We start from the raw sequence: 46,928 nt of genomic DNA, 5'->3' as shown, positions 1-46,928 counted from the left end.
GTCCCTCGATGCCACCAAACCCGGTGACACCACCCCCCGGATCATGGGTTCGACTGGGGGAGTAAGTCATGCCAGGCCTGGCGACCACGAACTCCTTGATCAGGAGCTACGAAGAAGGTAACGGGGGAGCGCGGTCGACGGCGAGAATCCGGTGCCGCTGCCGAGGAAACGGAGATCCTCGAGCTGACCAGCCGGGTGCCCGCGGTCGGAATCCGGCTGCTGGGGCCCATTGTCTAGGGGGTGGCAGCGATCCCGTTGGTGCGTAATGTCGGACTGGTCATGCCGCACATCTAGCCCTGGGGGGCCGTTGAGCGAGTCCGAACGCAACCTGGTCGCCGCATTGCGTACGTCGCTGAAGGAGAATCATCGGCTCAAAGACGAGAATCGGCGGCTGCAGGGCGCGGCCGCGGGAGCGGAACCGGTCGCGATCGTCGGCGCGGGATGCCGGCTGCCGGGCGGGATCGAGACGCCGGAACAACTGTGGAGTCTCCTCTCCGAAGGCGGCGACGCGATCGGCGGGTTCCCGGACGACCGGGGCTGGGACGTCGAGCGGCTTTACGATCCCGAAGGGGTCCGGCCGGGGTCGATTTCCGTGCGCGAGGGCGGGTTTCTGACCGGGGCCGGAGAATTCGACGCCGGGCTTTTCGGGATCAGCCCGCGCGACGCCCTGCTGATGGACCCGCAGCTGCGGATGCTCCTGGAAACCGGCTGGGAATCCTTGGAACGGGCCGGAATTCCGCCGCGTTCGCTCGGCGGCAGCCGGACCGGCGTGTTCACCGGCGTGATGTACCACGACTATCCGGGCAGCTTCGCCGCGTCCGGGATGGTGTCCGGCCGGGTGGCTTACACGTTCGGCCTGCAGGGACCGGCGATCACGGTGGACACGGCCTGTTCGTCGTCGCTGGTCACCGTGCATCTCGCGGCGCAGGCGCTGCGCGCGGGGGAATGCGAACTCGCGCTCGCGGGCGGGGCGACGGTGATGTCCACGCCGCGTACGTTCGTCGAGTTCAGCAAGGACGGCACGTTGTCGCGCGGCGCGCGGTGCCGGAGCTTCGCCGAGTCGGCCGACGGAACGGCGTGGTCTGAAGGCTGTGTGATGCTGGTGCTGCAACGGCTTTCGGACGCGCGCCGGTCCGGGAGGCCGATCCTGGCGGTGCTTCGCGGCAGCGCGGTCAACTCTGACGGTGCGTCGAACGGCATCACCGCCCCGAACGGTCCGGCGCAGCGCCGGGTGATCCGGCAGGCGCTGGCGTCGGCCCGCTTGTCGGCCGCGCAGATCGACGTCGTGGAGGCGCACGGCACGGCCACACCGCTCGGCGATCCCATTGAGGCGCAGGCACTTCTGGCCACCTACGGCGCGGATCGCGGAGGCGCGGGCCCGCTGCGGCTCGGGTCGTTGAAGTCCAATCTCGGGCACACGCAGGCGGCGTCCGGCGTCGCTGGGCTGGTGAAACTCGGGCTCGCGTTGCGGCACGAGCTGCTGCCGAAGACTTTGCACGTGGACGCTCCCAGCAGCCGGATCGAGTGGGCCGCCGGTGAGGTCGAGCTGCTGACCGAGGCGGTGCCGTGGCCTCGCGGAAGTCGGCCGAGGCGGGGTGCGGTCTCGAGTTTCGGGTTGAGCGGGACGAACGCGCACGTCGTCGTGGAGGAAGCGCCGCCAGCCGCGGAAAGCGCCGCGGACGAGCGGGCGGCGGTGCCGGTCGGGCTCGGCGGGCACGATCCCGAGGCACTGCGGGCGCAGGCGGAACGGCTGGCCGAGCGGCTGCGCGAGGAGCCGGATCTCCGTCCGGCCGACGTCGCCTGGACTCTCGCGACCGGACGCACCCATCTGGAGCACCGGACGGTGGTCGTCGCACGCGATCGGGACGAACTGCTGGCCGGGCTGGACGGACCGTCCGCCAGGGTGGCGCGCGGTGAGGGGCCGTTGGCGGTCCTGTTCTCCGGCGCCGGTTCGCACCGGACGGGCATGGGCGAGGAGCTGGCCGCCGCGTACCCGGTGTTCGCCGCCGCTTATGCCGCTGCCTGCGCGGAACTCGACCGGCACCTGGACCGTCCGCTGCGGGAGGCGATCGGCGGCGCGCTCGACGAGTTCCGTTACAGCCAGGCGGCGTTGTTCGCGATCGAGGTCGCGTTGTTCCGGCTGGCCGAATCGTGGCAGCTGCTTCCGGACGTCCTTTGTGGACACTCCGGCGGCGAGCTGGCCGCCGCGCACTGTGCGGGAGTGCTGTCGCTCGCGGACGCGGCGGAGCTGGTCGTAGGGCGGGCAACGTTGATGCAGGCTCAGCCGCGCGGGGTGATGGCGGCGATCGAAGCGGAGCCGGAGGAATTCGCCGGGGAAGCGGTCGATGTCGCGGCGGTCAACGGTCCGCGAGCCGTCGTCGTCGCCGGCGAGGAAGCGGCGGCGCTGGCCGTCGTCGCCCGGTTCTCCGCTGCGGGGCGGCGCACCAAGCGACTGGCGCTCTCGGTGGCCGGCCATTCGCGGCTGATGGACCCGGTTCTGGAGCCGTTCCGCGCGATCGCGGCGCGGATTACGTACGCCGAACCCGCGTTGCCTGTCGTTTCCACCGTAACCGGCGAGCCGATCGAAGCCTTCGACGCGGACTACTGGGTGCGCAACATCCGCCGGACTGTCCGGTTCGGCGATGCGATCCGCACCTTGGAGAGCCAAGGCGTCACCCGGTTCTTCGAACTTGGCGCGGATGGGCCGCTGACCGCCTTGTTGCCGGACGCTCCGCTGGCCGTCGCCGCGCTGCGCCGAGACGTGCCCGAGGACGTCGCGATCGCCAAGGCGATCGGGGAGTTGCACGCCGACGGGGTCGCTCTGGATTGGGCAGCGGTTTTGGCCCCTCGCTCGGCGAAACTCGTTGACTTGCCGACCTATGCCTTCCAGCGGGAACGCTACTGGCTGACCGCCTCGGACGGCGCGGGAGACCTGTCCGCGACCGGGCTCGAAGCTGCTGGACACCCGCTGCTCGGCGCTGCGGTTCCGTTGGCCGACGGCGACGGATTCCTGCTGCACGGCCGGATTTCGACCGCCGCGCAGCCTTGGCTGGCCGGACACTCCGTCGGCGGCTCGGTGCTGTTTCCCGGTACCGGCTTCCTGGAACTCGCTCTGCGCGCCGGTGAAGAGGCCGGTGACACGCGAGTTCGTGAGCTGACCGTGCACGCGCCGTTGGTGCTGGACGCTGACGGGGTCCGGGTTCAGGTCCGTGTCGGCGGGGCTGATGACGCCGGGGTACGGCCGTTGAGCATCTATGCGCAGACCGGCGACGCGCCTTGGGTGCGGCACGCCGACGGCGCGCTGGCTCCGGCTGGTCCGGCACCCGCGGCTGGCCCGTCCTGGCCGCCGGTCGGGGCCGAGCAGGTCGACCTCGACGGGATGTACGAGCTTCTCGCCGAGCGCGGCGTCGAGTACGGGCCGTTGTTCCAGGGATTGAAGACCGCGTGGCGGCGCGGGGACGAGGTGTTCGCCGAAGTCGCCTTGCCGGAATCCGCCGTGCTGGATGCTGCCGCGTTCGGCCTGCATCCGGCGTTGGCGGATGCCGCGCTGCACGCCATCGGCCTCGGTCCGGCGACCGGCGCGGAGACACTCCTGCCGTACTCGTGGTCCGAAGTGGACTTGTGGTCGCCAGGCAGTTCCGAGCTTCGAGTACGGGTGAAACCGCAGGGAGAGAACATGGTTTCCCTGTCCTTGTCCGACTACGCGGGCAATCCGGTGGCCACGATCGGCTCGCTGGCGCTGCGGCCGGTCACCGGCGTTCGGCGGGCTCCTCGCTCGGGCGCGTTGCTCCGTCCGGAATGGACTGAACGCGCGCTCGCCGCTGCAGAAGCGGAGGACGTCCAGGCTCTGGTGGTGTCACCGGGCGCCGACGCTGTCGCGGCACAGCACGAAGTCCACCGGATCCTCGCCGCGTTGCGCACCGCGCTCGCGGACGACCGGCGGATCGTGGTGCTCACCCGCCACGCGGCCGGGCTTCCCGGGGAACCGGTGGACCTGGCCGGTGCGGCAGTCGCCGGATTGGTCCGCTCCGCGCAGACCGAACATCCGGGCCGGATCGTGCATCTGGACACCGACGCGCCGCCGTTCGACGACCTGGTCGCCACCTTGAACGAGCCAGCCGTCGTCGTGCGCGGCAAGCGGATTCTGGCCCCGCGCCTGGTCGCCGTCGAAGCCGTCGAGAGCGCGGAGTGGGGACCAGGCCCGGTGCTGATCACCGGCGGAACCGGGCAGCTCGGCCGGTTGGTGGCCGAACACCTGGTGCGTCGCCACGGGGTCCGGGAACTGGTGCTGGCGAGCCGGACCGGCCGGGGCGGGGACGGCCTCGCCTGCGAACTGGCCGCACTCGGCGCGCGAGCCGAGGTGGCGGTCTGCGACCTCGCCGACCGATCCGCCGTAGCCGCGCTGCTGACCGCACACCCGGTCACCGCGATCGTGCACGCGGCGGGCGTGCTGGCCGACGGGATGCTCACTTCGCTGAGTGCGGACCAGGTCGACGCGGTCTTCGAAGCCAAGGCCGCCGCCGCGTGGAACCTGCACGAACTCGCCGGTTACGTGCACAGGTTCATCCTGTTTTCCTCCGCCGCGGGCATCTTCGGCGCACCGGGCCAGGCGAACTACGCGGCGGCGAACGCGTTCCTCGACGCACTGGTCCAGCACCGCCACAATCTCGGGCTGCCCGCACAGTCGTTGGCCTGGGGATTGTGGAACTCCGACGAGCGTACCGGCGGCCTTACCGAGGAAGCAGGCTTGGCGCTGTTCGACGCGGCCATTGCCGACCCGGCACCGGTACTGGTTCCGCTGCGGCTCGACGCGTGGCGTGGCGACGACATCCCGCCGCTGCTTCGCGGCCACGTGCGGACGCCCCGGCGCGCAGGTCGTTCCGCCGCAGGTCGGCTGCAGCGCACTCCGCCAGCCGAGCGTCGGGAGCGGTTGGAAGAGTTGGTCGGCGCGCAGGTCGCGGCCGTGCTCGGACACCGCGGGACCCTCGAACCCGGCCGTGCGCTGCCCGACCTTGGTTTCGACTCGCTCACCGCGGTCCAGGTACGCAACCGGCTCGCCGAACTGACCGGCCTGACGCTCGGTGCGACCCTGGTGTTCGACCATCCGACCGTTGCGGAGCTGGCGGCCTTCCTGGACGAGTCCTTTTCGGACTCTCCGAAGGAACCGTCGTTCCCGAAGCAAGCGGATCCGGTCGTCCGGCTGTTCGCCGAGGCAGTGGCCGCGGGCCGGGTCCCGGAAGGGGTCGCCCTGCTCGGAGCTGCGGCGAACCTGCGCGAGTCGTTCCGGGGGCCGAGGGCGGCAGCTCGGCCAGTGCGGCTCGCCGAGGGACCACGACGTCCCGCGCTGCTGTGCGTGCCTTCCCCGGCCGCGATGACCGGTGCCGTCCAATATGGACGCTTGTCCGCGCCATTCCGTGGCGACCGGCGGGTTTCCGTGCTGTCGCTTCCCGGTTTCACATCGGACGAACCGCTCCCGGCCGACCTCGCCACGCTCGTCGCAGTGCTCGCCGATCAGGTCCGGGAGGCCGCCGACGACGAACCGTTCGCGCTCCTCGGGTACTCGTCCGGCGGGCTGCTGGCCGAAGCCGTGGCTGCGGAACTGGCGCGCACCGGCCGTGCTCCGGCGGGCCTGTGCCTGCTGGACACCTATGAAATCGGCGGCCCGGGCGAGAACGCCGTCCACGCGATGGCCGGGGAAGTGCTGACCCGCGAGGACGACGGCGGATTCGACCGGGCGCAACTGACCGCCATGGGCCGCTACCTCGGCCTCCTCGCCGCCGCGGGGCCGCCGGACCTCCGGGTCCCCTCGGTGCTGCTGCGCTCCGGCAGCAGCTTCGGGGACGTGGCCGGGGCAGCGTGGCAGACGACGTGGTCGCGGGCCGACCGCGTGGAAACCGTGCCCGGGGACCATTTCAGCATCGTCGCCGAGGACGCGGAGAGCACCGCGTCGGCGGTCGGCGCGTGGCTGGAATCCGTGGCAGAACCGATCGTGGAAACCGTTACCGGACTTGGGAGTTCGTCGTGAACACTGAAGTGTGCCCGTACCCGTTCGCACCGTCCGCGCTGGCTGTCGACGCCCGGTACGGTCAAATGCGCGAGCAGCAGGGGATGAGCCGGGTGCGGCTGCCGTACGGCGGCGAGGCGTGGCTGGCGACGCGGTACGAGGACGTGCGGGCCGTGCTGGTGGACCGGAGGCTGATGCGCAGCCTGACCGTCGGCAAGGACGCGCCGCGCGGGACCGAGGCGATCGAAAGCGAAAGCTCGATCATCACCATGGACCCGCCGGTGCATTCCCGCCTGCGCCGGCTCGTCGCGGCCGCGTTCACCCCGAAGCGGGTGGAGACGCTGCGCCCGCGGATCCAGGAAATCACTGACGGCCTGATCGACCGGATGATCGAGCAGGGCCCGCCGGCGGACCTGGTGTCGGCGTTCTCCATCCCGCTGCCGATCACCGCGCTGTGCGAGCTTCTCGGTGTGCCGCAAGAGGATCGCGAGAAGGTGCACACGTGGACCGACACCATGCTGATGCTCAGCGGCGACGGTTCGGACCACAGCGCGATCATGACCGCGCAGCGCGAACTGTGGGGTTACATCGCCGGTCTGGTCGCTGAGCGCCGGGAAACTCCCACCGACGACTTGATCGGCGCGTTGGTGCGAGCCCGCGACGACGAGGGCCGCCTGTCCGAGGGCGAGCTGATCGACCTGTCCGGCGGGATCCTGGCAGTCGGCCACGAGACGACCGCGAACCACATCTCCAACCTGCTCTACACCTTGCTGACCAATCCGGAGCAGCTGGCCCGGCTGCGCTCGGACCCCGGCCTGATGCCTTCGGCGGTCGAGGAACTGCTGCGGTTCGTCCCGCTCAGCGCGAGCGCCAGTTTCGCGCACATCGCCAGCGAGGACGTCGAAATCGGCGGCCAGCTGATCCGCAAGGGCGAGGCGGTGTTCGCCGACGTGGACGGAGCCAACCGCGACGCGACTGTGTTCGCGTGCCCGGAGGACCTCGACCTCGCCCGGCCGCGCAACCACCACGTCGGCTTCGGCCACGGCCCGCACCACTGCCTGGGCGCCCAGATGGCGCGGCTGGAACTGCAGGTCGCGCTGGGGACGCTGCTGGCCCGGTTCCCGGACCTGGGGCTGGCGGTGGACGCGGCCGAGGTGCCGTGGCTGAGCGCGCGGCGGCAGCGGGGACCCGAACGGCTGGAGCTGACCTGGACCGAGGCGTTGCCCGCGCAGTGACGCTCCCGCAAAGGTCCGTGAAGGGCCCCTTGAGGGAATCTGGTTCCCTCAAGGAGTCCTTCACGGACGTTCGAAGAGCCGTTGCGTCACCAGCCGCTGCGGTAGAAGCTTCGCGACACGTAACTGCTAGCCTCTGCCGCCCGCGCCGCGCACAGCTCCTCCTTCACCGCTCGCGCCTGCTTGACCAGCGGGTCGTCCCCAGGCGCGAGCGCCAGAAGGTCGATGACGTGCAACGCTTCCTGCGCCCGCCCGTCCGCGCGCAGCCGCTCAGCCTGGTCGAGCACGGCCTGCTTGTCCGTGATCGCCTCCGCCCGGGCAGCGGCCGCGACGTCCGGACGGGACGGGTGCAGGGTAGTCGGATTCCCGTCCCACCAGCCGGTTTCCGAGCGCACGATATCGCGGACGATGTACTCGCGGTGCCCGTAGTGCTCGCGCATCCACGGCACGTCGAACAGTTCGGCCGGATACCGGAGATCGTGCACGATGTCGTCCACCCGCCGGCCCCGGTTGAGCTGGTCCACGACCGCACTCCGCAGCCACCGGAGCGCGGCCGCGGTCATGGTGAGCTGCCGGACCGGATCCTCGCGGACGACCGGGCCGAACTCCGGTACCAGCACGGCTGGGTTCAAAGCGGCCAGCCGATCCAAAGTGTCCGCCCACCGGACGGTGTCGCGCATGGTCCGCATGGGCGTGCCGATGTTGGGGATGCCGTTGATCACCGCGGCACTGCCGTACAAAACCCGCTGTTCAGGCAGCCACACGGCGGTCACGTCGTCCGTTTCGGACGGTGCCCACAACAGCCGGACGTCCGGGGTCAGCGTCAGTGCTTCCCGGTAGGTCTCGTCGGGGAACGTGATCGGCGGAGGGGCCGTCAGGTCCGCCATCGGGCGGCGGAATTGCCGGGTGTTGATGTGGTTCTGCAACCCAGCGGTCTCCAGGTACCGCTGATAGCGGCGGACGACATTCTCGTGCGCCACGACGGTCGGGCGGCGTTCGCCATGCGCCGCGGCGTAGTCGAAGAACCCGGGCACGCCGTAGTTGTAGCCGAGATGCCCGTGGCTGTAGACGATCCAGCGCACCGGTTCGGACAACTGGTCGAGCACCGGCGCGACGAGGTCCGGAGACGGCCCGGTGTCGACCACGACGAGCCCCGAAGCGGTTTTCACCGCGAGGCTGTTGCCCTGCAATCCGATCGAGCGGACCCCGGGGGCGACCTCCGTGATCTCGCCGCTGCCGAAGAGCGGGTTTTTAGTGTCTTGGAAAGGCATCAGCCGACCACCTCGGTACGGAGTCCGAGCCGCCGCGCGGTGCGGTCTGGGTTGACGAAGAACACAGCCAGCAGACCGCCCACAATGGACAGCAGGCCGCTGATCGTGAAGGCGAGCGTGAAGCCGCCGCCGGGCGACGAAGCGGCCTGGATGAGCCGTCCGGTGAGGTACGGGGCGAGCAGTCCGGCGGTGGTGACCAGGCCGACGCTGATGGACAGCACCGCGCCGCGCTGCCGGGTCGGGCTGATCTCGGCGTTCATCGTGACGCCGAGCGCGAAAACCACCCCGCCGAGGCTGAACGCGACGGTCAGCAGCGCGATCTGGAACCAGCCCCCGGTGTGCGGGAACAGCAGCATCGCGAGACCGGAGATCAGCACCGCGACGCCGCCGAGCACGCCGCGCGCGACCCGGCTCGACACGCCGCGCCGCATCAGCCGGTCGCTGAGCGTGCCCTGGGCGAGGTTGAACACGACTGACGCGATCCATGGCAGCGCGACCAGCGTCCCGGTGGTCACCGTGCTGTAGTGCAACACCGTTTCCAGGTAATGCGGAACCCACGCGACCAGCACCGACAGCGCCCAGTACGCGGCGAAACCGGCCAGGAAACCGCCGAGCCACGTGCCGTTCAGCAGGATCCGGCGGTAGGGCACGCGGGGTTCGTCCGCTTCGGACTTGGCCTCGGCCGCGTGCACGGACGCGGTTCCGGCGACCTTCCCCTCCCGCCCGAAGATCGCCCACAGCAACGACCACACCAGGCCGACGACGAGCAGCGCGAAGAACGCCCACCGCCAGCCGTAGCCGACGATCAACGCGGTCAGCAGCGGCGACGCCAGCGCCACGCCGATGCCGGAACCCGCGTTCAGCAACGCGCTCGGCAAGCCGCGTTTCTCGTTGGGGAACCACTTGTACGCCGCGTGCATGGCCAGCGGATTCGCCGGGCCCTCGGCCGCGCCGAGGACGATCCGGCTGACCAGCACCGCGCCGAAACCGACGGTGCCGAGCATCGGGGCCTGCGTCAGCGCCCAGACCACGCCCAGCACCAGCAGGATCCACTTCGTCGACACTCGATTCGACACGAAGCCGACCACGATCGCCGAAATGCTGAACAGGAAGTAGAACCCGCTGCTGATCAAGCCGTACGACTCGGGCGTCAGGCCGAGATCGTGCATCAGCGGTTTCGCGGCGAGGCCCAGCACGGCCTTGTCCGCGAAGTTGATCAGCATGAACACCAGCAGCAGCCCGGTGACGACCCAGCCGCGGGCGCTGGTGCCGCGGGTGCGCCGTCCGGCGGCGGCTTCGGCGGGGAGAGCGGGAGCGTTCATCGTGGGATCCCCATTTCAACGTCGTTGTCGGACGGGGTGGTGGCGGGTCAGAAGGCCCAGCGGGTGCGTCCCGCGGTGCGGGTGCGGAGTTGTTCGGCGCGGTCGGTGCCGTCGAGCACGGCCTGGGATTCGGCGGCGGCCCAGGCGTAAACGCCCTTCGCCATCGTCGAGGTCGCGGCTTTTTCGAGTGCGGTGAACACTTCCGCGCGGGCGGTGTGCGCGGTCTCGTCCTCCGGCGCGGCGTCTACCGCGAGCTGGGCGAAGTGCCCGGCCAGCCGGTGTTCCCCGGCGGCGAGCAGTTCCCGCGCCCGCGCGGCCAGCCGGTCGGAGCCGCCGGAGAGGTCGGCGAGTTCGCGAGACAGTTCGGCGCGGCGGGCGGGTTTGAGGTTGGCCGGGTTGCCGTCGTACCAGCCGCCGTAGAGCCGCCAGACATTGCGGACGACGAACTCCGGCTCGTCGTAGGACGGTTTCAGATACGGCTTGGCCAGCAGTTCGGCGGGCGCGGTGACGCCGTGCACCACCTCATCGAGCGTGGCGCCGGCGTTCATCGCGTCCACGGTCTGGTCGTGCAGGGTTTCGAGGAACTCGGCGGTGTCGGTCAGCGCGGTGCGGATCCGGTCGGCGCCGACGATCGGCACGCCGTGTCCGGGCAGCAGCAGTTCCGCGCCGAGCCCGGCCATCCAGCGCAGCGCCTGCGCCCACTCGGCGGCGTAGCGCTGCACCTTCTGCGGATTGCCCGGATTGGGGGAGGACCAGATGAAAAAGTCGCCGCAGCACAGGATTTTCCGGTCGGGGAGCCACGCGATCGTCGCGTCGTCCGTTTCGCCGCGGCCGTGCTTCAGCTGGACGTCGAGGTCGCCGATCCGCAACGTCGTGGTGTCGCGGTAGGTGACGTCCGGATGCCGGTACCGGTCGGGCCAGCGGAAGCCGGGGGACTGGAACTGCCGCTGGTTGATCACCGTGTTGTAGCCGCGGGTGCGGTCGTACCGTTCGAAACGCGGCGGCGTGTTTTCGTGGGCCAGCACGGACGGGCGACGCCAGCCGCGTTCCTCGGCCTCGAGATCGAACGGGCCGACGCCGAAGACGTGGTCGATGTGGCCGTGCGAGTAGACGGCGGTGTGCAGCGGCGCGTCGGTGCGGGCGCGAGTCGCGCCGAAGAGGTCTTTCGCGGTGCGGCGTTCGCCGGTGTCGAAGCAGAACAGGCCTTCGTCGGTGGGGAAGAGGAAGACGTTGCCGAACGCCGGCCACATCCAGACGCCCTCGGCCAGCTCGTGCAGACCATCCTTGCGCAGCGTGCCGGTGTGGTAGACGCGGGTGTCGGCCTCGCCTCGCCAGACTTTGTCCGCGTAGTCGAGCAGGTCAGTCACTGGATGCCTCCTGAGCGGTCTCGGTGAACAGCGCGTCGACGGCGATCAGGTCGTCGCCGGTGACGCAGAGCGGGTTGAGGTCGGCCTCGGCGAATTCCGGGTGGTCGTCGAGGATGCGGATCAGCCCGTCGATCGCGGCGGCGACGGCGGGGACCGGTGCGGCGAGGACGTCGCCAGCCCATTCCGCCAGTTCGGCCCGTTGCTCCGGTCCGGCCGGGAGCAGCAGCGCGCGACGGGGCGCGGTGGGGTCTTCGGCACGGTCGCCACCCGCGCCAAGGACGATCGCGGTGCCGTACAACGGATCTCGCGTCGCGCCGAGGGCGAGTTCGGCGGTATGCGGCAGAAGCGGTTGCACGACAAGGGTGCGGTCCGGGTCGGTGGAGACCTCGTCCAGGCGGGCCTGGAGTGTCTCCAGCACCGCTGGCAGTTCGGCTGCGGTGACGCCGACACGGACCAGCCCAGCGCGGGCTCGGTGCGGCACGTCGGCGGCATCGCCTTTGACCACGTACGGTCCCGGCCAGCCGTGGTGCTGAACTGCGGAGGCGAGATCGGTCCCGGCGACGGTGTCGACGTGCGCGATGCCCGCGTCTTCCAGCAGCGGAATGGATCTCAACTCAGTCCACACTGGACGGTCGTCGCCGGTGATGTGGTGCGTGGGTTCGGGGACTCGGTCGGGGACCAGCACTCGTAGCCGACGCACGAGGGCACCGATGCTGGGCAGCACAGTGTCCGGCCGCCCGAGGTTCGCCAGCTCGCCGGGCGGCGCGCAGGCCCAGACGAACCACGTCGGCGTCCACATCTCAGCGGCGGCCGCGGCCAGCCGGTGGTAAGCCTCGCGGAACCGATCGCCGAACGTCAGATACAGCACGACGCCGTCCAGTTCCGGGTCTTCGTCGAGCGCGCCGAGCAGCTCGCCGACCCGGTCGAGCCAGCGGTCGATGTTGCCGCCGAGATCGACGGGGTTCTCGTCGGCCGCCTCGACCCCGCCGACCTCGGCGAGCTTCGCGCGCGTCGCACCGGACAGCGGCGGGATCCGGACGCCCAGCGCGGTGAGGTTGTCGGCGAGGATGCCGCCCGCGCCGCCGGACATCGTCAAGACCGCGAGCCGTGGTGCCGGGGGCAACGTCGTGCCTTTGCGCGCGCAGAGCACCGCGTCCACGAGCTGGTCGTCGTCCGTGACCAGGTGAATGCCCTCTTGGCGGCACAGCGAGGCGAGAAGGAAGTGATCACCGGCGACGGCCGCGGTGTGCGACAAGGCTGCCTGCCGACCGGCGGCGCTGCTGCCCACCGCGAGGGCCACCACGGTCTTTCCCGCCGCTCGCGCCTGACGACCAAGCTCGCGGAGGCCGTTCGCGTCGCGCACGCCTTCGAGGTAGAGCACGAGCACCTCGACGTCCGGCTGGTCCAGCAGATAGCTGCCGATTTCGTGGCCGGACAGACAGGCTTCGTTCCCGACGCTCGCGTAGTAGGAGTAGCCGATCCCGGCCTGTTCGAGCAGGTCGGCGAGCACGAACCCCATCGCGCCGCTCTGCGTGACAATCGCGATCGGGCCCGGCGGCACACGTTCGCGGTCGAGGAAAACGGTCGTGGACAGCTGCACGCCGGCGGGGTGGCTCACGACGCCGAGGCAGTTCGGACCCAGCACCGGCAGGTCACCGGCGGCCTCGCGCAGTTCGTCCTCCAGCGCGGTGTTGCCGCCCTCGGCGAACCCGGACGCGAAGACGATGACCGCGCCGGAGCCGAGTTCGCGCGCCTGCCGGACCAGTCCCGGGACTGTTTCCGCCGGGGTCGCGAGGACCACGAGGTCCGGGCGGTACCCGATCTCGGAGAGGGAGCCGACCGTCCGCACGCCGGGCAGGTCGAGCGGGCCGCGGGAGACCGCGAAGACCTCGCCGCCGTAGCCGCCGCGCAGCAGCCGGTCCAGCGCGATCCGTCCCCAGGACAGCGCGGTGGTCGCGGACACGCCGACCACGGCGGCCGACTTCGGGCGGAACAGCGGCTCGCAGCGCATGGGTCCGGGGCCTCCTGTGATCGCGGTCATGGACACAACCCCAACTGTCGCCGCTGGCAGATCCAGCTGGTAGCGCACATTGCCCAGGTTTTCGGCTACCGTGCTGTGACATGTCACAACTGTCGTGGCGCAGCTTCGAGCACCGGCTGCCGAAGGCGGCCGAGCGGACGATCCGCCGGTACGTCGAGACCTCCCCGCACTACCGGGGCGAGGCGCCCGCGGCCCTGCACCTGCACATGGCGCACACGTGCCGCGAGTTCGGCCGGATGTTCGCGCGCGCGGCGCGGGAGGGGACCGGGCTTCGCGAGGACGAACTGGAACTGTTCCGCCAGCGGGGCCGGGAACGGGGCTCGGAGGGGCTGCCGGTCAGCGAGTTCGTGCACGCGTACCTGCTGGCGGCCGAGGAGGTGTGGGCGGAGGTCCAGGACCTCTCCGGCGGGTCGCCGCCCGGCGAGACGACCGCGGTGCTGCTGAAGTGCCTGCACCAGGTGCTGAACGCGGCCGTGCGGGCGCACCAGAAGGAATTCCAGACCGCGGACCACGAACAGCGCGAGGCGGCACGGGCGCTGGTCCGGCGGCTGGCGGCGGGGGAGGTGGTTCCGGAACCGGCCGACGTCCGGCTCGCTCCGGCGTACGGCGTGCTGGCGCTGCGGTTCGCCGCGGACCCGGCGGATTCGGTCGGCGACGCGGTCGGCCGTCATCTGGCCGGACAGCGGAAGGCGCGGTTGCTGCTCCAGCACCTGCACCGAGAACTGTCCGGAGACGTGCTGGCCGCCTTGGAGCCGGACGGCGGACTGCTGCTGATCCCGTCCACTTCGGACAGTCAGGAGACGGCACTGATCGCGGCCCGGCAGGCGGTTCCGCGAGCGCATCAGACGACCGGCGTGGAGATCACCGGTGCCTTCGCCCACGCTGCCGAGTTGTCGGAAATCCCGGCGGCAGTGGCGGAAGCCGAGCGGCTGCTGCGGCTGAATACGGTCCCCGACTCCGTTGCGGTGCTCGCGGAACACCTCTTCGAATACCAGCTCAACCACGACAGCGCGGCGACCCCTCAGCTGCGTGCGCTGGCGGCACGACTGGACGGTGAGCCTGACTTGACGACGACGCTCCGGACATACTTCGACACCGACTTCAACCGTCGTGAGACCGCGCGGAAGCTGCATGTCCATCCGAACACAGTGGACAATCGCCTGTCGCGCATCGCCAACCTGACCGGCGCGGATCCGCGTACGGCCAAAGGGCTTTTGCTGCTCGGCGCGTCGCTGGGCTTGGCGGGCTGATCACCCGGCGAGAGAACCGCTGCCGCGGGGACCGGTCACTGTGACTCGGACGGTGCGAGCCGAAGGCAACTGGACGACGGTGACCTGCCAGGTCTGCGGCGTGCCGACGTCGATGGTTCGCAAGGCTTTCCGGACCAGGCCCGGAATCTCGTTGACCGGCAGGGTGCGGAGGTCGAAGCGCGGAACCTGGGCGCCGCTCGGTGCGAAGACGACCGTCAGCCGGTGCTCCTGGACGACCGCGGTCAGCGTCTGCGAGACGTCAGTGCTTTGGGCCAGCCCGTCGACGGCGCGGCGCAGCTCTCCCTCGTCCAGCAACGACTGGTCCGGGCCGACCTCGACCGTCGCGGAACCCGAAGAGGTCACCGTGGACGACGCGGGAGGCGGCTCCGGGGCGCTGGTTTCTTCTGGCGCGAAGAGTTCGACCCGGAAGAGCCCGAGGACGGCACCCACGGCGAGCAGCAGTCCGACGAGGGTGAGGACACCGGCGACGCAGCCTTCCGGCGGCGGGTGGACCAAAGCGGACTCGGCCGCAGGCTCGATGACCGCGTTCGCCGCCCGGCGCTGCCATTCCGGCGACGGGTTGGCCACGAGCCGCACCTTCCACGGCCGATCCGGCGGGTAGCAGACCACCAGGACGTCGCCCTTGCGGTAACTGGGAAGATCGACCAGGTTGACGGTGTGGGTCGCCGCCACGCGATGGGACGGTGCCCCGTCCGGCGCGACCGTGAGGACGAATTCGACCGGGAGATCGCCCGTTTCGGTGCCTCCGGCGCGGAGGCTTTCGATCCGCGCGAGCGCCACTACGGGACCCACCGCCGCCTCGCGAGCGCGTCGCGGAATGCCGCCGAGGTAGACGAGAATGCCGTAGCCGAGCGAAATTCCCAGCCCGGTTACGAACAACGGAACGCTCTCGACGATGATGCCGACGACGAGCGAGCACAGGGTCGCTCCGATCGCCAAGCCGGTCAGGAAGCCGAAGGCGATCGTGCGGAGGGCTGCCATGAAAGTAGTCCCTTCTCGGCGGTCAGAGGGAAATCGGTTCCACCAGAACGGCTTTCGGATCCTTCGGGTCGTAGCGGACCTGCACCGCGGAACCCGGCGAAGGGGCTTGGAAGATGGACGTGATCATGGTCGCGACGACCTCGCGTTCGCCGGTTTCGGTGGGAAACCGCACGTGGACGGTGAACCGCGGATTTCCCATGACCCAGACGTTCGTGAACTCCACGCGGGTGAGAGTCCCGGTCACCTGGCGACCGCAGTGGAGCAGTGCCTGTTCGCGATCGTCTGCCTCGGCCGCGCGCAGGAAAGACCGCAGCAGCACCACGATCAGGACCAGTGCGATGAGCCCGGCCACCGCGGGCACCAGAAACGGCTCGTAATAGACGACCCAGTCCACATCGGACCACGGCTCGGCCTTGCCGTCGAGGAAGGGCAGCCGTTCGCCCACGGATTCCGGTGCCGTCCACGACGGAGCCGCCACGCCGCTGCCCAGCGTCACCCCGAGTGCTGCGGCGAGCGAGCTTGCCCGGAAGCTGAGGCCCATGCGGCGCAACGACATTCCGCCGCCCCACAGCATCGCGAAGCCGAGCGACGACGCCACCGTGACCGACAGGCTGAAGAACAACACGAGCGAAGCCGCCGGTCCCGCGTCGGCCCCCCACGCGCCGACGCGGTTCAACGACATCAGCCGGAAGTTGTCCAGCAGCCCGAGCGCGCCAGACCATCCCGCGACGGCCCAGGCGAGCGTCGTGGGAATCCCGAGCAGCCACAACCGTCGGCTCGACGCACGGGTTTCTTCAGGATCGTCCGCCAAGCCGAACGCGAAGGAACTGAACATCGCGGCCGCCTACGCGATCGGGCCGAACACGGCGACCTTCGCCGGGTCAGCGGGGTCGAGCAGGGCTTCGTGCCGGGTGCCGGGCGCGTACTGCTGGATCGTCGCCTGCGGGGTGATCAGCGGGGTGACCGTCCGGTACATCATGCCGTCCGCGCGGGTGACCTCCAGAGTGGCGGTGTACTGCGCCTGCCCGGCGACCGTGCGGCCCGTCGGCTCCAGCGCGCGGATCACGAGGGTGGCCTTCTCGCCGGTGTCGTAGAGGCGGCGCAGTTCGGTGCCGTAGGCCTGGAGTTCCTGCTGCTGGCGCAGTTGCTCCTCCATCGGCAGCGCCAGGAACGCGGCCGTCTCCGGGTCGGCTGCGATGTTGCGGAACGCCTGCGCGGCCAGCTGCGGAGTCGGCAGCTGCGGGGTGATGTCGTGCCCCTGCGCGGCGGCCGCCTGGCGGAACTGCTCGGCGTGCTGCCGGAAGTCCTGCGCGCCGCGGGCCATGCCCTGCTGGGTGGCTTCGTTGATCTTGTCGCGGATCTTCTTGAACATGGGATGCCTTTCGCTGTGCCGGTGTGCTGGACACAGCTTCGGGCGGGCGGGGTGCTACCGAACCCAAGTTTCGCTGTCGTCGGTGGTATCGAGGCTGGTCAGGGCTGTCCGGGACGACCGGGGGAGTGGGTGCGGCGCGGACGGCGGCGTTCCGGCGGTTGGCCACGGTCTTGCCGCCGTTGGCGGACACAGGTCAGGGGTGCCCGGAAGACGGTGCGAGGGCTGGTTCGTGTCCCGGGAGCGATGGCCACAGACTGCGGGGTGGGTCTGCCACCGAACCCAAGTTTCGCCGTCGGCTGTGGTAGCGACGCGGGACATGGCTGCTCAGAGAGCGAGGGGCGGAGCTGCGGTGTTCGGTTCGGCTGGTGTGGCGGACGGGTTGCTATCTAGCCCAGGTCTTCCCGTCGTCAGTGGCGTCCAGGCAGGTCAAGGCCGCCCAGAAGACCGGCGACCGGCCCGGCTCCGGCTGTTCGCGCCAGCGGGCGAGCCGGGTCCGCTGCCATGCGCACAGTTCGGCGACCGGATCCGGTCCGGCGAGTGCGGTGTCGACGGCGATGAGCAGCTCGGCCATCGGATCCGCACCGGGAACCGCGGCCGAGGTCGGCAAAGCCCAGACCGTCGCGGCGACCAGCCCGGCTCCGGCGGCGACGGCGGCGAGGAGCACGCCGAACGGTTCCGGCAGGCCGAAGTCGCTCGCGCTGGCGCAGCCGATCAGCGCGACTCGCGCGGGCATGTCCACTTCGGACAGTGCTAGGTCGGCGGCGGTGAACGGCCGGTGCGCCCCGATCGGTGCGGCGGTGCCGGGCAGGTCGGCCGAGCAGGACAAATGGAGCGCGGTCTGCGCACCGTGAACGTCCTGGATGCGGCTGACGTGCCCCGCGAACACCAGCCGCGAGCACGGTTCGGCCAGCAGTTCGGCCAAAAGCCGCCGGTCGGTGTCGGTTCGGCGGACCAGGTCCAGGCCGTGTGCGACGGAGGGGCGGACTGGGCCGGTGGCGAGTCGCTCGTCCAGGTGGCGGATCAGCGGCGAGGTCGCATCCTGCTTGCCGAGCACGGACCCCAGTTCGCCGAACGCGCTCTGGCCGGGGATCCGCGGATCGAGCAGGTAGACGGGCGGTCCGGCGGCGGCTGGCTCGCGGCGCGGGATTCCGGCGGGGGCGAGCAGGGAGACGTCGGCGAGGTCGAGGATCCGGACGTCGCTGTCGAAGCAGGTGTCGACCTCGTCGGCGTCGAGCACGTGGTCCGGGCGTCGATCCGGCAGCGCGAGCAGGCCCCACGGGACCCCGGCGAGCGCTGGGGACGGCTGGATTCGCAGCAGTGGACGCGTGGTCCGCCGGAGTTGTGCGACGAGATCGGCGGGCAGGAGGTTGAGGGCTAGGACGCGGGCAAGGCGTTGTTCTCCGGCGGAAAAGGCCTCGAGCGAACGACGGACGGCGTCGGCGACCCGTTCGCCTTCGCGCGGCGTCGGGGAAGCCTCGGCCAGGAATCCGCGTGCCGTTTCGACGAGGTCGGCGTCGATCGGGTGCGTGTGGACGGTGTCGAGATCGCTGGTGGTGCGCCAGCTGAGGTAGGTGTGCCCGGCGTCGACATAGCGCAGGATGAACGTATCGCGACCGGGTTCGGCGGCGGGCCACGTCTCGACGGTCCCCGTCGCCGAGGCGCACCCGTACCGTTCGGCGGCCAGCCGGGACCAGGCGTCCAGCTCCATCGGCGAGGACGGCGACCAGCGCAGTCCGGGCGGCGGGGCGAGGCGCAGCGGGAGCGACGAGGTGACCGAACCCAGTGCTGCCAAGGGAAGCTGATCGGTCTCGGCGGGCAGTGCCGCCAGCGCGGGGAGTTCACCGGTCAAGTTCAGGGAGCGGTCTTCGGGATACGCCCCGACGGCGCAGGCGCGTTCGATCAGTTCGGCCGTCAGGCGCGTTTCCCCGAGCTGGGTCAGCAGGACCATCAGCAGTTCCGTCGCCGGGCCCGCGACGCTGTTCGCCCACGCGGTGCGTGCCTGGGCCGACGCGAAGGCGAACCGGTACTCCTGCGCGGCGAGGGCCACCGGCAGCAGCAGGTCGAGCACCGCTCGCGGGTCTTCGCCGCGCCCGTAGCCGATCGTGGCCGACAGGTAATCGGCTCGCAGGCACTCCAGCCATTCGCCCGACTCGCGGGCCGCCGTCCGGAGCCGGGTCACGTGTTCCTCCGCGGACGGCCAGTCGCCCTCGGCCGCCGCACACCGAGCCAGCGCCGACGCGAGCCGGCGCGCGCCCGGAGTGTCGCCGTTCGCCGACCACAGCTTTCCCGCGTGTTCGAACTGGTCTCGCGCCTGCGTGGCCTCGCCGGCGAGCAGCAGCAACGTGCCCAGCGCGTAGCTTGCCTCGGCGACGTCACCGGTTACTCCGGCGGCGGCGAGTTCGTCCCTGGCTTTGACAATGGCCGCGATCGCGCCGGGGAGATCCCCGTCGAGCGCGCGGGTTTCGGCGAGCCCGATGGCGAATTTCGCGGCCGCTGGGCCCTCGTGCCGGGTGGCGAGCCGCAGCAGGTCCGCCGTCGCGTCCGCTTCCTCGCCGCCTGCCTGGCGGATGCGGGCGCGTTCGGCCCGTGCCATTGCCTGCAGCGACGTCACCTGGTCGCGGACCTCGTCGACGTCCGCGATGCGGTCCAGGTCGGTCAGGATGTGGTCGATCGCGTCGCGCGCCCCGGCCGGATCCCCGGCGGCCACTTGCACACGGACTTCGAGAATGCGCAGTTCCAGTTCGTCGGCACCGTGCGGGTCGAGCTGCTCGCGGGGGAACTGGCCGGTTTCGGCGGCCTTCCGGAACGCCGCGCGCCGTCGTTGACCGGCGAGCAGCTCGCGCGCCCGGTCGAGGTCACCCTCCTCAGTGGACAGTGAGATGAGGGCGCGTTCCGCTACCTCGCGGGAACCTTCGATGATCCGCAGCTCGGCGTACTGTCCGAAGTGGACGATGGCGGCGGTGCTCACGGTGAAGACGCCGAGCACGGCTTCCGCGCACTGGCGCGCGTTGCGGAGGTCGCCCGCGGAATAGCAGACGGTGGCCAGATCGCTGACAGCGGCAACTTCGAGGCTGACGCGGTCGAGTTGCTGGGCGAGCTGGCGCATCCGTGCGTAGGCCCGTTGCGCACCGGCGACGTCCCGCGCCGCGGCGAGTTGCTTGGCCTCGGTCTGGACGGCGAAGGCTTCGGTGAGGAGGGCATCGTACTCGGCTTCGGTCAGCGTGCACGCGGACAGTTCCTGGTAAGCCGCCGGGTCGAGGTCGAAATGCCTTGCGACGCAACGGCAGTTGTAGCCGTGCGAAACCGCGTCGGCCAGCTCCGGGGGCGGCGGACGGTCCGGCGGCGCGAGCGGCGGCGGAAACCCGACGAGCACGTCAGAACTCCTCGTCGGCGACGGCTCGCTCGGCCAAGGTCCGGGCTTCGGGTGGCAGCGCTTCGCGGGCTCGCACCAGGGAAACCACCTCGGCGCGGTCTTCCGGCGTGGTCCCGTTGACGTCGTCGGCCACTCCTACGAGAAGGCCGATCCGGGCGGCGGGCGTTGCCGCGAGCCTGGTCCCGCCTTCGTCCAGGTCTGCCGTTCCGGCGAATCCTCCGCTGCCGAGTTGCAGCGAGACTTCGGCGAAAGGCTCGCCGTCGTGGGTCGCGACTGCGCTGAGGGACGCGTCGTCGAGCGCGCCCGCGACTTCGACCTCAAGCCGGGCAGCGGTCCTGGTCGCGACGATCCGCCAGGCCACCGTGTCCTCGGCGGCGTCCAGAACGCCCGGCGGCACTCGGGCCCAGTCGACGCTGACGCGTCCCTCGGCCAGCACACCCTCGCCGGACGCGGTGGGGCCAGCACCGGCGGCCAAGACGTACGCACGCTGACCAGGGGCCACCCGAGCCGCGAGATCGGCGGCGGCTTCGGCTCGCTCGAGGTCGTCCTGGCGGTCAAACCAGGCCGAAAGCTGCGTGCACAGCTGCTGGACTTCCTCGGCGACCGGCCCTGCGGCAGCGAACAAGCCGAAGTCGGTCGCCTGGTCGAACAGCTCTGCTGGGCTGGCTTCGAAGCCGTCGAGCAGGCCTTCGGCGCTGTCCTCGACGGCCGCCGTCGCGACGGCCGCTTCGAAGTCGAGCAGGGCCGGGTCGAGCGACGGGATTCCGAGCGTCGGGCTGGCGGGCCACCAGCGGCGCGCCCACAACAGGAATGCGAGGCGGGCCAGTTCCGGCTGGGCTGGGACGTCGACCTGCTCGTCGCGGAGCGCGGTCAAACTGGCTTCGGTGCCGACGAGCCGGGTCAGCCACGGTTCGGCTGCGCTCGCGTCGGTGAGTTCGATCCGCATCGACGGTGCCGGGGCGCTGAGCAGGTCAGCCAGTGTGAAGCGGATGAGACCCCCGTCGGCCGCGATGACCGGCGTGTGTACTGGATGCGTCACGAGGCGGCCTCCAATCGCGGCAGGTTGGCGACGAGTGCGCGGCGCACTTTCGTCCGCAGGTCCAGCGAGGTCGACCGGACGACACCCGTCAGGAGGTCTCGGATGTCGGCTGCGGTGGCGGGTACCTCGCCGCTGACGTCGAAGCCGTGCAGCCGGGCCCATAACCTCGCGAGGAATCGCTTGGCGAACTCGCGCAGTTCTCGCACGATCTCGTCGTCTGGCTGCGCGGTGAGGGGAGTCGAACCGGCCAGCGCCCGGCGTGCGTACAGGACGTAGCCCTCCCGCGAGACCTGGGCGTTGAGCCGCTGCGCGAACTCCGGGATGTCGCCGGACGTGGGGCCGTCGAGGGGGCGAAGCGCAGGCGCGAGCACGACGCCGAGCACGAAACATGTTGCCAGCACGGGCAATTCCAGCCCGAATCCGGCGGCCGCCCGGAGGAGTTCTTCGTCCACCAGGTCCGCGACGGGATTCTGCTCGGCGGCGGGAAGACGGCGCAAGGACGCGCGGATCCGACGTTCGATGCTGCGTTCGAGAAGCTCGCCGCCGGTCTCGTCGCGCTGGCTCAGCGGGGGCACGGCGGTGCGCTCGCCGCGCTGAAGGCCGAGATCCGGTGCGGGCAGCCCGGAAACCTCGCGGACGGCCCGCGCGAGCGCGGCGGTGCCCCCGGGTTGGCGTAACGCGAGGCCGAAAGCGTGTCCGGCGGGGGAGTCGGCGAGCGCCTGCCAAGCCGCGTCCGTGAAGCCATTGGCGACCGCGTCGAGAAGTCGGACGAATGCTGCCGGAGATGCGTCCGGTGCGGTGACCCAGCGATGGCGCAGTTCGGCGGTCAAGTCCGCGGTGTGGCGGGGATCTGCCAAGTAGCGGCTCAACTGGTCGACTCCGGACGCACTGTCCTCGCCGTGCCATTCGCGCAACGCCGTCGCAGCCTGTTCCGGCGCGGAGGCGTCCGGCATGCCGATGGCCGTCGCGAGTTCGTAGGCGAGGGGAAAACACACGTCCTGGACGTTTCCCGCCGTGATGCGCAGGGCTCGCCGTTGCCGCTTCAAGTGCGGGAACCACGCCGCTGTGGCGCGCAGCCGAGCCGAGTCGGCGAGCAGCAACTCGGCCACTTCCGCCGCGGCGGCCGGATCCAGCAGCGGACGGCCCAGTCGAGGCCGCGCCGCGGTGCGGATCACCAGCGGATCGACGATCTTCTTGACCGTGCGGGTCAGCGGCCCGCCGTCGGTCGCCGAGAGGACCTCGACGCCCGGAATCCGCCGCCAGGCCCCCGCGAGAACGGCCGAGCGCAACTGGGACTGCCCCTGGCCTGCCGTCATCACGCCCCCTCGCTCCGCCCGCACTTTATCCTGCCCGCGGCGGTTCACCGCCCGGATGATCGCGACGACGACGACCGGACGTCGGCAACAAGGGAAACCGCGTGCCGAGTCGGCGCGGTGCTCATCCGAGGAAAGGACTTCCCGGCCATGGTGCACACCCAGTTCGACCCGGCCGTCCGCGAGGCGCTGGCCGCGAAAGCGGTGGAAGCCAAGACCCGCAAGGATCTCACCTGGCAACAGATCGCCGATGCCTCCGGCCTGTCGGTGGTCGTCACGACCGCCGCCGTCCTCGGCCAGCATCCGCTGCCGAAGGAATCCGCCGAGGCGGTGCCCGAACTGCTCTCGCCGGACGAGGAGGCGGCGCTGGTGCTGCAGACGGTCCCGGTCCGCGTGCCGACCGACCCGGAAGGTCCGTGAGGGGAACCCTGACGGAATCAGAGTCCGTGAGGGTTCCCCTCACGGACCTCGGCACCGCGCGCCAGGCCGCTCAGCAACCAGACCCCAGCGGCAACGTCGCGGTCAACCCGTCGTGCTGTCGGCCTTCGAGCCGGGTCAGGCGGATGCCCCATTCCGCCGCGAGCCGGGTCAGCACCTGGGCCGCCTGCTCGACCGCCGCGGCGTGCGGGGAAGCGACGCGCACGGCGGCTGTCACCTCGGGCACGCCGTCCGAGCGGCGGGCGGTCAGGGAGAGCGTCACCGCGGTCTGGGACGTCGCGCCCAGCAAAGCGCGGATCAGGCGCGGAGTCGTCGCGGGCGGGAGGGCGGACCAGCCGTCCAGCCGGAACGCCGTCTGGGAAACCGTGCCGCTGTGCCAGAGCCGCCACTGCTCCCGGATCCGGGTGCGGCCCGCGGTGACGTGCGCGAGCGACGCGATCGAGCCGAGGAATTCGGGCTCTCCCAACGGAGTCGTCGGCACGCCGTCCCGCCGCAGGCGCCGTTGTACGCGCCGCAGTGCGTTGGCCAGCGCCTGGCGCACCGCATCGTCCTCGTACCGCTCGACGGTGCGCAATGCTTGCAGCGCAAGCCAAATCTTCGGCGGCTGCTGACGGTCGACACCCGCGTGGTACAGCACCTGGGCGGCGAAGCCGGTGCCCGGTTCGGCTGGCGGCAGCAGCGCTTCGGGGCCGGGTATCGGAGCTGGCGAGAGCGAATTCGGGCGCAGGACAGCGGAGATCCCGTCCGTGCGGCTGAAGAGGAAGACGGGGTCGTCGCCGAGTTGTCCGGTGTGTCCGGAACCTTCCGGCGACAGCGCGCGCAGCAGCGCACGGCCGGTCTCGTCGGCGTCGGCCAGTTCGCGGTCCCGGTCGCGCAGCGCGTAGCCCAAGGACAGGAGCAGCCATTCGTAGCCCCAGCGTCCGCGGTACCGCAGTGCCGCCAGGGCCAGCATCGCCGCGGCGCCGAGTCCGATCGTGGCCGCCACCGGCCATGGCCGGTCGATCGCCAGGACCGCCGCCACGAGCACCAGTTGCGCGCAGGCGATCTGCAGCGCTCCCCACCGGCGCGGTCGCTTAACTGTCGGAAGGAGCGCTGGAGTCGGGGGCGGGGTCGTCACGATCGGCCGCCACGGCTGGGCATGGGTCGCCACCGGAGCAGGAGCCGCTGCTCTCGCGGCGGTCAAGGCGGCGCGCGCAGCTGTGCGGGCCGCGGCCTGGGCATCCGCCGGTACGGGAATCTGCTGGCCCTGGCCGATGGGCCGGGGGAGCGGCGCCGCCTCCAGGGCCGGTCGCGCCGGGGCGCTGGCGCGCCGGCCGGGATGTGCCTCGCCGGGATAGGTCACGGTAGCCCTCCTCAGGTCCCGGACAGGGTCGCGGGGAGAAGCTGAGGTTTCCGTGACAGCACGTTTAATCAGGATTTCAACGGCTTGCCCTAGCGTCCGGGCATGGGTTCCGGATGTATCTCGGCTGTAGCCGCTCTCGTTACGGTCCGCCGGTGACCACAGAAACGCCGCGCGCGAGGCGCGCTGCCCTGTTCCGGCTCGGTGCGGTGCTCGTCGCCGGCCTGGCGGTCGTCGGCATCGCCGTCACCGGGCACGCCTCGCTGCCCGACGACCTGCAGTTCGTGCAGGCCGGGCACTGGGTCTACAACACCTCGTCGCAGTCGGCGGTGCACGTCGACGGCGCGACCGGCCAGGTCGACGCCCAGGCGGCGGTCCCGGGAGCGGAGGCGGGCAGCCCGGTCGTGCAGAGCGGCCGTTCGGGCTACGTCGTCGACCGGACGCGGATCACCGAGTTCAGCAAGTCGACGCTCGGCGTCGAGAGCAGCAAAGCGCCGCCCGCCGCCGAGGAGCCGGTCGTGCTGGAGGTCGCGGGCGGCCCGTACCTCGTGTACCGCAACGCCGGGCAGATCGCGCGGCTCGGCGACCCGGCCGCGACCGCGCCGACCGGCGGCCCGCTGTCCGCGCCGGTGACCACGTCCGACGGCACGGTTTGGGTGCACCGCATCGACAACGGCTCGATCTGCGACCTCCCGCGCGGCGCCACGCTCCTGACCTGCCCCGCGCAACTGCCGCAGGGTCACGACGCGTCGCTCTCGATCGTCGCCGACCGCCCGGTCGTGCTCGACACGACGGCCAGCGTGCTCCGCTCGGTCGGCGCGAACGGGCTCGGCGACCCGGCCGACATCGGGCTTTCGCTGCCCGCGACCGTCCAGGTGGCGAGCGACGACGTCGACGGGCGGCTCGCCGTCGTCGACCCGGATCACGGCCAGCTGCACCTGATCGACGCCGCCGGGCTGTTGCAGAGCCGTCCGGTAGCGCGGCCGGTGTCGGTCCCGCTGGAGAAGGGCGGCCACTACGCCGGTCCGGTCGCGACGTCGCACACGGTCGCCGTGGTCGACCAGGCCCGGCACGAGGTGCGCACCTACGACAGCAAGGGCGCGCTGAAGAGCAGCAAGGCGGTGCCCGAGGGCGGCGGCGAAGCGCGGCTGTCGCTCGGCCAGGACCACCGGATCTACGTCGACAACCACGACGGCTCGCACATGGTCGTCGTGGACGGCGGCGACGGCGTGGCCGCGGACGTGGACGTCAGCGCGAAGACGCAGCCGAAACCCAGCCCGCCTCCGCAGCCGGAAACCACGCCCAGCAGCCAGCCGCCCGCGCCGCCGGGTCCGCCCGCGCAGCGGGACAACCCGCCCCCACCGGTCGCGAAGCCGACCCCGCCGGGTTCGCCGCGCAACGTCCGCGCGACCGCGGGCACCGGTTCGGCCACGGTGATGTGGACGTCCGCTCCCAGCAACGGTTCCCGCGTGGCCCGGTATGTCGTGTCGTGGGACGGCGGATCGACCACAGTGGACGGTGCGCGGTCGCGGGTCACCGTGAGCGGATTGACCAACGGCCAGTCCTATTCCTTCAGCGTGGCCGCGGAAAACTCCGCGGGTCGGGGCGCGGCGGCCAGTTCCCGCTCGATCGTGCCGGGCGGAGCCGCCGAGGCGCCGAAGGTCACCGCGACCGTCGGGTCGAACGGCGCGGTCTCGGTGAGCTGGACGACCCCGGACCTGCACGGGGCCGACCTCGACCACTACGCGGTGAGCGCGTCCGGACAGGGCGACCGGTCGGTGTCCGGGAGCTCGACCAGCTTCCAGGGCCTGAGCGGCACCATCACCTTCACGGTCCGGGCGATCACCTCGTACGGCTCGGGCGGGCAGCTCACCGGCAGTCCCGGTTCGGCGCGGGTGACCGTCGCGTCCGGCCCGCCGTCGGTGAAGATCACGAGCGTCCGCAGCACGAACGCGCTGATCGTGACGGTCGACGCGGACTCCAACGGGGGTGCGGCCACCTGCCAAGCCTCGTTCATGGGCGCGACTTCGCCAGCGAAGTCCTGTTCCGGCACCACTCAGCTCACGATTTCCAACGTGGTCTGGATGGGGGCGATCACGATCAAGGCGACGATCCGCAATTCCGCGGGTTCGGCGAACGACAGCTGGACCGGCACTCCGACCACCTCCTGAGAAGGGCGAACGTGAGCTTCACGCCGAAAGCGGCCTACGACCTCATCGCCGACAACGTGCAGACTGTGCTGCGCGGCCATCCGGACGTCGTCCGGATGGCGGTCGCGGCGCTGTTCGCCGAGGGGCACCTGCTGATCGAGGACGTGCCCGGGGTCGGGAAGACCACGCTGGCGCGGTGCCTCGCGGCCAGCGTCGGCGGCCGGTGGAACCGCATCCAGTTCACCCCGGACCTGCTGCCCGGCGACATCCTCGGCGTGATGGTCTACCACCAGCACGCCGAGAAGTTCCAGTTCCACCCCGGCGGGATCTTCGCGAACGTGGTGCTCGCCGACGAGATCAACCGCGGCACGCCGAAAACGCAGGCGGCGCTGCTGGAGGCGATGGCCGAGCGCCGGGTCACGGTCGACGCGGTCAGCCAGCCGGTGCCGCGGCCGTTCCTGGTGGTGGCGACCCAGAACCCGATCGAGATGGAAGGCACCTACCGGCTGCCCGAGGCGCAGCTGGACCGGTTCCTGATGCGGTTGTCGGTCGGCTACCCGAGCCACGACGCGGAAGTGATGGTCGTGATGGGCGACTGCGCGGGCGTCACCGCCGACGAGTTGCGGCCCGTTCTCCGGATCGAAGACGTGCAGCAGGTCATCGCCCGCGTGCGGCAGGCGTATTTGGCGCCCGAGGTCGTGTCGTACGCGGTCCGCCTCGCCGCGGCGAGCCGCAGCCATCCGGCGGTGCGCTACGGCGTGAGCCCGCGCGGCAGCATCGCGCTGATCCGTGCCGCGCAAGGACTCGCGGCCACGCACGGCCGCGATTTCGTGACTCCGGACGACGTGAAGGACGTGGCGCTTCCGGTGCTGTGCCACCGCGTGGTGCTGACACCCGACGCCGAATTGAACCAGCGGCGGGCCGAGGACGTGGTGGCCGAACTGCTCGCCGACACTGCCGCTCCGACGGCCGCGCCCGGGCGCTGAGGCGTGCGGCTCACCCGCCGCGGAATCGCGGCGCTCGTCGGTGCGGTGCTGGGGTACGGGCTTGGTGAACTGGCCGGATACCCGCTGCTGCGCGTCCTTGCCGGGGTCACGGCTGGTGCCGTGCTCGCCGCGGTGTTCGTCACCCGTGCCCGGCCGAAGGCCGAGGTCTCGCGGTCGGTCCACCCGGAACGCATCGAACGCAGCCGACCGGCACTGGCGACTTTGGCGGTGCGCAACGAAAGCGAGCGACGGCACAGCGGGTTCGCCGCGCAGGACTGCGTCGGCTCGGACGTCCGCGAAGTGCAGGTCCGCGCGCTCGCGCCCGGTGCCGCGGCGACCTACCACTACGAGCTTCCGACCAGTGTGCGCGGCAGGCTCGAGGTCGGGCCGCTGGTGCTGCGCCGGTCGGATCCGTTCGGGTTCGCGCGCGCCGACCGGACGCTGGGCGCCGCCGCCTGCCTGTGGGTGCACCCGCGGCTGAACCCGATGCGCCCGGCCGCGTCGGGGCACCCGCGCCATCACCACGACGGCCCGATCACCGATCCGCCGCTGCGCGGTTCCGCCGACCTGCTGGCCGTGCGCGAGTACATGCTCGGCGACGAAGTCCGGCACCTGCACTGGAAAGCCAGCGCGCGGACCGGACGGCTGATGGTGCGCGACTACGCCGATCCGGCGCAGCCACGGCTCACTGCAGTGCTCGACACCCGGCTGGGCGCGATGCGACCGGAGGTGTTCGAGGAAGCGGTCGAGGTCGTGGCGTCTCTGCTGTACGCGTCCGCGATGGCGGGCCAGCACTGCCGGTTGCTGACGTCGTCCGGGCTCGAAACCCCAGTGGGGAGCGGGATTCCGACGGCTCGCCTGCTGCTGGACGAACTCTGTCTGGTGGCGCAGGACGACGGCGATTCGCTGCTGCTGCCCGCGGCGCGGCTGGCCGGTGCACGGCCGGGCGGGGCGCTGGTCGTGGTCACCGGGCCGGAGGCCGATCTCGGGGCGGCGCTGCGCTGGCGCCCGGACACCGTGGTCCGGCTGGGCGTTCGCGAGCCGGGTGTGCGCGCCGGTTCGATCGACGCGGTGGATGCCGTGGACGCGGCGGCGAAGTGGAATGCCCGGGGCAAAGGGTGAACGCCCGGTTGGCGGTGACCGGAATGCTCGGCTCCACCGCGGTGGCCGGGCTGTTGTTCGCGCCGGTGTTCGGGTTGTCGGCGTTGCTCTTGCCGGTTCTCGTGGTCGTGGTGCTCGGCTACGGGGGTGCCGAGCTGTGCCTTCGCTGGCCGGGGCTGACGGCGTGGCGTCCGCTGGTCGTGCTGGTCGCCGGATTGCTCGGAATCGTTGAGACCACGCTGTTTTCGACCACCGTCTCCGGATTGCCCACGGGAGCCTCGCTTCAGGGATTGAGCCACGGACTGACCGAGAGCTGGCTGCAGACGCTGCAATCGACCTGGCCCGCGCGGCCGGACCCCGGGCAGTTGCTGTTCGTGCCGCTGGCGGTGCTGCTGGCTGTCGTGCTCGGCTTGGAACTGTTGCTGCGCCTGCGAATGCCGCTCGTGGCGCTGCTGCCGAGCCTGGCTGTGGCGGGTCTGGCGCAGGCTTATCAGGCGCTGGCCGGGTTCACGGCGCTGTACGCCGCGGTCGCATATCTCGCGCCGGCCGGGCTGCTGTTATGGGCGGCGCGGCCCGGTGGCGGTTCTCTGCGACTGCGGCGGCCGTCCTCTTCGGCCGCGTGGGCGGTGCTGCCGCTGGTGGTCGCGATCGCCGCCGGAGCCGTCGCGTTCGGCGGCCTCGATCCGGCGGGACGGGAGCCGTACCGGCTCGCTGACGGACATCCGGTGCCGCCTCCGCAAAGCCCGGTCAGCAACCCGCTCGACGAGATCGCGGGACAACTGGCCGATCCGGCGCGGCCGGTGTTCAGCTACCGCAGCACCGCCCCGGTCGACCGGTGGCGGCTGGTCGTGCTGACCGGTTTCGACGGCGCGGGCTGGCTGGCCGAACCGAAACTGCGCCGGCTCGGCACCCGGATCGACGGCGTTCCCGGCGCGCCGGAGGTCTCGGCGGAGCTGAGCGTGCCGCCGTTGTCCGGGCCGTGGTTGCCGAGCCAGCCGGAGTTGACCAGCGTGACCGGCGCTGCGCCCCTGGTGGATCCCGGCGCGGGCGTGCTGCTGTCGGCTTCCCCTGGCGGGCAAACCGATTACCGGATGACCTGGTCGGCACCGGAGGCGGACGCGAAATACCTGGCCACCGCACCGGTTGACGCGCAAGCACCGGGCGGCCTCGGCGGTGTCGGCGCAGTGCCCGACGACGTCGCCCGGCTCGCCTGGACGGCGGTGCACGGCCTGCGCCCGACGTTCCAATCCGCCTTGCAGCTGCAGCGATTTCTCCAGCAGAACTACCAGCTCGCGGTCGGCGACGACCTGCCGACCGGGGCTTCCTGGCCGCAGCTGCGGCAGTTCCTGACCGTCTCGAAACGGGGGACGAGCGAACAGTTCGCCGCCGCGTACGTGGCGCTGGCCCGGATCACCGGCATCCCGGCGCGGCTCGTGGTCGGGTATCGCGGTTCGGACACTGCCGGGGCGCACGTCGTGCACGCCGGAGATGCGCTGGCGTGGCCGGAGGTCGCGGTCGCCGGGGTCGGCTGGGTGCCGCTGGACCCGACGAAGTCCGCGACCACGTCCGCCAAGTCGTCCGGGCTGGCGGGCGCCGCGGGACGGGCGCAGTCGCAGTTGCCGCCGCTGGAAAAGCTCCAGCCGCCGGTGTCGCCGCCGGACAGCAGGCCGGAAGCCGCCGCGTTCGTTTCCGGAGCGGGCAGCTGGCCGTGGTGGATCGCCGCGGCGGTCGTGCCCGCGTTGCTGCTGTGTGGACTGATCGGCGTGCCGCTCGCGAAGCTTCTCCGGACGAGACGCCGACGCCGCCGTCTGGGCAAAGACGCGATTTTCGGCGCGTGGGCGGAGGTCCGAGACCGGCTGCGCGCACACGGGGTCGCGTACCGGGCGGGAATGACGCCCCGGGACCTGGCGGAATCGGCGGGGTCGGCGTTGGGGGAGCGGGTGCGCGATCCGGTGCTGCGACTGTCCGGCGTGATGGACGCGGCGCTGTGGTCCCGGTTCCCGCCGTCGGACAGCGCGGTGGGGGTCGCGTGGATGGAGATCCGGGAACTGCGCCGGGCACTGGCCCGCCGTCCTTGGCGGAGCCGGGTGCGTGCGGTGTTCGATCCCCGGCCGTTGTTCCGGCGGTCTGCTTAGGACAGTGCGGTCAGGACGTGCAGACCGCGCCGCGGATCGGGACCGGGGGAGTCTCGTACACGTGGCTGCCGTCGGTCGCACGGATCTGGAAGCAGTACTTGCGAGCCGGGTCGACCGGAACCGACATCGTCCGGTTGCGGTTGGCCACCAGCACCATCGGCGCGATCCGCTCGGCCCCGACGACGACCGCGAAGTCCAGATTCCCCTCGGCGGTCCAGGAAAGCTTGATCTGGGTGCCGAGGTCTGTGGGGGCGGCCAGCGCGAGATGCACGTCCGGAGCCGGGGCCCGTTCGGCAGGCGGAAGCTGCCCGGAGGACGGCGCGGTCGCCAGCGGGAGTGCGGGCCGGGGATCCTGCTTCGCGGTCAGCATCGGGACTGCGATCAATGCCCCGACGGCGGCGGCCAGTCCGGCGGCTAGTGCGGGCCACCAGGCGAATCGTGGCAGCTTCCGGCCATGGCGGGGTTCTTTGGTGTCGTCGAAGGTGTGCAGGAGGGTTCGGCCGGGGGTTGATCCGGTGGCTGGGTCGGGGGAGTTGGCGGACTGAGGAGTCGCGCCTGAACCGCTGGGTTGGCGGGGCGCGGTGAAACTGTTCGGCTGCAGGGCGGAACCGGGCTGAGGAACTGCGCTCGAACCGCTGGTTTGGTGAAGGGATGCGGCGGAACTGTTCGGCTGCTGGGCGGATCCGGACCAGTTTCCGGATTGCGGTGGTGCGCCGCCGATTCCGGGGAGTTGGGCGGTGGGGTTCTGCCAAGCGTCGGGCTGATGCTGTGTCGTGCCGCTCGAACCGCCGGGTTGGTGCCGAGGCGCTGCGAAGCTGCCCGGCTGCTGGGCGGGGCCGGTCCAGGCACCGGGTTCCTGGGGCGCACCGGTGAGAGCGCTGTCCGGTTGATGGGGTGCGTGCCCGATCCCGGGCAGTGGGGAGGCGGGGTTCCGCCAACCGTCGGGCCGGTGCTGTGCCGTGCCGCCAGGTTCCTGTTGAGGCACCGCGGAACCGTTTGGTTGCTGGGCGGGGCCTGGCCAGTCGCCGGATGGCTGTGGCGCGCTGCCGAGTCCGGGTGGCTGTTGGCCGGGGTCGGGCAAGCCGTTGGGTTCCTGAGCCGTGCCGCCTGGGGTGCCGGGCTGGTGTTGTTGCGCGGCGAAGCTGCTCGGCGGCTGGGCGGAGCCGGGTTGCCGCACCGCACCGCCGAGTCCGGGCGGCTGTTGCCCAGGAACGGGCCAGCCGCTGGGTTCCTGCGCCGCGCCGCCTGCAGCACCGGGCTGGTGGTGAAGCGCGGCGAAATCGCCGGGTTGCCGCACCGCACCGCCCGGACCGCTGAACTGCTGTTGCGGCGCGGCGAAACCGCCCAGTTGCGGCGCGGGACCAGCCCAACCCCCGCCCGGCTGCGGTGCCATTCCGCCGAAGCCGACCTGCTGCCCGTGCCCCGCGAAATCGTCGAATTCCACCTCGGCCGGGGCGGTGCTCGTCCGGTACAGCCGCTCCAGCGTCTCCGCCACCGCGGCTGGGTCCTGCGGGCGGTCCGCGGGGTCCTTGGCCAGCAACCGCCCGATCAGCTCGACCAGTGCGGGCGGCGCACCGGGCACCCGGATCGGCGGCACTGGATCGCGGAAAACCTGCAGGATCCGTTCGGCGCGCTGCTGTCCGGTGTGGCGCGGGAACGGCGACGAACCAGAAAGCGCCGTGTAGAGCACGGCACCGAGGCCGTACAGGTCGCTCGCCTCGGAGAGGGCGTCGTCCCGCAGGGTTTCCGGCGCGGCGTAGTCCACCGCGTGCAGGGGGTCGCGCGGGAACCGTCGGCGCAAGGCCAGCCCGAAATCGGCGAGCGCGAGTTCGCCCGAACGGCGCAGCAGCACGTTGTGCGGCGTGACGCCGCCGTGCACGACGCCCACCTGATGCGCCGCGGCCAGTGCGGCCGAGACCGTCCAGCCGACGGCGAGGACGTCGCTCACCGGCAACTGCCCGCCGAGCAGGTGCGCCAGCGACCGCCGGCACAGCTCCATCCGCACGCCGAGGCGGCCGCCCGACAGTTCGCCTGCCTCGTCGACGGGCAGGATCGCCCGTTCGCCGCGCACGGCGGCGAGCGCCTTGCGTTCCCGGTCGAACCGGGCCGCGGTGTCGCGGTCGAGGACGCCGTCGAACACCTTGACCGCCACGTCCTCGCCCGCCAGCCGGCCCGCGTAGACCTTGGCGACCGGTCCCTCGGCGAGCAGCCGCTCCTCGCCCACCCCGATGCTCATGACCGCCATTCTCCCCTGTCCGGGCGCGTCCGGCGCAATGCCCGGGCAGGTTCCTGCCTCGCGTGCGCGTGTCATCGAAACCTCATCCGCCGCTGCCTAGTTTCGATCCCGTCACCACAGCTTCGGCGGCGCCGCGCCGCCCGGAACGGACGGGAACCTCCATGGACATCTGGCACATTCTCGCCAAGCCGATCCTCACCGGCCTGATCATCTTCGGCGTGGGCTGGCTCAGCATGACCGTCCGCAAGCGCCGGGTCGCCCGCACGGAAGCAGCCGCCCCGGCACCGGTCGAGGACCGCTCGCAGGCCGTGCTCCGGCAGGCGCAGCAGTTCGACGCCGAACGCGACGCGCTGGCCGCCCGCGGACAGGACGCGCTCGCCAAGGCCCGCGCGGCGGTGGACAGCTGGCAGGAACTCGCGCAATTGCGGCCAGGCCGCTTCCAGTCCGAATTGCAGGCCGCGTCAGCACGTTTCGACGAGCTGAGCAGGTCCGCGCGCACGGCCTGAAAACCGAAGGGGGAATTCCGATGCCCACCGCCTTGTGGACCGGCCGTCGCGCCGAACCCGCCACGGTCGCCGCCGACGTCGCCGCGACCGTGCAGAAAGAACTCGGCCTCATCGCCACTCCGGCGGCGATGACCTTGCCGGGCAACAGCACTGGCGTCCCGGCAGGCAGTCTTCTGCCGCCGCGCGAACGCTTCAGCGGCATGCCCGCGCCGACCGACTGCTTTGTCTACGTCGACGCTCAGCAGCCCCGACCGTTCGAACTCCGCGCCGCCGTCATGAGCGGCCGCACCGCGGTGCGCCGGGCGCTCGGCCTGGGTGCACTGGTCTACGCGGTGCCACTCCACCTGCCGAACCCGGTCCGGGTTTCGCTCGGCGCACCCGGCGGCCGGGGACTCGCCCCGTTCGAGGGCGACCCGGCGGTCGCGAACCGGCTGAACGCCGACACGGATCTGCTCGAAGCCGCCAACCGCCTGTCGAGCACCCGAGCGGGCCAGACGAAAACCCTGCCGAGCGGCACCGCCCGGCAGAGCTGGGACGTCGATCGCCTGCTGATGATCACGCCCGGCGCGAACGGCGCGGTCCTGGTGGTGCGCACCCTGCACCGCGTGGTCTCGTCTGGCTGGCAGCTGCGCGCGGACACCGTCTTGGACTTCGCCGCCCGGCTCGAAACCGCCCTTCGCGGAGTGTGTGCCTGACGGCGCCTGCCCTTGCCCCGGAAACACCGACGGGGCAAGGGTATTGCCGTGTTTGGAAGTCCTTTGTGGACATACAGCGAGAAGTCCGGAGCGGCGGCAGGTTCCTGCCTCGGCTCCCCGCGGCGGCGGTTCCCGGGAGAAGGTGGGCGCATGCAGACAGCCGGCTTGATCAGAGTCACGATCGCCGCCCCGAAACGACGGATCGACATGGCGCTCCCCGAGCACGCGAGTGTCGCGGAGCTGCTGCCGGGCCTGCTCGCCCGCGCGGGCGAGGGGCTCGCCGACGACGGCGCGGCGGGCGGCGGCTGGCAGCTGCGCCGTCCCGACGGGGCGAGGTTCGATCTCGGCCGCACGCTCGCCGGGCACCGGGTGCGCGACGGCGAGGTGCTGCATCTGCTGCCGGCCAGGGCCGACTGGCCGGAACCGGAGTACGACGACGTGGTGGACGCGATCGCGACCGGCTCGAGCGGGCTCGGCCGGGCGTGGGGCCCGCGGCACACGCGCACGGCTGGCCTGGCCGCGGGCGGCGCGGCTGTCCTGTTAGGACTGGTCACCGTGCTGCGCGCGGGTGCGCCGTGGACCGGTCCGGCGATCTGGGCGCTCGCGGTCGCCGGACTGCTGCTGGTCGCGGGCGTCGTGCTCGCCCGCGCGGCGGGAGACGCCGGGGCAGGCGCGGTACTCGCTGCCGTCGCCTTGCCGTTCGCGTTCCTCGGCGGCGGGTTGCTGCCCGCCGGGACGCACGCGTTGACCGACCTCGCGCCGGGGCAGGTGATGCTCGCAGGAGTGACGCTGACACTGGCGGCCGTGGCGGGCTACCTCGGAGTCGCCGCCGCCCAGTCGTGGTTCGCGGGTGCGGCCACCGCCGGATTCTTCGCCGTGATCGGAGGTTTCGTCGGCGCGAGCGGCGATTTCGCGGCATACCAGGCAGCGGCCGCACTCGCCGCCGGACTGCTGGCACTGTCCATTGTGTTCGCTCCGCTCGCGCTGCGGCTCGGCAAGGTGCCGATGCCGGTGCTGCCGCGGTCGACCGCTGACCTGGTCCGCGACGATCCGCAGCCGCCGATCGACCGGGTGCACGCCGCGGTGGCGCGCGCGGACGGCCTGCTCACCGGCATGCTGGCCGGCGCGGCAGCGGTGGTGGTGTGCTGTGAAATGCTGCTCGTGCACGACGGCAGCGCCGCTTCGGTGACGATGGTCGCGGTGGTCTCTGCCGGATTCCTGGTGCGGGCTCGGCTGTATCCGACGCTGCGGCAACGGAGCCCGTTGCTGGCGACAGGAATGGCCGGGGCCGCGGCACTGGCGACCGGACTGGGCTCCGGGCCGGCGATCCCGCTGGTGTCCTCAGGCGCGATCCTGCTCGTGGTCGCGGCGGTCGTCGTCGCGGCAGGGCTCCTGTTCAGCACTCGCGCGCCGAACCCGTATCTCGGCCGGTTCGCCGAGTACTCCGAGATCCTTCTGGTGTGCTCGCTGGTACCGATCGCGTGCTGGGTGCTCGGGCTGTACGGCTACGTGCGCGGACTAGGAGGCTGAGGGCCGTGGCGTCGAAACGCGATCAGCTCCAGGCTTACCAATTCCTCGTCCAGCGGGCGATTTCGGCGCTGGTCACCCGGGAGACCGACCCCGAACAGCCTCCGTTCCGCCGCTCCGGCGCGGCTGCGTTCGCCGGCCTCGCGCTGGCGATCGTGTCGCTGGCGTGCGTCGGCGTCTACGGGATGATCGTGCCCGGCGGCAACGATTCCTGGCGCGGCCAGGCCGCGGTGATCGTGGAGAAGGAGACCGGCACGCGGTACGTCTTCCAGAACGGCAGGCTGTACCCGGTCGCGAACTACACCTCCGCCCTGCTGGCGCTCGGTCAGCACGCGGCGACCGAGACGGTGTCCGGCAATTCGCTGGCCGGAGTGCCGCGCGGGCCGCGGATCGGGATCCCGGACGCGCCCGACGCGCTGCCCGGCCCGGAGCGCCTGCGGACCGGATCGTGGTCGCTGTGCTCGACTCCGGCCCGCGACACGGCCGGGAGCGCGATCCAGGAATCGGTCCTGCTCGCCGGGGCCGAACCGGGCGGCGGGATCGGACTGTCGGACGCCGCGCTGCCGGTGCAACTCGTGTCCACCGGAGACCGCTACCTGCTCTGGCACGGCTACCGGCACAAGATCACCGAGTACGGCACAGTCGGCACCGTGCTCGCGCTGACCGCCGCGTCGTGGGCTCGGGCGGGGCAGGCCTGGCTGGACGTCGTGCCCGAGGGCGCGCCGATCGGGCCGCTCCCGACTGCGCAGGCCGGCCGTCCGTCCACCGCCGTGCCCGGGCGGTCCGACGTCGTGGCCGGCTCGCTGCTCGTCGTGCACACCGCGGGCGGCGGGCAGCAGTACTACGCCGCCGAACCGGACGCGCTTCGCCCGATTACCGAGCTGCAGTACCAAATCGAGCTGGCCGATGCTCAGCTGGCGCGCGCCGCTTACTCCGGCGCGCAGCCCCGCGCGCTCCCGCTCGCCCCGGCCGAGGCAGCCGCAGCGCGCCAACTGGACCCGGTCCCCGCTACCGCGGACGCCGCGCCGGCCGCTCGTCCGCAGCTCGCCCGGCTGTCCGATCAGGACGCGACGCTGTGCGCGGTCTACGCACCCGGTGCGAGCGCGCCGCAGCTGATCGTCGGCCCGGAACTGCCGCCGGAAAACCAGCTGCTGTCCACCGCCGGCCGATCCGCCGCAGGGACTCCGCTGGCCGACCGCGTCTACGTGCCGCCGGGCTCCGCGGTACTGGTGGAGGCGATGCCGTCCGCGCAGGCCGGGTCCGGCACGCTCACCCTGGTCACCGACCTGGGCAGGCGCTATCCGCTGGCAAAGCCGGATGTCGCGAAGACGCTCGGCTACCCGTCCGCCGCGCCGGTGCGGCTGCCCGGCGGGCTCGTGGCCCGGCTGCCGGAAGGACCCGGTCTCGATTCCGCCTCGGCGATGCGGCCCACCGTGGCTGGGTGACGGCCTATGCTGGCGCGGCAGCGATCACGGAGCCTGGGGGTGGTGATGCCGGAACGTCGTGCCAGACAGCGGATTTCGCGGACGGCCGTGCTCGGGATCGCGCTTCTCGGACTGGCCGGATGCGGTTCGGGCTCGCAGCCCGCCAGTTCCTCGACGTTCCTCGACCTGGTGCGGGCGTCCAGCCCGGCCAAGGAATTGCGGTTCCGGCCCGTGCTCGCTTCGGCGGAGACCGCGTCCACCGGCACACCGCCGAGCTCGCAGGATCGGCAGAGCACTGACCCCGCGGTGCAGCAGCGGACGCTCGGGAGCCTCACCTGCGGATCAGGCCGTCCCGATCCGCAGACCGGTGAGGACGACCCCGCTCTGCCGCTGGTGACCTGCGACCGGTGGAGCGGTACCCGCTACCTGCTCGGCCCGGCGGCGCTCGACGGCTCGGCGATCAAGTCGGCGGGGCCCGGCACGCGAGGCTGACGTCCGTGAGGGCCGCCTTGGCGGAATCTGTTTCCCTCAAGGCGGCCCTCACGGACGTTTGCGAACCCGCCGTACGCCGCCGCTGCCGAGATCAGGGCACCGGTTCAGAGGTTTTCCCTCGGATAGCGGGCTTCCCACTGCGCCGCGTACCGGGGATCGGCCTGCGGCGGGTGCGCGGAGAAATGCCAGAACGCGTCGCCCGCAACGGTTTCCGCCAGGTCGCGCGGCTCAAGCCGGTCCAGCCACTCGGCGGGCAGCCCGGGCATCCCGTACCGCGCCCCGAGGGCCGCACCGGCCAGGGCACCGGTGATCGCACTGCGGCCGGAGTGGCGGATCGCCGACACCAAAGTCCAGCGCGGGTCGAAGAATCGCCGGAAGACCGCTGTCATGCTCCGGCCGACCGCGTCCGCGGCGGTGTGCCCGGAGCCGAGCGCGTCCAGTTCCTCGTGGTCGGCCCGGACCAGCTCGACCCGTGCCCGGGCGGCGTAGGCCAACGCGTCGGCGACCGGGCCGGACACCGACCCCGCGGCCAGCATCTGTTCGACGTGCACATGCGGCGGCAAGACCGGGTCGGCGCGCCGGAACAGCCGGGCGAACAGTTCGGCGATCGCCGCGGCCGCGTCGGCGGCAGGCTCGTCGGCACCGGCGCCGGCGGCGAGCAGACGGCCCGCTTCGGCCGCGGTGCGTTCGTCGGTGTCCGGCCCGCCTCCGCACAGCGCGGCGGCCAGGCCCGGGACGAGAAAGCTGACGTCATCCGGATCGGCGGGCACCCGGGAACGCAACTCCTCGACCCGCGTGAGCCAGCCGTCCTCGATTTCCGTTTCCTGCCAACGACGTCGGGCACGTGCGCCAGTCTCGCGCAAGTCAGGCAGCCCGCGCAGCAGGCCGTCGGTGTGGAACAGCAGCTGCGCGGTCAGCGGACCGAGCGGGCCGATCCGTGCCGGTTCCTCGTCGATCTCGGAGACGGGCGACCGGTCCACGGACGCACCGAGCGATTCCCCGAGCGCGAACCCGACGAACGCCCCGGCGATGCGATGCCACTGGAAGCCGACGCCGTCCGCGTCCTGCCGGAAGAACTTGCCCGAACCCGTGGCGTGCGGGCGGACGCGGCCGAGAGAGTCGTAACCGGCGGTCAGGCCGTTGGCGGCGAGGTCCTCGGGCCACTCCTCTCCCGGCGGCGCGTCGAGGTCGCCGGGGCCCACGCCGTTGTGCCGTTCCCACGCCCGGCCGACGACGAACCGTTCACACTCCACTTCGGACAGTTCGAACCCCGCCGCCCGGGCCTTCGCCGCTGCCTCGGACAGTCCGGCGAGCGGCTCCGTCAGCCCGAACCTCTCGCCGACCAGCCGGGCAGTCCCGGTCACCCGCACCGAATGCTCGGGCGAGACCTCCACGACCCGCGGCGCCGGTCGCAACTGCGGCCATTCGCTGCGCGCCTGCGCCAATTCCGCGGCGGCGAGCCGGTCGGCCGGGAACGATCCCGGGTTGATCAGCAGGCCGGCGCCGGGGAAGTCTTCGAGGATCGACAGCACGTCGGCGCGGAGCCACTGCGCCGTGCCGACCGGCAGCCTGCGCCGGGAGCTGTACACCCGCAGGATCGTCCGTTCGTCCTCCCACTGCTGCTCCAGCGGCAGCCCGCGGTCTGGATCGAGCGGCACGAGGATCTCGGCGCCGAGCAGCCCGGCCAGGTAGCGGGGCCGGTCGTAGCGGCCGGTTCCGGCGCAGCCGAGCAGGTACTCCAGCGGCGTGTCCGCGGGCGGGTACCCGAGTCGTTCCGGTCCCTGCCGGTATTCGGGGTTGATCCGGATCTCGCCGGTCGGCGCGCCGTCGACGTATTCACGCCAGGCGAGGACGGCTTCCAGCGGTACGCCGAGGCAGGCGACGCCGCTGCGTTCGAACTCGGGTTCCAGGACTTCGCGCCAGTCGCTCTCGCCGCCCGCCGCGACCGGCGAACTCGGCAGCCGCCCCTCGGGGCTGAGGTCGGGCTGCCGGAGCGCGCCGTCCTCGCGCACCACGAGCGCGGGCTGCGGGACCAGGGACGCCAGCCAGTCGCCGGTGTCCAGCGCGCGGGCCGAGTCGTAGGGGACGTACCAGCCCTCCGGCACCCGGAGCACGTGCTCGCGGTCGACGCGCACGGCATGCTCGCCAGCGGTGAGATCGACCGGCGTGCCGGTGCGCAGCCACTGGTCGACCATGGCCGCCGCTTCCGAGGCTTCCAACGCCGCTCCTTCGTGTGTCACCGGTAGTCCCTCGCCATTCCGTCGCGGCCGTTCCAGATGCGGCCGGTCCACTGTTGTCCGCCGATCCGGCCGAGTCGTTGGACTTCCTCGTGCCGGTCCCGGGCCTCGTCGGCCGCGTACTCGCTCATCCCGCTCGCGCGGAGCATCCGCACCAGCCATCCGGGATCGATCGCCCGGATGCGGGCCAGCACCTCGGCGTCGAGCGGCCGGTTCAGCCAGGCCGCGACGAACGGCGAGTTGATCCCGATGAGATCGTCGGCGTAGTCCGGGAAATTCTGCCCGTTGTCGATTGCGACGACGTTGCCGTCCTTGGACAGCGCCTTGCAGTCGGAACTGGCCCCGACATAGCCCAGGTACGCCATTTCCTGCTGCTGCGCGAGCGGGTAGGCCGAGACGTCGAGCGCGGGGGAGAGGCCCTCGATCCGGCGCTGCGCGGAACCGGGGCCGCGCGGGCCGTCGATGTGCGCGGTGACCGGCACGACGTTCGACCCGACGGCTCGGGCCAGCCGGTACATCGCGTTCTCACGGAAGCCTTGCCCGCCGTGGGGAATCGGCACGGCGAGCGAGCGGGACTCGCCCGAGGCGGGCTTGTAGACGGCTTGCGACCCGTCGGCGTAGGTCAGCCAGTGGGTTTCGTTGGCGCTGGCGAGATTGTCGCCGAACTCGGCGTGGCCGACCATCTCGGCGGCGACCAGCGCTGCTTCGTCCGGGTCCACAAAGGACTCCGAGTCGGCAGGCGGCGCGGGGAGGCCGCGGCGCAGGGCTTGTTCGAAGAGTTCGCGCTGCCGCCGGCGCAGGACTGCCGCGACAGCCTCGTCATGCGGGGTGCTCGGCTGGGTTTCCTCGACGGCACGGGCGAAATTGCCGAGCGCACGCACGGTCCCGGCCACGTCTTCGATCGCGGTCAGCCCGAGCCGGAGTTCGGCCGGGCACCCGTCGGGCAGGCGGAGGGAAATCCGGATCTCGCGGTGTCCGGTGGGGTCGGGAGCGGCGAATCCGTCCTCGACGCCGGTGATCCGGGCCGGGCCGTCCCGCCGCAGCACCTCCAATGCCTGGTAGATCCAGGAGACCCGGTCGAACCGGACGGAGCCGGGTCCGGCGGTGCCGCCGGTTTCCCCGGCCAGCCAATGGACGAGATCGGCGACGGGTGTCCTCGCCGGGACGGGATCGCTGACGTTCTCGCGGATCGAGTCGAGCGTCTGGGCCTGGGCCGGAGCCGGTTCGAGCGGCCGGGGCGGCGGGGCGAGAGCGTCCTCGCGCAGGATCGCCTCCGGGCCGCGGGCTTCGACCTCCGCCACCGCTTCGGCGAGGATGACGTTCTCCGCCGGTTCCGGGGCGGCCTCGACCTGAGTGTTCTTGGTGACCACGACATCCAGCTTCGCGAACTCGTCGTCTGCGTGGATCCCCTGTGCCGCCCGCCATTCCCGCAGCCCGGACGCCTTGCTGCCGTAGAAGTGCGGCTTGACGTCGGTGTAGAACTCGACCCCGCGCCGGTTCGGCGGCAACGGGCCGTTCCACGCCTGTACCGCCGGATTGCTGCCGTGCCGGGGCGTCCTGCCCCAGACCTCGTTCGATTCTTCGATCAGTTTCGCCGTTTCCGGGGATTGGCTGCGGCTTTCCAGCCGGTGGTACGGGCCGTAACGCGCCGGTTTCGCCGCGTCCGAAGGCGGTCCGGCCGGATGCGGCGCCTGGCGCATCGGAGGCCGGAGCGGACGGCGTGGTCCGGGCATCGAAAACTTGACGCCGCGCCCTTCGTCCACACCGGACGAAAGCGGGTCCCGGGCGAGGTCCCGGTGCCCCGGTGTCCACATCGGACCGGGTGCGGGGGTCGCTCGCGGCTCGCGGTAGGGACGCCGCAGGTCGACGCCCGGGCTCGGTGGCGGGGGGTCCGGCACGTACAGCTTGCCCGCCGCGGGCTGGTACTCCGGCGGCGCGTCAGGCCAGGGCAGGAAGGCGTCGGTGAACGGCAGCAAGGCCAGCCGGGCCGGATACTCGGGCAGGCGCAGCAGCTTGCCTTCCAGCCGGTCGAAGAACGCGATGCCGTAGCGGCCGTGGGCGACCCAGCCGAGCTGGTGGTATTCGTTGTCGTAGCGGTCCGTCGTGACGATGTGCAGGAGAGCTCTCGCGCCGAGCGGCCGTTCCGCCATCGCGATGATCACGCTGTCGTAGGAATCGTGGCTGTGGAACCAGAATCCGCCGAACCAGTACGCCAGATAGCCCTGGTCCACTCGCCCGTCCGGATGCCACGCGGCGCCGTAGGCGTTCGGGTCCGGCCGGTCGTAGCCAGGCTGTGCCTCCCGCACGAAGCGGGCCGCCTGCGACTTCGACACGGTGCCGGCGTCGATCGCGGGGAGGGAGTGCGTCCGGGTCGCCCGCGCGAGCGGGGATCGCCGCCAGAGCCGGAACACCGGATGCGTCAGGACATGAACCGGCGGGCTCTGCTGTTCGGCGGGCAGCGGCGGGAGGTTCTTCCCCGCGAACTGCGGTGATTGCCGCAGCACGTCGTAGACCGCGCGCAGCCGTTTCCCGTGGTAGCCCTCGGTCCGCTCTTCCGGCCGCACGCGGTCGAGCCCGGCGGGCGGCGAGACGACCGGTTCCGTCGACCGCAACGCGGCGAGATCGACCGGGAGCAGGTGGATCTCCAGCGCTCGGGCAGGCAGTTTGGTGGCGGATCCGGTCATCGGGTCGGCGAAGATCGGCACTCCGGTCCGTTCGCTGACGATCACCGCGCTCACGTGCCGGGCGAGCGTGCCGTCGTCGCCGAGCGAGCGCACGGCGACCGCGGCCACGAGCCCCTTGCGGCCGGTGAGCGCGGCGATGAGCCGGTCGTACTCGCTGCCGTGCGCTTCCCACGTCCCGCCGAGCCGCTGCCAGAGCGCGGCCAGCGTTTCCGGCTCCGGCCCCGCGGGCACCGCGGTGGTGTCCCACCCCGCCATCCGGTGGAAGAGCGCGCTCGTGGCGGAGACGCAGTTCGACCGGTACCGGTAGCGGTCGAGGCGGGCCGAGCGGTAGTTCGGGTTGACCTCCCGCAGCAGCGGGACTTCTTCGCGCAGCAACGCTTCGAGCACGGCGGCGGGCGCGGTGTCGGCGGTGACCGCGGGCAGCGTGTACTTCCCGTTCTTCTTCCCGGACCAGATCGCCAGTTCCACCGCTTTCCTCGCCTCGGCGAGCTGTTCGGCGCTCCAAGCGCGGGCCCGGGTTGCCCAGCCTTCGGGCACGACGTCGGCGAGGAAGCGCAGTCCCAGCACCGTCCGCACGGGGTCCGGCCGGTCCGCGAGACGGTCCGCGAGCAGCTGCCCGGGGCTTCGGTAATCCGGTTCGGGAAGCTCGGCGGCGGGGGGCTCGAGGCGGGTGAAGCGCATCGGATCGCTGGCGGCCTGGTACTCGCCGAGGAGTTCGTTGAGTTCCCGGATCGCGGCGACGGCGAGCCGGGCTGCTCGCGTGCGTTCGTGCTCGAACGGCAGCAGCAGCCGGCGCAGCTCGCCGGAGAGCCGCTCGGGCTGGCGCAGCAGGTCGCGGGCCTGCCGGGCGAGCTGGCCGTCACCGCTGTTGTCGTGCCAGTGCACCAAAAGCTCCACGTGCGCGGCGATTTCCTCGTCCCGGGGGCGCGAGTTCAGGAGCTCCGTCACCCGGTTGACGAGCTGGCGGCCGCGGTCGTGCTCTCGTACCAGGTCTCCCAGCCGTGCGGCGAGGTTTCCAGTTCCTGCGTACTGCCGTACAACGGAAATCAGCCCGTGGAGCAGTTCCGCGTCGGCGGTTTCGTGCTGCTGCAGCACCTGCGTTACGTGCGTGGCGAAGTCGCCTTCGCCGGTGCGCAAGTACTCCCGGAGTGTCGCGTCCAGGTGGTTGGCGAGGAAGCCGTGCTCGCTGCCTTCGTACTGGGTCAGCTGCGCCCTTGCCCGGGCGGAAAGGCGGGGCAGTTCGTCGCGCAGCAAGGCCTGGCGGCGCTCCAGCGTCGGACGGAAACCCCAGTGCCCCAGTTCGTTCTCGACCGCCAGGTCCAGGGCGTCCAACTTCTCCCGGAGTTCCGTCGCCCATTCGCCGGATCGGAGGCTTTCGTCGGTGAAAGTGAGCGGCTCGAATTCGGAAAGCGGCGTCACAGCAGGGAGCCTCGGCTGCTCGCCTTGCTCCCGCCCGGCGGTTTCGAACAGGAGCCGGAGCACGTGTCCGTTGGCGACCGCGTCGCGATCGCTTTGCTGCTCGACGGGAGTGCCTGCCCGGTCGTCGGTCAGGATCTCGCGGATCCGGTAGTACGGCTTGCCGACGACCGCGAGCAGCCCGGCGACCGCCGCCGCGACGGCACCCCACACGGACGTGGCAGGCACCCCGGCGAGCACGCTCAACCCGACCGTGAATCCGCCCACGGTGACCGATCTGGCGGTGATGACCGCCGCGTACCGCAGCCGGGAAACAGCGGCCTCGCGGGACACCGGTTTGGGCAGCAGCGGCGGTTTCGAACGTATTTCCGCGAGTGCTCGCTCCACTGTGGACGACCTCGCGCCCGGCCGCGCGGTTCCCACCGCGGCAAGCGCCTCGCCCACCAGGTCTCGCAACAGCAGGTCCCGGTCCCGGATTTTCACCGGCAGCTGGGTTTCCCGTTCGGCGCGCATGCGCATCGCGATCCGGGCGAGCTTGTTGTTGACCTCGCCCACCGCGAGGTGGTTGTCCGCAAGGGCGGAGATCCAGCCCGCGACCCCGAGCTTGGCGAGGTCCACGGCGGCGAGGATTTCCAGCGGGGTGAAGTGGTCGAGCAGGGCCTTGAGCGGCTGGAGGGTCGGGTGGGTGATCTTGTACAGGTCGGGCAGATAGGGGAGGAAGCTCGCCACGGCGTCCATCAGCTTCGAACCCGTGACGTGCTCGGCGAAATCCGCCGTGGCGCGTTCGGCCGGAACCGGGGTCAGCTCGGCGAGCGCGGAGCCGGGGATCACGCCGTCGGCCAGCAAGCCTTCGATCGCGGCGCGGGCGTGCACCAGCTGCCGGTACAGCTCTTTCGCGTCTTCGAGGTCGTACTCGTGGAGTTCGCGCCGGATCGCGTCGTGCGCCGCCAGCTCGGCGCCCTTGCGCCGCCGACGGGTGTAGCCCTCGGCGAGCGGCCGGAACACCGCCGTGCCCACCCCGGTCGCCACGAGCGCGAAGAACGAGCCGGTCGCGATGTCCAGCGGGAACCCGACCGCGGCGGCGGTTCCCAGCGCGACCAGCGGCGGAGTGCTGAACCGGACGATCCGGGTGCGCAGCGGCAGGGCGATGTCCGGCGCGTCGCTTTCGAGCTGCGCCGGGGCAGGCACGCCGGTGCTCAGCAGCGGGGTGCCGAAGTTCGCTTCGTGCCAGCTGTTGACCAGTTCGTGCTGATCTCGGCCGCGGTCGGCGTTCGCGCGGATCTCGTCGTACTTCTTCTTGAGCGCGGCCTGTTTGTCGCTGGCGATGTCGTAGCGGCGGGTCATCGCCGCGCCCAGCACCGCGGACGCCGCGCCGTACACGAGGTAGCCGATGCCGTTTCCCGGGTGCCCGTTCGCGAAACCGGAGATCGAAAGCGCGACAGTCATCGCCACGGTGGCGGGCTGCTCGAACACGATTGTGGTCGCGACGGTGAACGCTGTGGTCGGGTAAGCGGTGTCCTTCCGCTCCACGGCGAAGGTGTCCACGACGGCGCGCGCATGGGCGCCGAGCGCGGCGACGCGGTAGGCGTAGCCCGGCAGTTGCTTTTCGAGCCCCGCGTGTTCGAGCAGGCTGCGCAACTGAGAGATCAGCTGCCGCCGGTGCCGCGGACGCCAGGCCGGAGTCGTGGTGATCCGGTCTCCCAGCACCTCGAGCCGGGCCTCCAGCGCGCGGTCCGCAGGGCCTTCCGGCAGCCGGTCCGCGTCGGTGTCCGGGCGGAACGTTCCCGGATCGCAGGTCGCGGTGCGGAAGTAGCGCGTGCCGAAGGCGAACGCCGCGCGGACGATCTCCTCGACGTCCTGCGGCCGGAGCCGGGCCGGGAGGTAACTCGAGAGCACCCGGGTGCCGGGGTGCACGGAAAGCCCAGTCGATTCGAGCGTCGTGCGGGGCAGCACGTGGAACGCCGCGGTGAAGAGGTGGCGGCCGTCGTGGAACACGTCGTAGCGGAGGCCGGGGCCGGCGGGAACCAGCAGGATGCCGGTCCGTTCGGCGGCCTTCCCGACCTGCGCGCGGATCGCCGCTTCGACCGCCGCGGGATGGTCGAAGCGGCGCGCCGGGGTGTCCACCGGAAGGCGATGGCCGATTTCGGCGGCGGGATCTGCGACGGGCCAGTGGGTGACGCGGTAGCCCTCGACCGCCTCGGCCGGACGGTATCGGTCAGCCACGGTCAGCGCGCGGTCGATGCCTTCCGTGCGGACGCTGTGCGCGCCCAGCGCGGAGAGTCGGGCGCTGGCGTGCGGATCGTCTGCGGCCATGCCGAGGCAGGACAGCAGCCGCGAGAGGTGTTCGCGCATCCGCCGCCGGTCGCGCCGCCGCGTTCTGTCCCGGTCGAGTTCCGCGCCGAGCGCGGCGACCTGAGCGACGTAGCCGAGGTCGGTCGGTGTCGGCCTCGGTGCGGTGCCGGGGAATCGGTCGTGCCAGAAGTGCTGCTCGGGAAGGGAAACCGGGTCGCCGCGCCGGTGCGCCGCGAGCAGTGCCGCACCGGCGGCCATCGCGTGGGCCATCGGGAGGACGGCCAGGTCCGGGGCCAGCCAGTCGGGAAGCCGCAGGACGACCAGCGGCAGCGGCTGCCCCGGCGTGGGCTCCCGGAAGACCTGGAAGGTGATCGGGTTCCGCGGGGAGTACCCGAGGTTCGGGGTCGGGATGACCTGGAAGGCGAACACGGTCCCGGACTGGTCGAGGAACACGGTGTCGTCCGACGGGCGGGGGAACGGGCCGTTGTCCAGAACGTGCACACCGGCTGCGACTGCCGCGGCGGGCAGCATCCGGCGGGCAATGTCCTCGGCGGCCGGACGCTGCCGGGCGGCGGGGATCGTGCTGAGCGGAGTGTGGATCTCGATGGCGCCGGTGAGGGGCGGCGCTGCTGCTGCTTCCGCTGCGGGTTGGACGGCGTGGAGCTGATCGGCGCTGGGTTGGAC

General features: G+C 71.6%; 28 protein-coding genes. 14 read left to right on the top strand and 14 right to left on the bottom strand.

Annotated features, from left to right (window positions below):
- Positions 1-307: 307 nt before the first annotated feature.
- Positions 308-6,025 (top strand): type I polyketide synthase, encoded by a 5,718-nt coding sequence (locus D0D37_RS25580; protein ID WP_116203108.1) that lies wholly within the window; start codon positions 308-310, stop codon positions 6,023-6,025.
- Positions 6,022-7,239: a cytochrome P450 gene (locus tag D0D37_RS25575; protein ID WP_116203107.1), complete on the top strand. Its 1,218-nt coding sequence runs from the start codon at positions 6,022-6,024 to the stop codon at positions 7,237-7,239. The genes D0D37_RS25580 and D0D37_RS25575 overlap by 4 nt, the downstream gene beginning before the upstream one ends.
- Positions 7,240-7,325: 86 nt before the next feature.
- On the opposite strand, the gene D0D37_RS25570 is transcribed toward D0D37_RS25575, so the two are convergent.
- Genes D0D37_RS25570 through D0D37_RS25555 form a run of 4 tightly spaced genes read right to left on the bottom strand, consistent with a single transcriptional unit; the run spans position 7,326 to position 13,237 of the window.
- On the bottom strand, positions 7,326-8,507 hold the full coding sequence (locus tag D0D37_RS25570) for an alkyl sulfatase dimerization domain-containing protein (protein ID WP_116203106.1): 1,182 nt from the start codon (positions 8,505-8,507) through the stop codon (positions 7,326-7,328).
- Complete coding sequence (locus tag D0D37_RS25565; protein ID WP_116203105.1) at positions 8,507-9,829, bottom strand: MFS transporter; 1,323 nt, start codon at positions 9,827-9,829, stop codon at positions 8,507-8,509. The genes D0D37_RS25570 and D0D37_RS25565 overlap by 1 nt, the downstream gene beginning before the upstream one ends.
- A gap of 47 nt (positions 9,830-9,876) precedes the next feature.
- Positions 9,877-11,196: an alkyl sulfatase dimerization domain-containing protein gene (locus tag D0D37_RS25560; protein ID WP_116203104.1), complete on the bottom strand. Its 1,320-nt coding sequence runs from the start codon at positions 11,194-11,196 to the stop codon at positions 9,877-9,879.
- Positions 11,189-13,237: an acetate--CoA ligase family protein gene (locus D0D37_RS25555; RefSeq protein ID WP_244223674.1), complete on the bottom strand. Its 2,049-nt coding sequence runs from the start codon at positions 13,235-13,237 to the stop codon at positions 11,189-11,191. Before D0D37_RS25555 ends, D0D37_RS25560 begins: the two co-directional genes overlap by 8 nt.
- A gap of 80 nt (positions 13,238-13,317) precedes the next feature.
- On the opposite strand from D0D37_RS25555, the gene D0D37_RS25550 reads away from it, so the two are divergent.
- Positions 13,318-14,487, top strand: a complete 1,170-nt coding sequence (locus tag D0D37_RS25550; protein WP_116203102.1) for a PucR family transcriptional regulator — start codon at positions 13,318-13,320, stop codon at positions 14,485-14,487.
- On the opposite strand, the gene D0D37_RS25545 is transcribed toward D0D37_RS25550, so the two are convergent.
- The 6 genes from D0D37_RS25545 to D0D37_RS25520 form a co-directional block, all read right to left on the bottom strand.
- Positions 14,488-15,489 carry a hypothetical protein gene (locus D0D37_RS25545; protein ID WP_116203112.1) on the bottom strand — a complete coding sequence of 334 codons (1,002 nt, stop codon included), beginning with the start codon at positions 15,487-15,489 and terminating at the stop codon, positions 14,488-14,490. It abuts the gene before it with no gap.
- A gap of 22 nt (positions 15,490-15,511) precedes the next feature.
- Complete coding sequence (locus tag D0D37_RS25540) at positions 15,512-16,324, bottom strand: DUF3592 domain-containing protein (RefSeq protein ID WP_244223673.1); 813 nt, start codon at positions 16,322-16,324, stop codon at positions 15,512-15,514.
- A gap of 9 nt (positions 16,325-16,333) precedes the next feature.
- On the bottom strand, positions 16,334-16,861 hold the full coding sequence (locus tag D0D37_RS25535) for a hypothetical protein (protein ID WP_116203101.1): 528 nt from the start codon (positions 16,859-16,861) through the stop codon (positions 16,334-16,336).
- A gap of 382 nt (positions 16,862-17,243) precedes the next feature.
- Positions 17,244-20,234, bottom strand: a complete 2,991-nt coding sequence (locus D0D37_RS25530; RefSeq protein WP_116203100.1) for a hypothetical protein — start codon at positions 20,232-20,234, stop codon at positions 17,244-17,246.
- Position 20,235: 1 nt separating this feature from the next.
- The gene (locus D0D37_RS25525; protein ID WP_116203099.1) at positions 20,236-21,273 is read right to left on the bottom strand and encodes a hypothetical protein; all 1,038 of its coding nucleotides are present in this window, start codon (positions 21,271-21,273) and stop codon (positions 20,236-20,238) included.
- Positions 21,270-22,589, bottom strand: coding sequence for a hypothetical protein (locus tag D0D37_RS25520; RefSeq protein ID WP_116203098.1), 1,320 nt, complete (start codon positions 22,587-22,589; stop codon positions 21,270-21,272). Before D0D37_RS25520 ends, D0D37_RS25525 begins: the two co-directional genes overlap by 4 nt.
- Before the next feature lie 147 nt (positions 22,590-22,736).
- Here D0D37_RS25520 and D0D37_RS25515 point away from each other — a divergent pair, with 147 nt between their 5' ends.
- The gene (locus tag D0D37_RS25515) at positions 22,737-23,006 is read left to right on the top strand and encodes a hypothetical protein (protein ID WP_244223672.1); all 270 of its coding nucleotides are present in this window, start codon (positions 22,737-22,739) and stop codon (positions 23,004-23,006) included.
- A 70-nt stretch (positions 23,007-23,076) separates the two neighbouring features.
- Here the strand turns inward: D0D37_RS25515 and D0D37_RS25510 are convergent, their stop codons facing one another.
- The gene (locus tag D0D37_RS25510) at positions 23,077-24,366 is read right to left on the bottom strand and encodes a type VII secretion protein EccE (protein ID WP_244223671.1); all 1,290 of its coding nucleotides are present in this window, start codon (positions 24,364-24,366) and stop codon (positions 23,077-23,079) included.
- A gap of 152 nt (positions 24,367-24,518) precedes the next feature.
- On the opposite strand from D0D37_RS25510, the gene D0D37_RS25505 reads away from it, so the two are divergent.
- From D0D37_RS25505 to D0D37_RS25490, 4 genes are read left to right on the top strand one after another with little or no spacing between them, the layout of a single operon-like run.
- The gene (locus tag D0D37_RS25505) at positions 24,519-26,534 is read left to right on the top strand and encodes a fibronectin type III domain-containing protein (protein WP_244223670.1); all 2,016 of its coding nucleotides are present in this window, start codon (positions 24,519-24,521) and stop codon (positions 26,532-26,534) included.
- Between the two features lie 11 nt (positions 26,535-26,545).
- Positions 26,546-27,499: an AAA family ATPase gene (locus D0D37_RS25500; RefSeq protein ID WP_116203096.1), complete on the top strand. Its 954-nt coding sequence runs from the start codon at positions 26,546-26,548 to the stop codon at positions 27,497-27,499.
- A 3-nt stretch (positions 27,500-27,502) separates the two neighbouring features.
- A complete protein-coding gene (locus D0D37_RS25495) occupies positions 27,503-28,621 on the top strand; it encodes a DUF58 domain-containing protein (RefSeq protein ID WP_116203095.1) in 1,119 nt (372 codons plus the stop codon).
- Positions 28,618-30,735, top strand: a complete 2,118-nt coding sequence (locus D0D37_RS25490) for a transglutaminase TgpA family protein (protein ID WP_167493572.1) — start codon at positions 28,618-28,620, stop codon at positions 30,733-30,735. The genes D0D37_RS25495 and D0D37_RS25490 overlap by 4 nt, the downstream gene beginning before the upstream one ends.
- Before the next feature lie 10 nt (positions 30,736-30,745).
- Here D0D37_RS25490 and D0D37_RS25485 read toward each other — a convergent pair whose 3' ends face one another.
- The gene (locus D0D37_RS25485) at positions 30,746-32,971 is read right to left on the bottom strand and encodes a serine/threonine protein kinase (protein ID WP_116203094.1); all 2,226 of its coding nucleotides are present in this window, start codon (positions 32,969-32,971) and stop codon (positions 30,746-30,748) included.
- Positions 32,972-33,132: 161 nt separating this feature from the next.
- Between D0D37_RS25485 and D0D37_RS25480 the strand changes: the two genes are divergently transcribed.
- From D0D37_RS25480 to D0D37_RS25460, 5 genes are all read left to right on the top strand, one after another.
- Entirely contained in the window at positions 33,133-33,477 is a 345-nt protein-coding gene (locus tag D0D37_RS25480) for a hypothetical protein (RefSeq protein WP_116203093.1), read from the top strand.
- Positions 33,478-33,497: 20 nt separating this feature from the next.
- The gene (locus D0D37_RS25475) at positions 33,498-34,172 is read left to right on the top strand and encodes a hypothetical protein (RefSeq protein WP_116203092.1); all 675 of its coding nucleotides are present in this window, start codon (positions 33,498-33,500) and stop codon (positions 34,170-34,172) included.
- A gap of 150 nt (positions 34,173-34,322) precedes the next feature.
- Positions 34,323-35,702 carry a type VII secretion integral membrane protein EccD gene (gene eccD, locus D0D37_RS25470; RefSeq protein ID WP_116203091.1) on the top strand — a complete coding sequence of 460 codons (1,380 nt, stop codon included), beginning with the start codon at positions 34,323-34,325 and terminating at the stop codon, positions 35,700-35,702.
- A 5-nt stretch (positions 35,703-35,707) separates the two neighbouring features.
- Complete coding sequence (eccB, locus tag D0D37_RS25465; RefSeq protein ID WP_116203090.1) at positions 35,708-37,144, top strand: type VII secretion protein EccB; 1,437 nt, start codon at positions 35,708-35,710, stop codon at positions 37,142-37,144.
- A gap of 39 nt (positions 37,145-37,183) precedes the next feature.
- On the top strand, positions 37,184-37,615 hold the full coding sequence (locus tag D0D37_RS25460) for a hypothetical protein (RefSeq protein WP_116203089.1): 432 nt from the start codon (positions 37,184-37,186) through the stop codon (positions 37,613-37,615).
- Between the two features lie 104 nt (positions 37,616-37,719).
- Here D0D37_RS25460 and D0D37_RS25455 read toward each other — a convergent pair whose 3' ends face one another.
- Entirely contained in the window at positions 37,720-39,855 is a 2,136-nt protein-coding gene (locus tag D0D37_RS25455; protein WP_244223669.1) for a YrhB domain-containing protein, read from the bottom strand.
- Complete coding sequence (locus D0D37_RS25450) at positions 39,852-46,745, bottom strand: toxin glutamine deamidase domain-containing protein (protein WP_208720145.1); 6,894 nt, start codon at positions 46,743-46,745, stop codon at positions 39,852-39,854. Before D0D37_RS25450 ends, D0D37_RS25455 begins: the two co-directional genes overlap by 4 nt.
- On the opposite strand from D0D37_RS25450, the gene D0D37_RS47490 reads away from it, so the two are divergent.
- The coding region (locus D0D37_RS47490) for a hypothetical protein (RefSeq protein ID WP_208720144.1) at positions 46,740-46,928 on the top strand (189 nt) is incomplete at its 3' end. The two genes, D0D37_RS25450 and D0D37_RS47490, sit on opposite strands and share 6 nt — an antisense overlap.

Source organism: Amycolatopsis circi (assembly GCF_003385235.1).
Lineage (GTDB): Bacteria > Actinomycetota > Actinomycetes > Mycobacteriales > Pseudonocardiaceae > Amycolatopsis > Amycolatopsis circi.
This window is presented reverse-complemented; position numbering and strand designations above follow the sequence as displayed.

Bases quoted from the DNA above. Each gene is read 5' to 3' on its own strand.
- D0D37_RS25485 (WP_116203094.1), bottom strand. From the start codon at position 32,971: ATGAGCATCGGGGTGGGCGAGGAGCGGCTGCTCGCCGAGGGACCGGTC.
- eccD (WP_116203091.1), top strand. From the start codon at position 34,323: ATGCAGACAGCCGGCTTGATCAGAGTCACGATCGCCGCCCCGAAACGA.
- D0D37_RS25480 (WP_116203093.1), top strand. From the start codon at position 33,133: ATGGACATCTGGCACATTCTCGCCAAGCCGATCCTCACCGGCCTGATC.
- D0D37_RS25550 (WP_116203102.1), top strand. From the start codon at position 13,318: ATGTCACAACTGTCGTGGCGCAGCTTCGAGCACCGGCTGCCGAAGGCG.
- D0D37_RS25540 (WP_244223673.1), bottom strand. From the start codon at position 16,324: ATGTTCAGTTCCTTCGCGTTCGGCTTGGCGGACGATCCTGAAGAAACC.
- D0D37_RS25545 (WP_116203112.1), bottom strand. From the start codon at position 15,489: ATGGCAGCCCTCCGCACGATCGCCTTCGGCTTCCTGACCGGCTTGGCG.
- D0D37_RS25570 (WP_116203106.1), bottom strand. From the start codon at position 8,507: ATGCCTTTCCAAGACACTAAAAACCCGCTCTTCGGCAGCGGCGAGATC.
- D0D37_RS25475 (WP_116203092.1), top strand. From the start codon at position 33,498: ATGCCCACCGCCTTGTGGACCGGCCGTCGCGCCGAACCCGCCACGGTC.
- D0D37_RS25565 (WP_116203105.1), bottom strand. From the start codon at position 9,829: ATGAACGCTCCCGCTCTCCCCGCCGAAGCCGCCGCCGGACGGCGCACC.
- D0D37_RS25515 (WP_244223672.1), top strand. From the start codon at position 22,737: ATGGTGCACACCCAGTTCGACCCGGCCGTCCGCGAGGCGCTGGCCGCG.
- D0D37_RS25520 (WP_116203098.1), bottom strand. From the start codon at position 22,589: ATGACGGCAGGCCAGGGGCAGTCCCAGTTGCGCTCGGCCGTTCTCGCG.
- D0D37_RS25555 (WP_244223674.1), bottom strand. From the start codon at position 13,237: ATGACCGCGATCACAGGAGGCCCCGGACCCATGCGCTGCGAGCCGCTG.
- D0D37_RS25535 (WP_116203101.1), bottom strand. From the start codon at position 16,861: ATGTTCAAGAAGATCCGCGACAAGATCAACGAAGCCACCCAGCAGGGC.